This is a genomic window from Bradyrhizobium sp. MI1.10, from assembly GCF_055811035.1.
Genome location: NZ_JBVVPN010000022.1, coordinates 1 through 57,671 on the forward strand (window position 1 = coordinate 1; position 57,671 = coordinate 57,671).

Genomic DNA, 57,671 nt, shown 5'->3' on the forward strand with positions numbered 1-57,671 from the left:
AACGAAATCAAGTCAGCCGTTCAGGCACAAGGCTATTACATCCGCAGCCTGCGGGCCACTAAGGAACGAATGATCTACGTCAAGTAGGTCGGCGGCCGGTGTTCCCCATTTGCAAATCTCTATGACATCGGCAGGAGCCAATCCGCCAAGATCGCGCTTCGTCGACGCCCGCGCTTCGATGCCACGGGCAAGTCTGTTTGGTTGGCTGGGACTGATCGCCGCTTGCTCGGGTTCGAACAATGACCGCCAACGTGACCGCGCGCTTTCCGACGGAGGTGAACGCCCGAGTCCGGTGATGTCCCAGGGTGGAAGGTCGACGCAGCAGCCAGCGGCCCTTTTCGCCATCCGGACGAATTTAGCGCTAAAACTTCGACACCGGGGCTGGCCCGATATTTTACTTGTCCATTTTGACCCGGTGCTTTTCCACCGCGTGGACCGGCGGCCTCGCTTAGAAGTCTCAGATAACCTGCCGACGGTTTGCAGTGATCGCTCACGATTGCGTAGCTCACCCTCACGTGCTGCCAAGCTGCTGAAGTCCTCCACGGCGGAAATGTACTCCGCCGTCCCCCTTGCTGTTTGAACCAACTCACAGACGCACACCTCCCGCTGCAAAATGCAGTCGCGAACTTGCCAGGGCGTAGCGAGGACGAGACGGCGTCGAGCTGGGGTTCGGTGACATTGTCGAAGTGAGAAGCCGGCAGCGCCACATCGGGTTGACTATCCCCTTCACTCGGCCAGTTCGCATGATCCGCGTTAACCCTGTCTTTGATCTTCTCCCATAGCAGCGCTTCCCGGTTCACCTCTGCCGCTAAGGGGCCTTATTGGACCTTTGCAATCCGTCCTTGATTTCTGGAGCTCATTTCTAAGAGGATTTGAGTGAGGTTTCTCGTTCGGAGGGCGTGAAATCAGATGAGAGTAGCTCTCTTCCTAATTGGCCTCGGTACACTCGCCGTGATGGAGCTCGAGGCGCCCCCGCGCATCACAGAGCCTGTGAACGAGCCGCCGGCTCTCGCAACGGTCGGATTACGTCCCTCACACGATACACTGACCAAGGCAGACCGGCTCGAAACTCCGCAACTCCAAGCGCCACCGCAGCCACTTTCCTCGAGCGAACTAAAGGATCCGCCGGACCACATTGCGATCGTTGCACCAGCACATTCGAAGATCATCGAGCAGAAAGGCAACGCAAGCGGAAAATCCGCGATCATGCTGCCCAGGCCTCGGCCCCGCCACGGAATTTCCAAGGCAAGCGCAGGCGCCAGTCGTGCCAAACCAATCGCGGAGGCAAAGCCGTGCCTGTCAGGTGCCTTCGATGGCGTTTTGAAAGCATTAAACCTGCAGACGCGATGCCAGACCTAGAGCACGGATTCCTCTACGTTGGGACGACAGCCGATGGCAACCCGCGGCTCCCGCCGCATGTGTCAGAGCAAATACGCCGCGACGAGGAAATCCGACCGCCTCGCCCCGACGAGCGTGGATCCGTTGTCGCCGCGCGGAAGTGGTTGTCCGCGGAATTCATCACGCTCGTTGTTGGACTGGCAATCGGCCTGGCTTTCGTCGCAAGTTTCGTCCTGTTTCGCGATGCTCAATTGAAGGGGAAATCGATCGACAGAGCGGCTGCGAAGGCATTGGTCGAGCGCATTATCATAGCCGAGTCCAACGGTGACCCGAATGCAAGGAACAAGCGGTCGAGCGCCACCGGCGCCGCCCAGTTTCTCGATGATACGTGGCTCGAAGCCGTTCGAAGGCACCGACGCGATCTGATCAAGGGCCGCAGCGACAAGGAAGTCTTGGACTTGCGCGGAGATGCTGAGCTTACGCGCGAGGTTGCCGCACGGCTGGTCGAGCAACATGCCGCGATGCTGACCAAGCGCGGTCTGCCGGCCACGCCCGGTTCTCTCTACCTCGCCCATTTCGCGGGACCGGCGGGAGCCGTGGCGCTATTTTCCGGCGCAGAAACTGCCGATGCTGCTTCAGTTATGGCCGCCGCTGACATAACGGGTCGAACCACACGCGAAAAGCTGGTCAAGGCGAACGCGTTCCTCAAGGCGACGACCGTCGGCGATGTTAAGAGCTGGGCCGATCGCAAAATGGCAGTAGGCACTCGGCCTGGCCGTTAGCGGCTCAGATAACTACGCGATTTGCGGTCGCGAAGCTCTCGGCTGGAAGCCAGCTCGGTAGCCGATCCATAGCGTTCAGGACGGCGCTTGCCAGATCTCACCTGACGCAACCTCATCGATGAGGGAACCGGCGGCAGCGCCGCGGCTTGCCCGTCGCGATAACCACCATGTCCCCGTACCGCAGCGCCGGCGATGGCGTCCGCCGCTCCGCTTTCTGAGGAGACCCACTTTTGCCGATCAAGATGAAGGTCAGTGAGGTCTTCGGCGAACTGTGATTGTTGTGCAAAGGGGCAGCCGATGAACTGATCTGATTGCCGGCACGATCAGAGGCCCTTCAGTTCACGCTGGCGCGCCTCCTGCACACGGCTGTGATGCGCATTGTGTGAAGTAGTTCACAAGCGGCAAGTATCACCGAGCGTAGCGTGTACGCTTCCACTGGAGGGAAGCGCAATGAAGTGGAAATTGGCAACCTATCGAATGCTCGCGCTGACCGCCGTTGTTTTGATGGCGGCTGGTACTACTATGGCGATCGGTACTCCTCGTGGAGTCTATGAACCGATGTTGGGAACCGATTGGCAATGCACCCGGACCATGCTGCTCGTGACCACCTGTGCTCACTCAAGCAGTAGATCGGAATAAACTCCGGATGCTTGCAGGCGCACGCAGGGCGACGCTCATACCTATTTAGAAGGGAGACTGAGCGTGTTTGCAGACCACAGAACGGTCCAGGTAGTCCGCAGCCTCAGCTCTGTCGGGTCCCTCAGGGCTCTTTGACAGCCCTCCTTACCAGGTTGTCACTGGCGGTGCGGCGGTACGGCAGAGACATTAAAGCATTATAGGAACAGACATTGAAAGGTGAAGAACCGTAGCCCCGGCGATGGCGCCTGGCTGTCACGGCGGCTGCATTAGTCAAGACAGCTTTGCTGACCGATTCTTCAAAGCCGAGCGACTAAATACCAGTAGCTTTTATTCCACGAGAACTCCAAATTTCGTGAATTAGATGGCTCGCTTTTTATTGGGGGACATTGCGATGGCAAACCTATCGTTTCCCCTGAAGCTTTTCGTGGCTTGTTTGCTTTTTATGCAGCGAAGGCGCATCAGGACCACAACCACGATGGCGAACATCGCTTACTGAACCTGTTTGGAATCTATGAAAGACATTCCCGCGAATTTGCTTCAGCTATGGGCAGACCGCGCTTGAACTGCTCGGTCCCGAAATCGTTGGCGCCCTACTTGGCCCGCGCGCCCAGCAGATCGTAGATGGCAGCGCACAATATGACCATGCAAGCGACTTTCTCCGCTCCTCAGAGACATAGAGCGAAGGGACGCACTGACGATTGGTAGCCTGTCGGCGAACCAATGACGTGAGGAGGCCAGTCGCTCCGCACCGGTCTCGATCCACTAGCGGATAACCGCGCCGATGGCGTGAACCGCAGGGCCTCTCGCTCAGGCCGGATCTACGAATCCCCCTAGATGCGATGTGCCTTCGCAGGCTTGTATCTCCGCCCGAGGGTATTGAATTGCGGCTCTGTGATCTACCTCCAATTGCAACTTTTTCCCAAATGGTGCAGTATTGGGTTTTCATCCCGGCCCGCATTTTAGGAATCCAATGGGTGTCAAATTTGTACTGGCGAAGCTCCTCGAAGCGGAGCTTAACGCACGAGGCGTGAGATCCATACCGTCATCAGACTGCGTCGACATCGTGCATCGTTTGTTGGAACAGCTCACCGAAATAGAGCTTACCTTGGCCGCGCACGAGGTAGATGAACAGTCTCGACGCTAGGCTCTTGATCGGAGCGCATCTTCATAAGGTGGCGCGATCAGCGCTTATGCGTTTTTTGCGGAAAGAACATTGATTAATGACTAAGCCAGATTGCGTAATAGTTCGGGCCTATGGACGACAGTTGGATCAGCTCCGCTCAGAGGCGGCCCGGATATCAAAAGGAAGGAAGATCGACTGGTGGGTAGAACGTGCGGACTCCGGGACCCGATTCTGTTTCGAGGACACCGACACAACGAAAGCGTTCGCTTCTATCTGCGAGAGCTTAGCGATCCCCTGCCGCGACGTCTAACTCGCGTCGCTCGGGGTCTCGGATCAACCACCACGGCTCCCGCGCATCGTTCTGCCAAAGTCCGGCCAACGGAGAGTCCGAACGCTTTTCAATAGGCATGAAAACTACTAGTCTTCCGCGGCAGTGAAATTCGATCGGAGCATAACCACACAAGAGTCAACGGAGGATGCCATGGCGAAGAGAGCAATAACGCTCGGGGGTGGTGGACCGGCGGCAGGGCTGCACATCGGGGTTCTGGAAGCTCTCACCGCACACAACATAACGTTCGATGTCTGGGCACTGTCCTGCATCGGCGCATGGGTCGGGATCGTCTACAACCAATGGGACGATCATGAAGACAAAGTCGAAAAGACTCACCAATTCTTCAGGAATGGCGTCTTTCGGGACGACGAAAGCTATAAGCGTTTTCCCATAAACACAGTCTTCGGTCCGGATTGGCGCAGCAACATAAAGGCGCTGAACAACTTCGTCAGCGATTCCGACAACTATAAGGACTTCCTATGGGATCCATACCGGATGATGGACGTCTTCCAGGACTCGATGGAGATTTTGTTCAATCAGCTGCCTGACAGAGACAGAAAAAAGAAGTTCACAAGATTGGATGAAGGGGATTTCAATAGATGGATTCTCAATCAAGCGATGGCAACCAATCCCTTCATCCGTTATTTGACGTCCTTAATGTACCTTTCCAAAGTCAACGGCCTGTCAAGGATCAACTATCCAGATAGCGAGTTCATGAAGGGGATAGATTTCGAACAGCTGAAAAAGCCTGGAAAACCAGTAATCTTCCATAACGCCTGGAACCTTGATCAGCAGAAGCTCGCATTATTTTCCAATCGTCCCATGAAAAGGGCGAGCGGAAAGTTTATGTTTGAGGGCCCTATCGACGCAAGCACCTTGTGTGCGTGTTCAGCTCTTCCCTTCGTCGAAGGTACCGTAGAGATTGGCGGAGTGACCTACTGCGAAGGGGCGCTTGTCGATACCGTCAACTTCGAAAGTTTGCTGGAGGAGCACCCGGAGCTGGAAGAGATATGGGTGAGCCGGATTGTCGATTCAAAGCAAATCCGCAAGCCGGAGAATCTTCATGACGCGCTGGCAAATCTTTGCCAATTGTTCGCCTCGACGGTTGGCGAAGATGACGTCAAGCTTTTCAAATACCACATCCGGTGTGACAAAAAATCGAAACAGGAGGAGGCAAGGGACAAGAAACTCAAGATCATAGAGATTCACGTTCCGGGTCACATCAATTTCAAATGGAATCACAGCAATCTCGATAATGGACGCAAGCTGGGAAAGGCCGCTGCGGAGCAGGCGCTCGAGGCATTCGGAAAGCATGAGGCGCGACCTGCGCACAACGGGCCGCATTTCATCAACGAGAAGCCAGAGGGGTCAGCTTGGCAAAGCGTGTGCGAATATCACAAGGAGCTGAAGCGAGCCGCTGCATAAAGGCTCGAGCATCATTGGAAGGGCGGAAGTCTTCCGAACGGAAATCCTCGACCTCGAATAATGATTTGAGGCCAATCATCCGGGCCTGACGCAACCAACCGGCGTTTTGCGATAGTCACCGCAGCTTGTCGAGCAGCGCCTTCGCCTGCTTCATATCTCTCGTGTCGAAGCCCTCGGTGAAGGAGTCATAGATCGGCGCAAGTAAATCGAGCGCCTGCTCGCGTTGTTGCTGATCGATGCATAGCGCGGCAAGGTCTGTCGCGGCCCGAAGCTCAAGGGCCTTGGCGCGTTGCCCCCTTGCCATGGCCAATGCCTGTTCGATCAGTGACTGTGCCACAGCCTCGACATCTGGTCCGCCGCGGCCTATTAGCACCCGTGCTTTGAGTCGGTACAACTCGGCTTCCAAAATTCGTTCGCTGTTGCGGGTACTTATAGCGAGGCCCGACTCGATCAACTCCAGCGCGGGCTCGTAGTCTCGATCAATCAACAGGCGCTGACACAAAAGTACCAAGAGCGCGGTAATGGCCAACTGATAACCTGCGTGACGATACTCGTCCAACGCAGGACGGATTTCTCCGAGCGCGTTGGGTGAGGGATCGAGCGATGCCATGCATATGCCGCGAACGGCGCGGGCCAAACGCCACTGCCGGAATCCATGCTCCTCTGATAAGGCGATACAGCGCTCGGCATAACTTTGCGCTATCAGGAATTCGCCGCGGAGAGCTTGGAGAATGCAGGCATAATAAAAAGCGTATGCCTGCGAATGCGGATGGCCAATGGCATCCGCGCGCTGAATTGCAGCGTCCATTCGCATAATGGCAGTATCGTCGCGGCCAAGTAGCCACAGTGGCCACGACATCAGCGCAAGGTCGGCCACGCCGGCATCCTGGCCGGCCACACGCGCTGCCAGTCTATCCTCCTCGCTGCTCGCCTCGAAGGCTTCGAAAGCCCGTTCGATCGCTTCCTGGGCTCCGGTGATCTGTCCCATGAACAGGCGGATCATCGCCTGCCCGCGCATCGCATTGAGCAAGGCTGGCCGGTCGCCGCGCGTTTGGGAGAGATGAAGCAAAGCGGCGATCGTTTCCTGGGCCAGCGGCAGCTCACCGCGAATGACGCTCGCAGTGGTTAGCCAGAACATGACCTGAAGTTGCTCGGGAGGATCTCGCAGGCGCTCGCACAGCTCTCGCGCGCGGGTAAAGGTAGCCATCGCCTTGTTGGAGGCCGGCCCTTGGGTAGCGATCAGGCAGGGGCCTAAAGCGAACTGGAGGTCAAGTTCAAGCCTGTCGTTTCGTGCGTCATCGGGCCGATGGCTCGTGGCCTCGATCCCTCGTTGCAAGTGCGCAATGGCCTCAAGATTGGCGGAGCGCGTGGCTGCCTTCTTGCCGGCTTGCAACCAGTATGCCTCCGCTTTTTCGAACAGTCCGGCCTCAGTGAGATGGTGCGCGAGCGTTTCGGGCTGAGCATCCACAATTTCCGGGAACCGTTGCTCGAAGGCCTGCGCGATCGTGGCATGCAGCGCTGCGCGTCGGCTCTTCAGGAGCCCTGAATAGGCAGCGTCCCGCACAAGTGCATGCTTGAAGGTATACACCGCCTGCGGTAACTCGCCGCGGCGGAAGATCAACTCCGATCGGACCAACTGGGCAAGAGCCTCCTCCAGTCTCTCTCTTGGCAACCCGGCCACCGTGCTCAGCAGTTCGTACGAAAACTCGCGACCCACCACGGCGCCGACCTGAGCTACCTCCCTTACCGGGGCCAATCGATCGAGTCTGGCCATTAGCGATGCCTGTAACGTGGTCGGAATCGCCATCGCTGGCAGAGGGCGGCTTAGGGTGTAATGATCGTCCTGCTCTTGCAAGAACCCGGTTTCGAGCACGGTCTTGGTCAGCTCCTCTACGAACAGAGGCACGCCATCAGTGCGGGCGAGTATCTGATCCAAAACCTCCTTCGGGAGCGCCTTGCCGGCGGTGACCCGCTCGATCAACGCCGCTCCGTTGCGACGGTTAAGTCGCGTCAAAGAGAGCGTCGTAACATGCGCATGACCAGGCCAAGGCGGCGTGAATTCCGGTCTCGCGGTGATGAGCAGCAGCACCCGAAGCCGCGGTACTTGTTCCAAGGTCATCGTCAGGAGCTCGAGAGAAGTCGGATCCGCCCAATGGACATCCTCAACAATGACGAACACTGGTTGCAGTGCTGCCAGGCTTTTCAGCTGAGCCAATAGCGCCCCTAATGTCATTTCTTTGCGCTTTTGCGGGCTCAGCTCCTGCAGTCGGTAACGCTCACCGAGTGGCAAGGACAAAAGATTGGCCAGAGGCACTACGCGATCTGCGTCAGCTCCGGATCGACCGAGCAGGACCTCAAGCTTGGCGAATTTAGCCGTCGGCGAATCACTCCGCTCGAACCGGGCGGCTCGTTCGAGTTGCCGGATAAACGGGTACAACGCACTATTAGTATGATGCGCCGAGCAGAATTGGCGCACCGTGATGTGCTCCTCTCCTTGCAGCCGCTCGTCGAGCGCCAAGGCGATATGCGATTTACCGATGCCCGCCTCTCCGGTAAGCATTACTGCGCAACCCTCGCCGCTCATGGCGCGCTGCCAGCGACGCAACAGCAACTCGATCTCCTCCTCGCGTCCAATTGGCTGCGTCAACTGAGTTTTGTGCTGGGCCTCGAAGCGGCTGTCGATGCCGGTAGTGCCCAGCACCTGCCATGCTTGTGTTGGCTCCGCCCAACCTTTCAGGATGACCGGGCCAAGATTCCGGAATTCAAAATGTCCTTCGGTTAGCCGGTGAGTACTCTCGCAGATCAGGACGGCGCCCGAATCGGCGAGCGTCTGCAAGCGCGCAGCTAAATTTGGTGTTTCGCCAATAACCGCCTGCTCTTTCGCCGCACCTTCTCCCGTCAAATCGCCTACGACCACCATCCCGGTAGCAATCCCGACGCGGACTCGAAGTTGCGTGGACGGGAATGTCTGGAGGTTGGCCACGGCATCGACCAGCGCCAGCCCGGCGCGCGCCGCTTGCTCGGCATCATCCTCGTGGGCATGTGGATAACCGAAATAGGCGAGCACTCCGTCGCCCATGTATCGCGCGATGATACCCTCATTCCGAGCGATCACCTCCGCAATGCAGCTGTGGTAGGCGCCAACAACCCCTCGCAAATCTTCGGGATCAAGACGGGCCGAGAGCGCCGACGAGCCGACCAGATCACAAAACATAACCGTGAGTTGACGCCGCTCGGCTCCGTCCCGCGCCGCCTTGCCGCCCGCTTGAGGCGTGCGCGCAATGTCGCCCTTGAGCTCCGTGATAGCACGCAACATCTTGCGGCGATGGCCGAGCAGGACACCGAGGTCCTTCAGGTCCTGCTCGGTGAGATCCCCAACAACTGATAGGTCAATGGCGTTCTCGCCAAAGCGCTGAGCGTACTCTCCCAAACCGATCGATGATAGCCATTCTGCAATACCGGACATGGCACACCTATTGGCTGTTATAATTAGCATAGCACGTCAAGAACGTAAGCGTAGGCACATCTGAGACGAAGGCATGAAGCCCGGATCTTCCCGCAACGCAAAACCGGCACTCCTCCTGGCTCAGGGTCGGCGCGGTCAAGCACGGTCTCTGAAGGTCCATCGTGGCGTTCGCTTGATGCCGATCACCTTCCGCTCTTCCACGTCTGAGGCGCCAGAAGCGGAAGCCGTAGCGCCGGAGATGCAGGCATTTGAAGGCACTGGCCATCGAAATCGATGGCGCCCGGGATCAATGGCGAGCGTCGTCGTTCCCCGAAATGCGATGCTTGCCAAAAATAAGGCAGTGCTTGCGGCGGCTCATCTGTTCGCCGTGAGGGACGATTGCATCAGCCCCGCTTAGCCGTCCGCACCTTCAAGAGTTTGATCGGGGATTTGCGATACCCGGCCGTCGATCGAAGGACCGGTCCAATACGTATCCTTCTCGTTGTGCCCACGGTTTCCGAACCACGTCTCGAGCCTGTCTCACCACGATGAGATCAAGGACGCCAAGGCTTGAGATGACCCACTACTGTGGAGGCGCTGTTCTCTTACCGGAGGGCAGCTTAACTCCCCGACCTCGCGCCCTGATAGCCCGCCATCTTGGTCGTTTGATGTTTTGACGAGACGAGAGGAAGAGCAAGTCCAGGTTGAGCAATGCGCCAGCATCAGCGTAGTTTTAATCGGTCGAACCGCTCCCCAGCGTGTTTTGTTGGAGCAGGACAGCTTCACGCTCGTCGAAATGCTCGTCGTGATTACCATCATAGGTCTCGTCGTCGGTCTGGTGGGCCCGCGTGTGCTCAACCATCTGTCGGAATCGAAAACCAAAGCGGCCAGGATTCAGATCGAGAGCTTTGCGCAAGCGCTCGACCTGTACTATCTCGACAATGGCTCATATCCGGCGACGGGTGTTGGATTGGCCGTGCTCGTGCAGAAGCCAAACAACGTCGAACGCTGGAACGGGCCTTACTTGAAAGGCAGCGTGGTTCCGAACGATCCTTGGGGCAAGCCATATGAGTATGCATCTCCGGGGACGCATGGGCTAGCCTACGACCTGGCGTCCATTGGAGCCGACGGTCGCGAAGGAGGCACCGAGCAGGCAGCCGATATCGCTAACTGGCAGAAATAGTGAGCGCCGCACCGTGGCCGCGAGCGCGTCCTCTGCGTCCAGGACGACATCGCCCGCGTTACGCGTCCTTGCGAACTTCATCCGGCCGGGATAGTCCCCGAGCCGACTAGCCGAGCGAGTTGATGATTTCCCGATAGGCGGCTTCGGGAAACGCCTTCAACGTGCGCGTCCGAACGTTTCCCTGCATCCCCAGCTGCAGGCTGAAACGCGCCGCGACCGCGTCGTCCGGGGCTTCCAGGATCACGACCATGTCATAGTCACCCATGGTCAGGAAGAAGGATTTGATCTCGCCGCTCATATCCTTGAGAGCCTTCTTCGCAGCGTCCAGACGGCGTGGCGAGTCCTTCGCCTTCTGGATGCCTTGCTCGGTCCAATTTGCAAGCATGACATAGGTGGTCATTGCCGTCCTCCTTCTGGCACGAAAGCAATGCTAGCTATGCCGTTGAGGCGAAAAACAAGACCCGGAGCAGATGCGTGTAGTCGGATTCGAGCACCATGATCGTCACGAAGACCAGCACCAGCACCGGCGGCAGCAGGATCGCGTAGGCCAAAGCCAGCCGCTCCCAGGCCATGTGCATGAAGACCGCAACGATCAGGCCAGCCTTCAACACCATGAACAGCAGGATCAGCGACCATCGGAGATGGCCGTGGAGGCCAAAATAGTCGACGAGATAGGAGCAGGTGCTGAGAACGAACAACCATCCCCAGACCACGAGGTAAAGCTTGATCGGATGCTGCTGGCCCTTTGTGTGCGTGGCTCCTGATGCAGATGCGTCATGCATGTGAGCTTGCAGCGCGTGTTGCTTTGCTTCCAGATGTACCGCGACGTTTGTCATGCTGCGACCTCACCAGAGATAAAAAAGTGCAAAGATGAACACCCACACGAGATCGACGAAGTGCCAGTAGAGGCCGGTGATCTCGACGATCTCGTAATGCCCTTTTCTGCTCGTAAAGAAACCGCGCCTCTCGACATCGAAGTCTCCCCGTAAAACCTTTCGCGCAATGGCGATCAGGAAAATCACGCCGATCGTCACATGGGTGCCGTGGAAGCCGGTGATCATGAAGAAGCTCGAACCAAACTGCGCCGCACCCCAGGGATTGCCCCAGGGCCGGACGCCTTCCACGATCAGCTTGGTCCATTCAAAGGCTTGCATTCCGACGAACGTTGCGCCGAATGCTGCTGTGGCCAACATCAAGGCCGCCGTCTTCACGCGGTCGCGGCGATAACCGAAGTTGACGGCCATCGCCATCGTCCCGCTGCTGCTGATCAGGATGAAGGTCATGATCGCAATCAGGATGAGCGGGATTTTCTTTTCCCCGATCGTGAGGGCGAAGACCTCGCTGGGATTGGGCCACGGCACGGTCGTGGACATTCGCGCCGTCATGTACGACAACAGGAAACAACTGAAGATGAAGGTGTCGCTGAGGAGGAAGATCCACATCATGGCCTTCCCCCAGGAAACGTTCTTGAAGGCGCGCTGATCCGAGGACCAATCGGCGGCGATGCCTCGCCAACCTGCAGGCCGCGCCGGCGGTTCTACGTTGTTTATCAGCGCCGTTTCTGCCATCTGGTCCTTGCCTCCCTAGCTCAGCAACTGGCGACAGATGTCGACGAAATTGTCTGTCCAGCCCGTCAGCAGGCCGGCCAGGACCAGCCAGACCAACAGCAGGAAGTGCCAGTAGATAGTGCAGAGTTCCACGCTCAGACGAATTTGGCTCGCCTCGGCGCCACGCAATACCTTGGCAGTCGTTCTACCGAGCGCCACCAGACCGCCCATCAGATGCAGCCCGTGCACAGCGGTGATCAGGTAGAAGAACGAATTGGCTGGATTGGACGCCAGGAAGTACCCGGCGCCACTCAGCTGGCGCCACGCCAGCAGTTGCCCGACAAGGAATGTAATGGCGGACGCTCCACCCGCGCACAGGCCGATGCTTATGTCGTCGATGTCGTCGCGGCGCGCGGCCATATACGCCCATTGCAGTGCCACACTGCTCAAGACTAGGACGCCGGTGTTGAACCACAACAGCGCTGGCACTGGCAGCGTCCGCCAGTCCACCATGTTCATGCGCATCGAGTAGGCGCTGATGAAGAGTGCGAATAGCGAGCCGACGACCGCGAGAAATACGCCCAATCCGAGCTTCGCCGCCGGCAGGGACGAGGTACTCTCCTCGCGAAGATCGACCATCACGCCTTCCTCCAGCCATGGCTTGGCTGCCAGCCGCTGTTGCGAGAGCCACCATCCCGCAATTGCGGCTATTCCAGCCATGAACAGGATGATGGCGCTCATGCGTGGGGCCCTTGCGCCGACAATCCTGCCGGCGGTTCATTTTGCGGCACGAAATCCATGGCGGCGCCGGGGACGCTGTAATCGTAGGCCCAGCGATGGACGATCGGGAGCTCCTTGCCCCAGTTGCCATGCCCCGGCGGGGTCTCTGGCGTTTGCCATTCCAGCGACGCGGCGCCCCAGGGATTGCCGCCGGCCTCTTTTCCTTTGAACAGGCTCCAGATCAGATTGAACAGGAACACGAGCTGGGCGAAGCCGACGATCAGGGCCGCGACGCTCATGAACGCATTGAGGTCATGGGCGGATGCCGGAACGAATGCCGTTTCGCCGATGTCGTGATAGCGGCGGGGCATACCCAACAGGCCCAGATAGTGCATGGGGAAGAAAATCGCATAGGCGCCGAGGAACGAGACCCAGAAGTGGAATCGTCCAAGCGCCTCATTGAGCATTCGTCCGGTGACTTTCGGGTACCAATGATAGATTCCGCCGAACACCGCCATGATCGGCGCAATACCCATCACCATGTGAAAATGAGCGACAACGAACATCGTGTCGGACAACGGAACGTCTACGACCACGTTGCCGAGAAACAGGCCAGTCAGGCCGCCGTTTACGAAGGTGACGATGAACGCCAGCGCGAACAGCATCGGGATGGTGAGATGAATGTCGCCGCGCCAAAGGGTCAGCACCCAATTGTAAACCTTGATCGCAGTCGGGATGGCGATGATGAGCGTCGTGGTGGCGAAGAAGAACCCGAAATACGGGTGCATGCCGCTCACATACATGTGGTGCGCCCACACGACGAAGCTGAGGGCGCCAATCGCGACGATCGCCCAGACCATCATGCGATAGCCGAAGATGTTCTTCCGGGCATGGACGCTGATCAGATCGGAAATGATGCCGAAGGCCGGCAAGGCGACGATGTAGACCTCGGGATGACCGAAGAACCAGAACAGATGCTGGAACAGGATCGGGCTGCCACCCCCGTATTTCGTCAGCGTGCCCATCTCGACTAGCGTCGGCATGAAGAAGCTGGTTCCCAGCAGGCGGTCGAGCAGCAACATCACCGAAGCAACGAACAGCGCCGGGAAGGCCAGCAGCGCCATGACGGTGGCCGTGAAGATGCCCCACACCGTCAAGGGTAAACGCATCAACGTCATGCCGCGCGTGCGCGCCTGCAGCACTGTCACCACGTAATTCAGCCCGCCCATGGTGAAGCCGATGATGAACAGGATCAGGGAGGCCAGCATGAGAACGATGCCCCAATCCTGCCCGGGAGTACCGGAGAGAATCGCCTGCGGCGGGTACAGCGTCCAGCCGGCGCCGGTGGGCCCGCCGGGTACGAAAAAGGTCGAGGCCAGCACCACGACCGCGAGCAGGTAGACCCAGTAGCTCAGCATGTTCACATAGGGAAACACCATGTCCCGGGCGCCGACCATCAGCGGGATAAGGTAGTTGCCGAAGCCACCAAGGAACAGCGCGGTGAGAAGATAGATCACCATGATCATGCCGTGCATGGTGATAAACTGGAGATATTGGTTCGGATCGATGAACGAAAACGTGCCGGGGAATCCGAGTTGCAGCCGCATCAGCCATGACAGCACCAGCGCAACCATCCCAATGGACATCGCCGTGATCGAGTACTGGATGGCGATGACCTTGGCGTCCTGCGAAAAGACGTATCTCGTCCACCAGCTTCTCGGATGATAGAGCTCGACCTCGCCCACTTCGGCGGGCGGGACGCCTGCGACTGTGTCAAACGGGACATCGACCATCGGAATCCCCTCCTTGGTCTCTCTCTTCAACGAAGAGTTCGCCCTCTGCTATGCGGCGCTCCTCGCCGATGTTTTCATTCGCTCTCTCTCGTGTAAGCCGCTTTCGCGACATCCCGCTGCCCGGAAAGCTCGGCGAACGTCCGCTGCTTGTCCAGCCACGCGTGATAGTCTTTCTCTTCCTCTACGACGACCTTGCTCCGCATCTGCGCGTGCGCGGCACCGCAGAGTTCCGCGCAGAGAACCTCGAATGTTCCGGTGCGCGTGGGCGTGAACCAGTAATATGTGACCGAGCCCGGTATCATATCCATCTTCGCCCGAAACTCGGGCACATAGAAATCATGCAGGACGTCAATCGAGCGGAGCAACACCTTCACCGGTTTCCCGAGCGGCAGGTGCAAGTCGTCATTTTGAATGACGACATCGTCTTGGCCGGCGGGATCGTCGGGATTCAACCCCATGGGATTTTCGGCACTGACATAGCGGGCATCGGAAGTCCCGAGCCGGCCGTCCTTTCCGGGAAGCCGATAGCTCCATTGCCATTGCTGTCCCATGACCTCGACCTCGGTCGCATTGGCCGGCACTGTGACGAACTGGTGCCAGACGACCAGGCCGGGTGCCAGCATGGCTGCGACGCCGATTGCAGTACCGACGCTGAGCCACCATTCGAGCTTCTTGTTTTCGGGATTGTAGGCTGCGCGCCTTCCCTCCGTGTGTCGAAAGCGGAAGACGCAATAGGCCATGAACGCGACGACCGCGAAGAAAACCGCCCCGGTTATCCAGAATGTCAGGGTGATCGTGTCGTCGATGTAGCGCCAGTTTGAGGCGAGCGGCGTCCACCACCACGGGCTGAAAATGTGAAACAGCACCGAGGCGATTGCGACCAACAGCAGAATGATTGCTACAGCCATCCCTCATGCATCCTTGCCGCTAAAGGCTGCGGATACGAACCAGAGGGCGGAGCTCACGTCTGCTGCGATGGCGGAATCACATCCGCCGCCGTCATGCCTCTTGCCTCGCCCATTCAACCGGTCGCGACGCCGAGTGCACGTTACGACCGCACAAGTCTCAACGGAGCTGGGGGCGTTGGATTCAACATGGTACGCGTCGAGCCGGGCGTCAATAGTGGAGTGTGTCGCACCGCGAGGTCTCCGGCATCATTTCAAGCCGGCGGTGGAGGCCGGCAGCGATCGCTTGGTGACGCAACGCAACAAAACGAACTGTGCAGATGCACAATTCACCCAGCCGCAAGCGCTGTCTTGTTTCTTCCACCCATCGCGCTAAGCTGGGTGTACCGGTCGCGACGGGTGTCGTCCGGCAAAGCTCCTTCTCGTTGAATCTGGTTTGCCGGGCTCAATCGCGATTTTCGCGCATGAGGCGAATGTGCGCGACTTGAAGGCGCGCCATTTCCCCTGCGATCAGAAGCAAGGAGACCGGCGCCATGACCACCGTATTCGCAAGACCCAGACTGCAAGTGTTTGGCGTCTCCACCCCGTTTGTCGTACGCAAGATCAGCCTTTCCGATTTGGGCAACGCGTTGCGACTGGGCTGGGAAGACTTCAACGCCATCCCATCTCACGCCATCGTCCTCTGCGTGATTTATCCCGTCCTCGGAATTGTCCTATTTAGACTTGTCATCGGCTATTCGGTGCTGCCGCTGCTGTTTCCGCTGGCTGCGGGCTTTACGCTGATCGGTCCCTTTGCCGCGCTCGGCCTGTACGAGCTCAGCCGCCGCCGCGAGCGCGGAGAGGAAGCAGCGGCTTGGGATGCCATGCAGGTGCTGCGCGCACCGTCTTTCGGCGCCATGCTCGAACTCGGCATCCTCCTGCTGGTTCTGTTCGGGGTGTGGATCGGCGCCGCTAACGCGATCTACGTTGCAACCTTTGGCCACGCCCCGGCTGCAAGCATCCCTGACTTCGCAACGCGTGTTTTGACGACGCCGGAAGGATGGTCGCTTATCATCGTCGGCTGTGGCGTCGGCTTCCTGTTCGCCGTCGTGGCCCTGTGCGTCAGTGTCGTGTCGTTTCCGCTGATGCTCGACCGGCATGCGACTGCGATCGACGCAATCCGGACGTCGCTGCGGGCCGTGAGGGAAAATCCAATTGAGATGGCGGTATGGGGTCTGGTTGTTGCGGCACTGCTGGCGATCGGTTCGCTACCGTTCTTCGTCGGTCTCGCCGTCGTTCTGCCGGTGCTCGGTCATGCCACCTGGCATCTTTATCGGAAGGTCATCGAGCCTGACCCGAACCCGCCGGAAGAACAGCCGCGCCCGCCGATTGGTCACCGCTATGCGGCGGATTTCCCGGCCTCACTCTTCCCGTGGAGCCGCGAACGCTAGCCGGAGGCAGCAACGAACGGTCGCACCATCACTGTGTTCGGCGGGACCGGCTTTCTCGGCAGCCGCATCGCTCGCCATCTGTGCAGTCATAAATTTCCCGTCCGGATCGCGTCACGGCATCCGGACGTGCAACTTCAATCCGTAGCGGCCAACGTTCATGACGAGCGATCCGTCGCGAATGCGTTGGTCGGCGCCTACGGCGCCGTGAACGCGGTCAGCCTTTATCGCGAGCGCGGAGGGGAGACATTTCACTCTGTTCACGTCGAGGCGGCCCAACTTGTAGCAGCCCAGGCCCGCCGGGCGGGAGTCGAGCGGCTTGTTCACGTTTCGGGGATCGGGGCCGACGCCGCCTCGCCATCCCTCTACATCAGAAAGCGCGGTGAAGGTGAACGGGCGGTCCGCGCGGAATTCGCCGGTGCGTTTATCGTCCGCCCAGCTGTGATGTTCGGACCGGATGACGCGTTTCTCGGCACCGTCCTCAAGCTCCTTCGTCGGCTTCCGATCTATCCAATGTTCGGCCGCGGCCGCACCAGATTGCAACCGGCCCATGTCGAAGATGTTGCGGAGGCGGTTGTCCGAATCATCGAGCGAGCCGAGCCCCACCCGACGGTCTTTGAGTTCGGCGGCCCGACCCGCTATTCCTACGAGCAACTGCTCAGAGCGATCGCGCAACAGGCTGGCCTCTCGCCACGCCTGATTCCAATCCCGTTTGCCGTTTGGCACGCGCTGGCCTGGGCCTCCGAGATACTCCCTGGCCTGCCCCTTACGCGTAACCAAGTGGAGCTGATGCGGATCGACTCGGTGTCATCACCGGAGATGTCTGGATTTGCCGAGCTTGGCATCTCGCCACATTCGATCGAGGAAATCCTTCAGGGGATGCTATCGAATCGAAGATGAGAGAAGCGTCCCGGCTAATCCAGCTTTAACGGCGCGTGGCGCGCGTCTGCACGGGCGCATTCACGCTCGCGGCAGCTGGGCTGTTGGATGGACGTCGAGCGACGACGCACTGGCGATTTGCGGCTCGCCTTCAGCGAGACTATCCATCCATCCGGGTCGAGGCGGATCGCATCTACTGTCGGGACGCCAACATATCAACTTCGGCAGGCACTACGGCCGGAATCGATCTCGCGCTGGCCTTGATCGAGGAGGACCATGGTTTCGCCATCGCCAAGTGCGTTGCACAGCACCTCGTCGTCTACCATCGTCGCTATGGCGGACATCACAATTCGCAGCCTCGGTCGATCTGGCACCCGAGAACGACCGTATTGCGCTGCCCTCGGCTATGCCTGTGATCACATATTCGAAGCACTGACACTCGAGCATCTGGCGGAAGCGGCCGGCATGAGCCGCCGCCAGTTCGGCCGGCCGCGCATTCCGGGCGCGGACCGGCGCCACACCCGCGCGCATGGTTGAACGCCTCCGCGCCGATCTGGCGCGAGGCCACATAGAGACAACTGCAGAACCGGTCGAACGCGTCGCGGAGGCGGTCGACTTCGGTGATGCGGAAAACATGAGACGGGCACGTGTTTGGGAAAATGGCGCGCCACCCAGAACAAAACTGCGAACTCTTATGCGATTGAAATCACGCCATGATTTCGAGCAGAGCCCAAGCGCGGCGTCGCGTTCGTCATTTCCGGCGCCAAAGGAGCCGCGGCGCTAATGGCCCGTGGAGTGCCGGCTCATGTCCTCCAGAAGCTCGCGCATCGCGTCGAACCGCGTGCCAAAGCCTTTCCAGTCGCCGGACTTCAATCGTTCAACGGCCTGATTGTAGCGATCGAGCGCCTCCCGGGCCTGACTTGCCGACGGGCGTGTGACAAGCATTTCCTCCTTCGAGCTAGACACCGGCCGCATCGCGCCAGGCTCGATGAACAGCGCTGACAAGGCCTCGTCGAGCGTCTCCTTCATCACCACATGTTCACCGTAGGCTGCGATCACGCGTTTCAGCTCAGGCAGGTGTCCTTGCTGTGCCCGCAGATAGAGCGGCGATACGTAAAGGATCGAGTTCTCGATCGGAATCGCAAGCAAATTGGCACCGCGGATCACCCGCGAGCCCATCTGATTCCACAGCGTGAGCTGTTGCGAGATCTCCGTATTCTGATTGATCCGCGCCTCGATCTGGAACGGTCCGTAGACGAGCTTCTCCTTGGGGAATTCGTAGACAATCAATTTGCCATAGTCGGGCGCGTCGCAGCGCGCGGCGAGCCACGCGATCATGTTGTCGCGGCGGCTCGGTACCATGGGAAGCATGAGGAAAAATTCGGCCTGCGGTTCGCCGGGCAAGCGCATGATGATGTAATAGGGTGTCATCGTCGAGATGCCGTCGCCGCCCGGCTGGCGCGGGAATTGCCAGAGATCCTCGCGGTTGTAAAAAACGTCGGCCGCCTCCATGTGGTAGGCTTGGTACAGTCGGGCCTGAATCATGAACAGGTCTTCCGGATAGCGAACGTGCTTACGTAAGTCCGGCGGCATCGTCGTGAACGGCTTGAACAAGTACGGAAAGATGCGCTGGTAGGTCGCTGCAATCGGGTCGCCTGAATCAATAAGGTAGAAGTCGACAGTCCCATTATAAGCATCAATGACAACCTTCACCGAATTGCGAATGTAGTTGAGATCGAGCCCCTGTGCGGGCTCTGCATACGGGAAATAGGCGTTCGTCGTGTAGGCGTCCTGCATCCAGAACATGCGCCCACTGCTGACGACCAGATAAGGATCATGATCGAGCCTGAGGAAGGGCGCGATCGTGCTCACCCGCTCCTTGATATTGCGCCGGATCATGATCCGGCTGTCGATCGTAATGTAGCCTGAGAGAAGCAGGTTCGGATCGTTGAAATAGTAAGCAAACAGCATTCGCGTGGCCATTGCCCCGATCGAGATGCCACCGGTGCCGCCATAGGCCGCATAGGCGTTCTCTTTCCCCTTCGGATAATCGAACTCCGGGATGCTGCTCTTGACGACGACGTAGTCGTCGGTCTGCTCGCCGAAGTAGATGCGCGGCTCGTCGATCCTGGGGCCGACGTCTGCGACAGGAGGAATATTCCGCAGATAGAAGATCGGCAGTCCTTCGGCGCTCTTGCGTGTGACCGGACTCATCACCGCGCCATTGCCGTGGGTGAACAGCACGTGGCGATTGACCCAAGTCTGGGCGTTCGGCGGCAGCAGGGAGGACCGCAGTTCGCGGGCCGAGAGCATCACGCTCTGGTAGGAGCCATCGAGCCAGTAACGATCGACGTCGAGGTCATGGAATTTGTAGTAGGTGCGGATTTCCTGCAGTTGCGCGTAGGTATCCGACAGCGGCAGCCAGTCCCACAGCCTGATATTTTCAATTGTCGCCTTGTTGGCTTCGAGCGCCTCGGGGGTAAGCTTCTGCTCGGCGGTAAACGGCCTGGCTGCGATCTGATCGAGATTGTATGCCTGCCGGGTGAGCGCGATGTTGTGTTCAATGTAGGGCTTCTCCAGCTCCAACTCGCTTGGTTTGACGAAGAACTGCCGGAACAGCCCAGGGACGACGCCGGACAGCACGAACGTACCGGCGCTGACGAGCACAATCGCCACGGCCGGAAGCCGGTAGGTGCGAACCCGGATGTTCGCCCAGGCGGTAAGCGCCGCGATGATCGAAAGTCCGATCATTAGCCACAACGCCGGCAGCCCCACATGCACGTCGGTGTAACTTGCGCCGACGACGACGCTATTGTCGCCGTAGAGCAGCAGATAGCGGTCGAGAACACAGGACCAGGCTTTTACCGCGAAGAGAAAACCAAGCAGAGCGGAACCATGAGCGATCGCTGTCGGCGATATTGATCGACGGTGAACGTCGTATTCGATGTCGCCGTGCACCCAGTAGATCGCCGCGGCGAAAAGCCCGCTCAGAACGAGCGCGAGGATCATCCAGTTCTTGATGAGGATATAGGCGGGCAGTGAGAAGAGGTAGAAGCCGATGTCCTTGTTGTAGAGCGGATCGTCTGCGCCGTAGGGCACCTGATAGACAAATCGCAGGAAGACGCCCCAGTTGCCGGCCTGGGCTGCCGCAACAAGAAGAGCGAGCAAAGCCGCAACGCCTGTGATCAACCAGGGCCACGACAATCGATCGCGCGCAAGCACAAGCAGATCCGGCGGCGCGTTGCCCGCGGCGCTCCACGACGGAGCGGCGACGAACTGCGTCGGCCGCTGTCGGGCAGAGCGTAGCGCGAGCCATCCGTTCAGCCAGAGGATGACGGTGGTTCCGATCCAGACTGCAAGAAAGACGACGGCTTCGGCGCCGATTGTGGTCCAAAAGACCTGGAGATAACCGATCGAGGCAAACCACAGCCAGCCGACCAGGAGGTCGCTCGCGAGCGCAAGCAGGACGAGGCAAATCCCAATGACGACGGCCGCAACAATCAACCCGACCATGGCACTTTGCCTCGGTATCTTGCCTCCGGGTCCGGTAATCCCGATCGTCATGGTTTCATTATAGCGGAAATGAGAGACGCCCGCCCGCCCGATTCGGGATTAGCGCCTCGAGGCGACGACAGGGCTGCCAGAACCTGCATCGCCGCCATCGCGGCAGCGCAAAGGGGCGAGGTCGGCTGAAGCAGCCGGCGCTGCCAGTCGGTCGTCAGGCAACATGGCGCTCTCGAAGCCGCGCCGCACCGCATCATATCGTGAAATAGCGCAACTTGGTTCGCCACCCTGTATAAAATTGCGAACCCGTATATAATTGCGGATGGAAGACCCGTGTTGGGTCTATAGGCAGCCGCCCATCCTATGGCGAGAGTCTGCCGGGGGTGGATGGTTTGCATCCTGCATCGGAGGTGATGTCATGGCCATTGCTCCCACGCTCCAGAAATACCTGGCCGCTGAAAACATCCAATACGAGCTGATCCCGCACGAACTCAGCATGACGTCCACGCGAACGGCTGAGACCTGCCATATCTCGGGCGACCGCCTCGCCAAAGGCATCGTGTTGCGGCGCAACGGCGAATACATGCTGGCCATCTTGCCCGCATCGCATCACCTTCGCCTGTCGGACCTGAGGACAAGTCTCGGCGACAATGTCCACATGGCCGATGCAAGCGAGATCAATCGGCTGTTCAGTGACTGTGCACACGGTGCCGTTCCTGCCGTCGGCAAATGCTACGGGTTGGATATCATCGTCGACGACAGCATCGAGGCACAGCCGGACATCTATATGGAAGCCGGCGATCATGAGACGCTGCTTCATATGGGTCACGCGCAGTTTGCGCGCCTGACGAGCAACGCACCGCACGGGCGTTTTAGCGCGCACGACTGAGGAATTTGCGCACCGCCCAATGCCTTTGCAATCCTGGGCGGGAACGCGGCTCGCGACGTCGCTGTTAAATCGTTGGGAAGGGTGACGGCGACAGCGTCGGCGTTTGTCTGCCGGATCGCCAAGGAGTGATGCTTTCTCCTGCGACACCGCACCCGATCGGTTGTACAGTTCAGAAAATGGGGGCGCTGCTGCATTGCATCAACGCACCTGAAACCCAGGAACGGAGACTCGCCATGAAGGTCAAAGACGTGATGCACAAGGGTGTCGACTGGGTCAGCCCTGACACCCCTATCACCGAACTTGCCAAATTAATGCGGGCGCACGACATCGGCTGCATTCCGGTTGGCGAGGACGACAAGCTGGTCGGGATGGTGACCGACCGCGACATCGTCTGCAAAGGGCTCGCAAGCCACAACTTCGATGCCGGCCGCGCGACAGCGCGCGATGTGATGACCGAAGGCATCCATTGCTGCCGGGAGGACGATGACCTCGCGAAGGCGATGCATCATATGGAGAAGCTGCAGGTCCGCAGGCTGCCGGTGATCAACAAGAGCAAGCGGATGGTCGGCATCATCAGTCTGGGTGACGCCAGCCATTCCGCGTCCGGTGATGTGCTGACCGACACCGTCAGGAGTGTTGCGGCGCATCACTGAAGTAGGGCCAGGGCTCCTCTCGCGATCACCGCTCGGTCCGACGTTGAGCTGAGCCCGAGCCATGCGTTTAACAAGGACCCATCGCGCGGCGCGAAAGCGGCGGCCCGACGTGCTCTACTTTGCGTCGGTGTGACCGCAAAATGATAATAATGCGGACACGACGCGGCAAATGGAGGACGCGATGGCGTGGCGTGACGACAAGGCCCGCGCAACCCTGATCCGCGACGCAGCAGGCAGCGTGCCGCCGGGAAAGAGCTCCCGGGCCTTTGCCGAGCCTCTGTTCGGCTACAGCAATATCGAGGATCTCGACAATTACGATGCCGCCTCGCTCGCCCTCCTGGCGGAGCACGCCTGGGAGCATGTACAGCGGCGCACGTCGGGCTGCGCCGATATCCGCGTGGTCAATCCAACGTTGCCGAACGGGCGCGAGATTTCCGTGCTCGAGATTCTCAACGACAACATGCCTTTCCTGTACGACTCCACGATGGCAGAGCTCGCCGAGCAGGGTATCGAAGTCACACTCGTCGCCCACCCGATCATCGCAGTGGAGCGCGATGCTGAGGGCAAGCTGCTGCGCTTCTACGGCGAAGCACTGCCAGAGGGAGCAAAGGGCGCACGCGAAAGCCTGATTCACCTCCATATCACCCGCCTGGACGCCGACGCCGATCGCCAGAAGCTGATCGACGGACTCGCCAGGGCGTTGAACAACGTCCGCGCCTGCGTCACCGACTGGCGCGCCATGCGTGACCGCGTCGAGGAAGCGATCAAGACGTTCTCTTCCAATCCGCCGCCGCTGCCGATCGACGAGGTCGCCGAAGCCAACCAGTTCCTGCAATGGCTCTGCGCGGACAATTTCACTTTCCTCGGCGTGCGCGAATATCGCTTCTCGCCCGACAGCGATGCGTCGGACGACATCACGACCGGCGAAGGCCTCGGCATCCTCCGCGATCCGGATACGAAGGTCCTGCGACGCGGCAACGAAATGGTGGTGATGACATCGGAAATTCGCGAGTTCATGCACGAGCCGACGCTGCTGATCGTCATCAAGGCCAATGTCTCAAGCCTCGTCCATCGCCGTATCCGGATGGATTATGTCGGCATCAAGCTCTATGCACCCGACGGCCGGCTCGAGGGCGAATTGCGCGTCGTCGGCCTGTTTACATCAGGGGCCTATACCCGCTCGGTGCGGCAGATCCCTTATGTGCGCCACAAGGTTTCGCGGGTGCTGCAGCGCGCCGGCTTCGACCCGAACGGCCATTCGGGCAAGGCGCTCATGCATATCCTCGAAGATTATCCGCGTGACGAGCTGTTCCAGATCGACGTCGACTCGCTCTACAATTTCGTCATCGAGGTCCTGATTCTCTACGAGCGCCCACGCGTCCGGGCGCTAGCGCGCGTAGACAAGTTCGATCGCTTCGTCTCCATCCTCACCTTCATTCCGCGCGACAAATACGACACCGACGTCCGCACGCGCGTCGGAGCCTTCCTGTCGCAGGTCTACAAGGGGACCCTGTCGGCTTCCTACGTATCGTTCCCTGAAGGCGCGCTTGCGCGCGTCCACTTCATCATCGGGCGCTATGAAGGCAAGACGCCCGTCGTCGAGCGCGCCACGCTCGAAGCCGGGATCAGCGCCATTGCCGCGACCTGGGCCGACAAGCTGAAAGCCGCGCTCACCGCGTCGACCGACGGCATGCGGGCGCGCATGCTCGCCAACCGCTATGCCCAATCCTTTAGCGGCGGTTATACCGAGGTTTTCACAGCGGAGCAGGCCATCGCCGATATCGCGACCATCGAAAGGCTGACCCCAGCCCGCCCGGTGACGATTTCGGTGCACCGGGACAAGGGCGAGGACGATCCCAGGCGCTTCGGGCTGAAGGTGTTCTCCGACGCCGCACCGCTATCGCTATCCTATCGCGTACCGGTGATCGAAAACCACGGCCTGCGCGTGGTCAACGAACGCACTTATCAGATCGTGCCCGGTAACAGGCCCGAGCCGGTCTGGCTGCACGACATGACGATCGAGACCAGCGACGGCGAGCCGATCGAGATCAGCCCGGACTTCAGCCATCGCCTGGAAGCCTCGATCATGGCGGTGGTCGCTGATCGCGCCGAATCCGACGGATACAACGCCCTGATACTGCGCACGCCCCTCGGCTGGCGGGAAGTCTCGACCATCCGGGCACTGTCGCGCTATTTGCACCAGATCCGCGCCCCCTTCACCCAGGACTATATGTGGGAGACCTTGCGCAAGAACGCCGGGATCACAGCCAACCTCGTCGCGCTGTTCCAGTCCCGCTGCGATCCGCGCCTTGACCTTACCGATCGCGAGCGTTCGGCGCGCGAGACAACTCTCCTTGCCGAGATCGAGGAGCAGCTCAAATCCGTCGCCTCGCTCGACGAAGACCGCATCCTGCGCCGTTTCACCAATCTGGTGCAGTCGACCATCCGCACCAATCTGTGGCAGATCGGCGAGGATGGGCATCCGCGTCCGGTAATCTCCTTCAAGTTCGACGCGCGGCGGATCGACGATTTGCCGGCGCCGCGACCTCTCTACGAGATCTTCGTCTATTCGCCTCGTGTCGAAGGCATTCACCTGCGCTTCGGCAAGGTTGCGCGCGGTGGCTTGCGCTGGTCCGATCGGCCGCAGGATTTCCGCACCGAGATCCTCGGCCTGGTCAAGGCCCAGCAGGTCAAGAACGCCGTGATCGTGCCGGTCGGCGCCAAGGGCGGCTTCGTGCCCAAGCGCCTGCCGCCGCCTTCCAATCGCGACGCCTGGCTCGCGGAGGGCACCGAAGCCTATCGCATCTTCGTTCGCTCGCTGCTCGAACTCACCGACAATCTCGACGGCGACATCATCGTGCCGCCCGGTTCGACCGTGCGGCATGACGGCGACGACCCCTATCTGGTCGTCGCCGCCGACAAAGGCACCGCGACCTTCTCCGACATCGCCAATGCGATTTCGGCCGAAAAGAACCATTGGCTCGGCGATGCCTTCGCCTCCGGCGGCAGCCAGGGCTACGACCACAAGAAGATGGGGATCACAGCGCGCGGCGCTTGGGAAGCGGTCAAGCGCCACTTCCGCGAGCTCGGCACCGATATTCAGACCATGCCTTTCACCGTGGTCGGCGTCGGCGACATGTCCGGCGATGTCTTCGGCAATGGCATGCTGCTCTCGCCGGCGACAAAGCTCGTGGCGGCTTTCGATCACCGCGACATCTTCATCGATCCCTCCCCCGATCCGACGATCAGCTTCGCCGAACGCAAGCGCCTGTTCGACCTGACGCGATCAAGCTGGCAGGACTACAACAAGTCGCTGATCTCGCAAGGCGGCGGCGTGTTCTCGCGCACGCTCAAGGCGGTCCCGCTCGCACCGGAAGTGCGGAGCCTGCTCGATCTCGACAAGCCGCAGGCTACGCCGTTCGAGGTGATGACCGCGATCCTGAAAGCGCGCGCCGACCTTCTATGGTTTGGCGGCATCGGCACCTATATACGCGCATCGGGAGAGAGCGACGATCAGGCCGGTGACCGCGCCAACGATCCGATCCGCATCGCGGGCGCCGATGTTCGCGCCCGGGTGATCGGCGAAGGCGCCAATCTCGGCGTCACCCAGCGCGGCCGCATCGAAGCGGCGCAGAAGGGCGTCAAGCTCAACACCGACGCCATCGACAACTCGGCCGGTGTGAACACGTCCGACCTCGAGGTCAATATCAAGATCGCGCTGGCGCGCCCCGAACGCGAGGGACGCCTCAGCCCCGCCGACCGCAACAGCCTGCTAGCTACGATGACCGACGAGGTCGGCACGCTGGTGCTGCGCAACAACTACCTGCAGACGCTGGCGCTCTCGCTCGCCGAGCGCAAAGGCGTGGCCGAGACCGGCTTCCTCACCCGCCTGATGCAGTCGCTCGAGCAGCGCGGTTTGCTGAGCCGCTCCGTCGAGTTCTTGCCGGACGACGCAGCGCTCACCGAGCGCACGCGGCGCGGCCAAGCCCTGACACGGCCGGAGCTTGCCGTATTGCTCGCCTACGCCAAGCTGACGCTCTACGAGGACCTGCTCCTCACCAGCGTGCCGGACGATCCTTATCTCGCCCGCAGACTGACCCTTTACTTCCCGCGCGAGGTTCCCGACAAGTTCCCGAGCGCGGTCGAGCTCCATCGTCTCCGACGCGAGATCATCGCAACCAGTCTCGTCAATGCCGTGATCAACCGCGGGGGCCCGGCCTGCGTCGTGCGCCTGACCGACGAGACCGACGCCGATATCTGGACCATCGTCATGGCGCAGGTGGCGGTGGACGCGATCTACGAGCTCAGGCGGCTCAATGACGAGATCGACGCGCTCGACACACGTATCGACGGGCAGTTGCAGCTCAGCCTCTACGCGGCGATCCAGGACCTCCTGCTCTCCCGCATGGTCTGGTACGTGCGCAATGTCGATTTCAAGGACGGGCTGGAGGCCGTTGTCGCGCGCTTCGGCCAAGCTATCCGCCAGATCGTCGCCGGGCTCGACACCACCCTGCCGACGGACTTGCAGCCCGCACGTGCCAAGCGTCGGCAGGACCTGACTGATGCCGGCGTCCCGGCCGGCCTCGCCTGCGAACTCGCCGATCTCGACTTCCTGGTCTCGGCACCGGATATCGTGACCGTGGCGGAGCGCACCAGCCGCAACATCAGCGATGCCGCCGCGACATTCTTTGCCGCCGAGGCGAATTTCCGGCTCGACCGGATCATTGCCGCCGCGCGCAGCGTGCTGGCAAACGATTATTTCGAACGTATGGCCATCGATCGCGCCGTTGAGCAGATCGCTTGCGCCGAAAGAAGACTGGCAGCGCATATGCTGGCAACCGGCCAGTCCGGCCAGCAGGCCGTCGAGACCTGGCTCGCGGCTCACCCCGAAGCGACGCGCATCCGCCGCTCGGTCGAGGAAATTGCCGCCACCGGACTGACGCTCGCCAAGCTGACTGTGGCCGCGAACTTGCTGGGGGATCTGGTCAAAGCCTGAGGGCGTGCGAGGCAGGGATGTGAAATTTGGCCGGCGAAACGGAGGACTCCCATGATCCACGCGACTTGCCATACCGCCGATAATCTCCGCTGCATCGAGTTCGATGCCACAACTTGGTTCAACGAGGCTGACGCTCCGAGCATTATCGATTTGGCCCAACGAGGATGGGTCAGCACGGCGATTGCAGAGTCCCTTGAGCGCCGACGAGGATACGAACGCTTGCACGACCTCGTTGAGTATGCAGCAAAGCGACTGCAACCGGAATCCCAGGAGCACCCAACCTGGGAAACTTTCGAATGCGTCGTCGATGGACCCGACGCCGTGGCCTGGCTCGAGAAGAACCGGCTCGAAATTGTGGCGAGTATCCGCTAAGCCACGGGAAGCGCAGCAATGGCGATGATCGATTGGCGACGTCGTCAGCGAAACGGCAATGGCGCTCCCTAGCTAGAGCAACCGGCCAAGCGTGCTACGCAGCATCCTGTCAGTCGTGGCTTAACCCACTCACAGGGCCTGGCATAGCCCCGCGCCCCGCATGCGCCGATGCACGCTCGGGAACCTTATGCTCGAATCGGGCCGCTGTTAGATTCAATCTGCTGTCGCAGCGATCTCATTCTGTTCTCTTAGGACGAAATACCTTGATCCACCGCATGGTATTACTATCCACCACAAGCACGGAGTAAGAACCCAACGCATGACGCAAGAAATATTTTGGCGCGTCACGGCCTCCCGTTTGGCGGTGCCAAATCGGTGCCACGCGGTTTCGGTTTTAGGAGGAAAGCGTGCTTGCGGGCCAATCGCTTGAGAGTGGTCGGCGCACCAGGGCTCGAACCTGGGACCCGCTGATTAAGAGGCGTATGATTTATCTGTAAGATCAATGGCCATTCCGACAAAAGACTCGTTGAACGTGCATTAAATCCACAATTGGATTTCCATTTGTCGGAATGTCCCGGTACCAAATACGCGCAGCACGCGACAGGACGAGGCGTCGGGGGTTCGAGTCAGGAGACCGCTACATGGCTGGGCCCACTACTGTGGAGGCGCTGTTCTCTTACCGGAGGGCAGCTTAACTCCCGGCCTCGCACCTTGATAGCCCGCCAGAAGCCGCCGTTCTCGCGCGGTCCACGCACGTCCATGCGTCCACGTGAAATTCACGATTCCGACGGAGCCGCAGCCGGTCGCTCTCGTCGAACGACAGGTTGAGTAGGTGGCGACGCGGTCGAACTGGCGCGCTTTTTCGAAATACTGGCCTCCGATAGATTGTCTGCCGAGTCATCGATTGCCTCCTCCGAAATCCGAAGGGACTCGCGATGAAGGCGTTCAATACGAGGCTGCACCGGCGCAAACTGCCGAACATCGTGGCATTTCGGCATTGGTGTCTTCGGAACCGCGACCGAACGGCAAACAATGCCGCACAAACGCGCGAAAATGATCCGATAACGCCCATTGGAAGCTGGAGCATGTCTCAGTCGGTACACGTTCACGCCTTTCGCGATCTTCTGGACGACAGGGGCGTCGTTGACGATCCAGGGCGGATCGCGGCCTACACAACGGATCAGCGCCAGCTCTTCACGGGCTCGACGTTTGCCGTGCTGAAGCCGGCGACGACAAAGCAGGTCGCCGACATTGTACGGCTGGCGGCGCACCACGGTATCGGAATTGTTCCACAAGGCGGCAACACCAGCTATTGCGGCGGCGCGACGCCGGATGCCTCCGGGCGCCAGATTGTCGTGAGCCTCGAGCGGATGGACCGGATCCGCGAAATCGATCCCGTCTCCATGAGCATCTCTGTCGATGCCGGCGTCATCCTGAAGAACATACAGGACGCCGCGGCGGCTGCCGGACTTCTGTTGCCGCTCAGCCTCGGCGCGGAAGGCAGTTGCAGGATCGGCGGCAACATCGGCACGAACGCGGGCGGGCTGTCGGTCGTCAGGTACGGGATGACGCGCGATCTGCTGCTCGGAATCGAGGCGGTGCTGCCGGACGGGACGGTGGTGTCCGACATGCGCAAGCTGCGGAAGAACAATACCGGCTATGACGTCAAACAGTGCTTCGTCGGAAGCGAGGGGACTCTCGGCATCGTCACCGGCGCAGTGTTGCGTCTCGCGCCCTTGCCGACCCGCCGCGCTACTGCCTGGCTGAAGCTCGCGAGCGGCGCGCCGCTCGCTGAGCTTCTCGCCCTGGTCCGTCGCGAGTCCGCGGATCTGCTGACCACTTTCGAATTCATGGCGGCCCGATCCATCGCGCTCGCAACCGCAGCAATGACCGACCCCCCTCGCTTGGAGCGGGCCCAGCAGGCGCCGTCCTCGTCGAGTTCGCCTCTTCCTCACGTCATCTCGATCTCGACGAACTGATGGAAGCCGTTCTGGCCGAGGCGATAGAGTCCGGATGGATCGAGGACGCATTGCTGGCGCAGAGCGGATCGCAGCGGACCGCGATGTGGCGGCTCCGCGAGACCATCCCCGAGGGCGAGAAATGCCGGAACGGATCGGTCAAGCACGACATCTCGGTGCCGCTTTCGTCTATTCAACACTTTCTGGATTTGGCCGGTTCGCAGGTGCGATCGTATGACGCCGACCTTGAGCTGTCCGTCTATGGCCATGTCGGCGACGGTAATCTGCACTATAACGTGCTCGTTCCTCCCGATGTCGACCGACTGGAGTTCACCGAGCGGATCGAAGGCAGCCTGTCGCTGCAACTCTACGACACGGCCGCGGCGCTCGGCGGCACGTTCAGCGCGGAGCACGGCGTCGGTCGTTTCAAAAAGCACCTTCTGGAGCGATACGGCGATGTTGGGCGTATCGCGGCGATGCGCCGGATCAAGACCGCCTTTGATCCGGCTGATATCATGAACGCCGGCGCAACGTTCGTCCGCTGGGCGAGACGTCTGCCTCTTGAATCATCGGCGGCGCGCTGGCGATCTTTCGTCGCGGGTCGAACGGTGCATCGTCGGCTGGGGTACCTCGATTGCCCAAATCGCCTTGTCCTTAAAGAAAGAGCCACTCCGAAGGAGTGGCTCAGGTTGGGGAGGAATTCCTGATGCCGTCGCGTGAGCAGCTTGAGGTTTCTTCGTAGAACCTGACGAACTCGACCAACTCCTACCGTTTTGCGTCCATAAGCCGGCGGACTTGACGGCACGGAAACATGGAGTCCCGCTCACTCGTCTGCCGGAACCTTGGCTTCGCTCGGTACGCGTCAGCCTGACTTCCGGCTCGATCTTCAGATGGCGGAGATGTTCAGCTTCGAGCCGTCGGTCAGACGCGACAGCCGGAACGGTGCGGGATCGACGCAAGGCGTGTCGTTGACGAGAAGCTGTGCGGCCAGATAGCCGAGCCCCGGGCCCAAACCGAAGCCGTGACCCGAGCAGCCCGCCGCGAGGACGAGGCCTTCCACCCCGTCCACCTTCGACACGACAGGCACTGCATCAGGCGTGCAATCGACGAAGCCGCCCCAGGCGCTATCGATCTTGATTTCGCCGAGTTGGGGGAAGGTTTTCCGGACACTCTTCACCACTTGGTTCACCAGCCATTTCAAGGGCGGAGGATCCAGCACGCGATTCTGCTCGAAGATCCGATCGTTGGTCAGCAACGCCGCCATTGAATCCGGCCCCGAAACGAACGATTGGCCGACACCAATCCTGACGTTCTTCAGGCGACGCAAGAACTGCGGCATGAATTCCCGGCTGTACCTGATCGCCTGGGGCGTGATTTCGAGGTTCGCCTTGCCGCTGATCGCAAGCGTATAGCTGCCGTCCAGTCGGCGCGTGATCGTGCAGTAGGGTGTCGAGACCGCCTCGCCGATGTTGATTGTCGGGGTAGAACGCAGCGCGGTCTGCCGGATGCTCGCTTGGGGGAAACTGATTCCGAGCGGCCGAAGGAAGCGCGAGGACCAGGCGCCGGCGGCGCACAGCACCGCGCTGGTTCTGATATAGCCCTTCTCCGTGTGCACGCCTGCAATCTTGCCATTGGCCAAGTCGAGCGCCCGCGCGGCGCATCCCTGGTGGATCGTGGCGCCCAGAGTTCTGGCCCCCTCGGCGATAGCCGGCGCGGCCAGCGCAGGTTCGGCCTTGCCGTCCCGCTCCGAATAGGTCCCACCGACCCATTTGCCGCGCGCTTCGGGGACGCGCTCGGCCACCTCCGCCCGGCTCAGCACCCGGGTGTCGACGTCGTACTCCCTGGCGAGCTCGCGCCACTTTTCCCAGCCCGCGAGCACAGCCTCGTCGTGGGTCGCATAGACGAGACCGCAGCGCCGAAATCCTAGGTCCCGATTGATATCGCGCGTGAGCTCGTCCCACAGCCGCATGGAGAGCACCGAGAGCGGCAGTTCGCGCCGGTCGCGGTTCTGCTGGCGGCACCAACCCCAGTTTCGGCTCGATTGTTCACAGGCGACGTGGCCCTTCTCGAGCAGCGCCACAGAGAGGCCACGCTTCGCCAGGTAATAGGCGGCCGTAGAGCCGAGGATGCCGCCGCCGACGATGACGACGTCGGCCTCGACCGGGAGACGCTCATCGCTGTGAATGCGCTCGACTTGGGGCGACATGTTCCAACGAACCTCAGCTGCCAAGAATGCGGAAGCAAAGTTCCGATCAGCCCTTCATCGCATCGTGCGCGCGATAGAATGTGCTGAAATCACCTAGAACTTCGCAAGATGTTCGGGTTTTTGAGCGCTTGTGCGATACGAGCTGCTCAAGCGCGATCGTCCCAGTTCGGCGCAATGGCGACGCGACCTGCTTGTCCACGGAGACCGGACCGCTTTTCGATGCCCCAGCAAAATGGACCCAGACCGTCGCGATTGGGTCGGCGACACCGGGACGAGTGATGTCCTGAACCACGAGCGTCGGGCGTTTGTTCCGATCGCAGGCAGACGGTCTAGCCTTCGAGGTCGTGAGCGGTGCCGGCATCCATGGATGTGCCGGGTTCGAGCAGCACGACCTCGCAGATGTCGTCCAGCGCGACAGGGCAATGCTCTACCCCATGCGGGACCACGATGAACTCGCCTTGCTCGATGATCTCGTCCCGATCACGGAACTTCATCAGCAGGCGGCCCTTGTGCACGAGGAAGAGTTCGTCACCGCTCCTGTGAAAGCGCCAGGCGAACTCGCCCGCGAACTTGGCGAGCTTGATCTGCATGTCGTTAATCTGACCCGCGATCTTCGAAGACCAAGTCTCCTTGAGCTGCCCGAACGAGTTGGCCAGGTTCTTCTTGTGGAGTGGGGAGAGATGTCGGTTCAGGGAGGCCACGTCACGAATGATGGCCCCAAGCTGGCGAGCGACGTCCTTGTCGTCGGCCGGATACTTGCCGTCCAACGCGGCCGTGCCGATAGTGAAGCCGGCGGCTCCTGCGTCCTTCAGGATGGCGATCCGCTCAGGCGTATCAATCGAGCCGGCCACATAGACGGGCTTGGGCACCGCCGCGCACACCGCTTTGATGAGGGCCGGGACGTCTTCCTTGGAGCGATAGGCGAGCAGGTCGAGGCCATACACGCCCTCCCGCAGGGCGAGCGCCTTGGCGCTCTCAACGATCTCCTCGATGCTCCCTTCGAGCACGCTCGGGTGACCGGTAATGCGACCCGGGAAGGGGCAGTATTGAATGCCGGTGCCAGCAAGGATCGGCAGCACGTCGTCAAGACGTGTGCCGCCGAGCAAGACGTCGACGCCGATTTCAACCGCCGCTTTCGCCGAAACGATCTCACTTTGCCGGTCGAGTGAGACGACTTCGAGATAGGAGGTGGCGCCGTCTGCCTTGATGACCTGGTTGAGAACTTTGAGTCGATCGATCGGCAGGCCGATGTCCTTGAAACCGATGTGGCGAACGCCAAGGCTGAGGGCGGTCTTGAGTTGTTCAGAGGCGTCCTCGACGGTGCGATCGTTGCGCGTGAGCATGAAGATGAAGCGAAGGCCCATTAGACTACCCCTTCTTTGGTCTTAATTTGCGCGGCGACGAGCCTTCGCGCGTAAGTCAGGGCGGTCTCGAGACTGCCGGTGTCGGCGATGCCTCGGCCTGCAATGTCGAATGCCGTGCCGTGATCAGGGCTTGTACGGACGAACGGCAGGCCGAGCGTGATGTTCACACCCTTTTCGAGGCCGAGATATTTCACCGGGATCAGGCCCTGATCGTGATATTGGGCCACGACCACATCGAAGCGGCCCTTGCGGGCCTGCATGTAGACAGTGTCCCCGGGCCAGGGGCCACTGGCGTCGACGCCCTCGGCGCGGGCTGCTTCGATCGCAGGCCGTATGATCTGGATTTCTTCGTCGCCGAAGAGACCACCTTCGCCGGCATGGGGGTTGAGCCCTGCGACCGCAATGCGCGGCGCCGCGATCCCGAGGGCCTTGCCGCCCTCATTTGCGAGCCGGATCGCTGACATCTGGGCATCGAAATCCGCTTGGTCGATGGCCTTGCGCAGCGACGTGTGGATGGTGACGAGAACCGTGCGGATATCGTCGTTCGCCAGCATCATGGCAACGCGCTTCGCACCACCATAGTCGGCGAGGATTTCGGTGTGCCCGGGATAGCGAATGCCCGCGTTTGCCATCGCTTCCTTGTTGATCGGTGCGGTGACGATGCCGCTGACCTTGCCGGCCTTGGCTGCCGCGACGGCGGCGACGATGGCATCGAAGGAAGCTTGGCCGGACATGGCGCTGACGCCCCCGAGCGGAGGCGGCGCGATGATTTGCGTCGCCTCGACAACCTCAATGGACCGCGGCTCAGAGCGCGCCTCTTCAGGTCCGGCGATACGCCTGACCGTCAGCTCGAGGCCCAGACGGTGGACGATATTCTCCATCACGACGTAGCTGCCGAATACGACCGTGCCTTCGCCGGCTTTGGCCAATGTCTTCGCCACGATCTCCGGGCCGATGCCGGAGGCATCGCCCATTGTGATGGCGAGGGGAGCGGATTGGGTCATGATACAACCAGTTCTGATACCGAGGTGCCGAGGCGGAGCTGCGTGATCGCACGACGCAGCGTATCGTCGTCGCCAAAGCCGCCTGCCTTCATGGCGATCAGTAGCTCTCGTCCATCTCCGAGGGACGTGCGGCCAAGCGGAAAGCCCGGCTCGAGCTCTTGCAGGATCTCGAACTCATAAATGTCCAGGCCATCCAGGATCGCCTCCATGGTGTCCCCGCCTGTGGCGATCACCATGTCGAAACGCTCGTCGGCCAACCGTCGAGCCGCAGTTTGGGCAATGTCGTGCAGGACGGATCCGGGATCATTCATCCGTTCGATCGGAGCCCGCAGCAGAGCGATTCCAGGCTCCATTGCAATGCAGTCGGCCTGACGATGGCTGCGCGGATTGGCGCTGCCGATAGCAACAAGAATGTCGCCACAAACCGTGACGGTCACGTTCGACGCCACCGCAAGCGGCGCAAGACGCTTCGCCAGAGCAAGGGCCATGCCCGGAGAGCCCACCCATAGGATCGACTCCGGATCCGGCAGGGCGGCAACTTGTTTGTCGAGATCGGCCTGTGTCGCAGCATCAAGGATGACGACGCTTCCAATGGAGGCCGGAACGAGCTCAGCCAGCCGAGAATGTCGCGCAGGATGGACGGGGTCGCGACCGTATTCGGTCTCCGCGACAGGAATGCCGCCCACAAGCTGAATGCCGCTGACGGTTGTACGCCCAGCGCCGGGGAACGCCGGTGCAAAGACCAGCATCTTGCGGCCGCTTGCCACGAAGGCCGCTTCCATCTCGGCCGTCACATGCCCGCGAAGAGTCGAGTCCACGGTCTTGTAGAGGACATCCCGTGAAGCGAGCTGCTCGGCAAGTTCCGACACCCGCTGTGCCGCTTGCGAAGCTGGTACCGATCGCGATCCGCTATCGACGGCGATGATCTTTGCATCCTCTAGCGGCCTCCGACGTCGGCCGACAACGGCTCGCAGGCACCGCTCGACAAACGGACCGGCCCCATCGGCGGCGCTGGTCAGGTCATCGGCCAGAATACCGATTGTGTATTCGCCATTGGTTCGCATGGATCAATTATGCCAAGCTAATCCAGCATGAAAAGCGATAGTTTTTGCGCTACATCAGTGATATCAGGTCACCAATGAGGCGATCAGAAATACCTTCGTTGGACGACTTACGTGCGTTCGAGACCACTGCGCGGCTGGGGTCGGTTCGGCTTGCCGCGAACAGCCTTGCCTTGACCCATGGGGCTGTGAGCCGCCGTATCACCAAACTCTCGGAAGACCTTGGCTTCAAACTCTTTGAAAAAAGCGGACGTGGCTTGCGCCTCACGGCTTCTGGGGAAGTGCTCAACCTCACCCTCGGCCGTTTCTTCACCGAGCTGGCGACAACCGTTGAGAGCTTGCGTGCTGCCAACGCACAGCAGAATTCCCTCGTTCTCTCATGCGAGCCTTCAGTCGCTATGCGCTGGCTTATTCCACGGCTTGCAAACTTTCAGGCCGTCCATCCTAACATCGCTCTACATCTCTCAGTCGCCGGCGGCCCCGTCGAGTTTCGCCGCGATCGGGTCGATCTTGCTATACGTCGGCTCGACTTTGCGCTCCCAGAGGCGTGGCACGTCCGGCGCCTTTTTCCTGAAAGGGTAGGACCGGTCATGAGCCCTCAGCTCGCGCCGGTGTTTGCCTCAGGAAACTACATCGCCCTAGGTTCGAAGACTCGGGCGGACGCTTGGTCGCGGTGGCTTTCCACCCACCCGTCGGTGCGGCGCCCCACGGAGATACGCTTCTACGATCACCACTTCCTCATCGTTGAAGCAGCATTGGCCGGATTGGGCGTTGCCCTCAGCCCGCGGGTCCTTGCAACGGACGACGTAGATAGAGGGCGGCTCATCGCACCTGCCGGTTTCGATCCTGACGAAAGCCACTATGGCCTTATCTGGGCGGGAGAAACTGAACTGTCTGGGAAAGCGAACTATCTTGCTTCATGGCTGCAGGAACAGTGCAATCTGATCTAATGATTTAACTTCGCGCTCCTCAATGGCTCGGCGCTACCTTGCATGCAGCATCTTAGTTTTGAACAGCTCGCCTAGAGGTAGCGTTTCATTGATAAAATCCGAGAACGGCTTTGGTCTCGAGATATTCTTCCAGGCCTTCGCAGCCGTATTCCCTGCCGTTCCCGGAACGCTTGTATCCGCCAAAAGGTGCGTTCGGATCCCAGTCGGGATAGTTGAGATGGACCTGACCGGACTGGATCTGCCCAGCCACTTTCCTCGCGGTGTCCATATCAGTGCCCTGCACATGCGCGCCGAGGCCGTAGACCGTGTCGTTGGCGATCTCGATCGCCTCGTCAACCGAATCGTATGGAATGATAGACAACACCGGGCCGAAGATCTCCTCCTGAGCTATCCTCATGTCGCGACGGACGTTCGAGAAGATCGTCGGCCGCGCATAGAGGCCGATCTGAAGGTCGTCGGGCCGCCCCGGCCCGCCAATGACAAGCTTGGCGCGTTCCTCCAGGCCGACGTCGATCATAGTCTGGACGCGCTCGAACTGCGGCCGGTTGGCGATCGGACCATGGGTCGTGCATTCCGAAAGCGGATCGCCGACCACTATTTCGGAAGCAGCCGCCGCGGCGAGAGCCTCAACCTCCGCCATCTGCGAGCGGGACACAAGCATGCGCGTCGGCGCGCTGCAGGATTGGCCGAGATTGCGGAAAGCGGCGCCGACGCCGAGTGGAACGGCCCGGCTCAGCTCGGCATCCGGCAGAATGATATTTGGCGACTTGCCACCGAGTTCCTGGGCAACCCGCTTGACGGTGGGCGCAGCCGCCTGCGCAACGAGAACTCCGGCACGGCTCGAGCCGGTGATCGAGACCATGTCGACCTGCGGATGCGACGCCAGACCGGTGCCCACGACGGGACCGGTCCCATTGACGAGGTTGAATACGCCGGGCGGACAACCGGCATCGTCGATCACCTCGGCGAACATCAAGGCGCTCAGGGGCGACAATTCGCTTGGCTTCAACACCACCGTGCAGCCCGCCGCGAGCGCCGGACCGACCTTGGCTGTGATCTGGTAGAGAGGCCAATTCCAAGGGGTGATGAGACCACAGACGCCGATCGCCTCGCGCATGAGGGCGGTGCTGCCGCGCGGGCTGATGAAAGAATAGGTCGCGAGATTGTCACGCGCGACGCGGATATGTTCGGCGGCCAGCGGCACCTGGGCGCGGCGCGCATAGGTGATAGCGGCCCCCATCTCGCTCGTGATCGCCTGCGCGAACAGCTCGAGCCGCTCCAGGAGCAAACCATGGATCCGGTCGAGCAGCGCTGCACGCTCCGGAGCCGGCTTGCAAGACCAGCCCGCGAAGGCTCGTCTGGCCGCGGCGACCGCGTATTCCACGTCCTCGTCGTTTCCGAGCGCGACTTCGGCGATTGGCTGCTCGGCCGCCGGGTTGACGACGACCGCCATCGCCGATCCGCTGGGCTTGCGCCATTCTCCGTCGATGTAGAATTTGCCGAGGAAGCCGGCTTCCGTCAGGTGTCGAACGGCCGAGGTCATTGGAAGCGATCCTTGATCCGGTAATAGGCGCCGACCAGCGGAAGCTGGGCATGCGCAAATGGCCGCCCGATTCTGTTTCAGGTCTACCAGCCGCGCATCCGCGGCCACTGAGCTTCGATTGCGTCACTTCCTGCCGAGATGACATTGTAAAGTTCGTGCTGTGACGCCATCGCGCAGGCATGGTTGGGCAGAATCCTGACCTTCGCCCCGATCGGGATATGCGGGAGGGCTGCAGCCGATCCGGGCCTGATGGCGAGGATGCCGTGCTCCTGGCTCGCCTGCGCGACGATCAGGTTCGGATAGAGTTGGCCGGACAGATCGCAGACGAGACCGTAACCTTGGTCGACCCGCTGCGCCGCGGTGCCCCGATCGCGTGACAGTGCCATCCAGCCCGCATCGACCAAAATCCATCCCTTCTCCGGCTTCGTGCCGATCACGGTGGCGAGAACCGAGATCGCGATGTCGTCGGTCGTGCAGACACCGACGCCGTGCATCACCAGATCGAAGAACATGTAGACGCCGGCCCGCATCTCCGTGACACCGGTCAGGTCATCGGCGAAATGGGCGGTCGGCGTCGAACCGACACTCACGACCGGGCATTCATGCCCCGCCGCCCGCAATGTCTCCGCGGCCGCCACGGCCACGGCCCTTTCGTTCTCTGCTGCCGCGACGAGAGCATCGGACGTGTAAAGGCTGTAGGATTCGCCGGCATGGGTGAGAATGCCGGCGAGCGTGACGCCGGCCTCGGCCAGGGCCGCCGCGACGGCGATGAGTTTGGGATCGGTGGCGGTCAGCCCCCCGCGATGGCCGTCGCAGTCGATCTCGATGAAGGCGGAGGGCGTCACGCCGGCGGCGTGCGCGGCCGTGCCCAACATCGCCGCCTGTTCAGGGGAATCGAGCAGCACCTTAAGGTCAACGCCGGCTTTGCGGAGACGGATCGCCCTTTCAGCGGTGTGCGGTGCCACGCCGACGGCATATGTCACGTCACGGAAACCGTACTGCGCGAAGTACTCAGCCTCCGCCAAGGTGGAGACGGTGATCGGCCCGGGCCCGGAGGGATAGGCGCGCCGGGCGACCTCAATGGATTTCGCGGTTTTCATATGGGGGCGCTGCACGACGCCAGCCGCGGCCATACGAGAGGACAGACGGGCGAGATTGCGATCCAGCCGGTCTTTGTCGAGCAGGAGGGCCGGCGTCGCCAACGCGCCGACCGTCGCGGCTATTTCGCATGGCGCGGCGTTGTGGACATCGATCCCGCGCATATCCCAGCGTTGCATCTCAAGGTCTCCTAGCCGAACGACTGGTTGGCGACCGCGAACCTGCGCGCTGGCCCGGTCGATGGCGTCTGCGCCCCCAGGACCATGGTGGTGGCGTCGCTGACCTGCTGCAGCCCGATGCTTTCGAGCCAGTCCCCGAGCTGCGAGGAGGCAGAGGTGTCGATCCGGACGAAGACACTCCCGAGGGGCGCGAGCGCGGCCTCGATCAATGCGCGCGCATCAGTCGGGCTCTCGGCAACCACAGGGCCGATGACATGCCCGCGGCCGAAGAGACGGGAAATGGCGTAGCCGCGGGGCGTGCCGTCACGCAAGAGGACGTAGCCGTCGCCGACCTCGATCAGCCGGTTCAGCATCTCGCGCCTCGTCCAGCCGGAGGCCTCGTGATCGAGTTCCACGATCGCCCCGAAGTCCGATGGAACCATCAATCTGACGTTTGAGAGCGGCGGCGTGTCGCGGCGCTGGCGAGGAACGCCATGATGCTGGTGCAGCATGCCGATGCTCGCGAAGCCGCGGCGTGCGTAAAGCGCAAGGCCCTCTGCCGTCGAATTCAGCGTGATGATCCGTGGTCGTGCCGCCGCGAGCAGCGCGTCCATCAGCCGGGCCCCGTAACCCCGTCCCTGAACGGCTTTCGAGACGATGATCATTCCGGCGGAAGCATGGGTGTCGCCGTAAGGCCACCACAGCGCGGTCCCTACCACAGCACCCGCACTCGTCACCACGAAACCGCGGCCAAGCTGCAGCGCAAATTCCCAATCCTTGAGCAGATACGGCCAAGACATCTCCTGCGAGAGCTTCAGCGCACCTTTCAGGTGCGCTCTCGCGAAAGGGATCAGGGCCACGTCTTCGTTCGCGCGATCTCCGGCCTGGGTAGCTGCGGTTGCCATGATGCGTCGACGTCTCTCGCTTGGGTTACCGGACTAATCGTCAGTGCCTGACACGGCGAGGTCCGTCTGACGATGTTCACACGAATTGCAGCGTACCTTGGCTCCGACAGCATTACGCGATCAGACTGACGCAAAGTTCGGCAGGGTATTGCATTGATGATACGGTAGAAGAGACAATCTGCTGTCAGCGGCTCGTGCGCCAAGGTCAGCTTCGCGCCAAGACCCGCCGAACCCGTGAGGGCCGACCGCAACTTTACTCGCGTCCGCTGACACCGGTCGCCATCCTCAGGCGTGCTTGCAACGTCGCGGTCGCTTTTGCGTTGCGAACCTCGTCGCATGACAACTCCGTAGATATGGCCGAGGCTGAAACACTCCTCGATCCGAAACCGACCCTTCAGCACGTCGCACCCTGCACGACGTCGGCGATGTAGTTCTTCACGGCCCGTCCATCCGGGGGAAGGACTTTGACTCGCCTCGGCAGCCCTTCTAGTCCATCGAACCGTTGCGGACGATCTGGCTGCCGGCCTAACGCTTCCTTGATCGTCGAAGCGAATTTGATTGGCTGTGCAGTTTCGAGCACAAGCATCGGCGTCTCGGGGTTCGCATGCATGCGCCCGACCGTCACACCATCCGCAGTGTGAGGATCGATCATTGTGTTGTAGCGGTCCCACGTGTCACGGATCGTCGCCAGTCGATCGGCATGGGTGCTCCTGCCGCTGCGGAATCCAAAACGCGCCGCCGCCGTTACGAAGCTGGGATCACCGCTGAGGTCGAACGAACCGCATTTCCGAAGTTGGTTCTCAAACAGCGATTTCGTCCGACTGGCGTTGCGACCGAGTAAATCGAAGATGAACCGCTCGAGATTTGACGCCTTGGAAATATCCATGGAAGGGCTCGATGTTTCAAGCGTGTCAGCTCGGCTTCTGGCGCGATAAACGCCGGTGCGGAAAAACTCGTCGAGCACGTCGTTTTCGTTGGTCGCAAGGACGAGACGGGATATTGGAAGTCCCATCATGCGCGCAACATGACCAGCGCAGATGTTTCCGAAGTTTCCTGAAGGCACGGAAAAGTCAACGCCTGCTGACCTCCCTTCGGAGACTTGAAAATAGCCGGAGAAGTAATAGACGACCTGCGCGACCAGTCGGGCCCAGTTGATCGAATTCACTGCACCTATCTTATATTGTCGTTTGAATTCCAGATCGCTGGACACACATTTGACGATGTCTTGGCAATCGTCGAACACGCCATCTATGGCGATGTTGTGGATGTTGGCGTCCTGCAGGCTGAACATCTGAGCTTGCTGAAAGGAGCTCATCCGTCCGAGGGGCGACATCATGAAGATCCGCACCCCCTTCTTGCCGCGCATTGCGTATTCCGCAGCGCTCCCGGTGTCGCCACTGGTGGCCCCAAGAATGTTCAATTCGTCGTGCCGGCGTGCCAGTTCGTACTCGAGCAGATTGCCGAGCAACTGCATGGCCATGTCCTTGAACGCCAGCGTAGGACCGTTCGACAATTCCTGGAGGTAAAGCCGCGTCTCCAGCTTTCGAAGCAAAACGATGCTCGAGGCTCCAAATATCTCGGGCGTGTAGGTCTTTTCGCAGATTGCCTTCAGGTCAGCGGGCGGAATATCGCTGACGTAGAGCGACAGGACCTCGAAGGCGAGGCTGGGATAGGACAAGGAACGCCATGCATCCAATGTAGCGGCGTCCACACGCGGGTAGGTCTCAGGTACGTACAGCCCGCCGTCCTCGGCGAGGCCTTCAAGCAATGTCTCGCAGAACTGTCTGCGACCTGAATGTCCGCGCGTGGATACGTAGTGCATCGATGCTCTTCTTTCGAGAGGCGGCAGTGCCGCCAGCTCCATGACCCGGGTTGTACCTTTGAGAATGCCCGATGGAGCTTCCAGCCGTCAGCGGCGGTCGCGCCACAGCGCGAAATGATCCTGCATCCGATATCCCCAGATCATGGCGGGCATGAACCAGGGATCGCCACGATAGAGCGGGATGGAGTCCGGCGGACGGAAGTCAAAGGCGGTGCGCGCCCGTTCGTGGTTTCCCATCAGCTTGTGGGCCGCGTGCATCCCGATCCAAGGCGCCCAGACGACGCCTGAACCGCAGAAGCCAGTGGCATAAACCACACCGTCCTCTTCGAAGATGCGCGGGAGCATGTCGCGATTCATCGCCACATTGCCGAACCAGCTGTGCGAAAGGCGAACATTCTCGAGTTCGGGGAAAAGGTTCACCAGCCCCTTGCGCAGCAGGAGCTTTGGAGCCACCGGGTTACCGACACGAGAGCTGTCGCGCCCCCCTAACAGGATACGTTTGCCGTCGGGCGATGGGCGGTAATAGAACCCGATCTGGCGGTTCTCGGTCATCATCATGCGTTTGGGCATCAGCCGCGCCATGACGTCAGGTGCGAGCTCCTCGGTTGCAATGATCCGGCTGCGAACCGGGACCAGCCTGCGGCGCAGGAAGGGAACGGCGCTATCAGTATAGCCATTCGTGCAAACCAGAACCCGACGCGCCTGCACCGAACCGGCCGAGGTCACGATGCGGAATCCGGAGCCGTCCCTCTCAATTGAGATGACGGGCGTGTCCGCATGAACCGCGACGCCCGAAGCGAGCGCCACGCGAAGCAGTTCAGCGTGAAACTTCGCCGGTTGTAGCCCACCGATATCCATCCGGACTGTTCCACCCCGGTAGACATCGGTGCCGATGTAACTGCGCTGCTCGGCATAGGGTACGGCGTGAGACTCGATCCGCAGCCTCTTCGCTAATACTTCCGCGCTACGCGCCATCGTGTCGTACTGCTCATATCCGAACGCGCCCTTGAACTGCCCGACCAGTCGGAAATCACAGGCGAGCCCTTCAGTCTTGATGAAATCGTAAAGGAATTCGCGGGCGATCTTGCCTTCGGCCTCGATTGCCAACGCCTTGTCTTCGCCGAAGCGTCGGGAGATCGCCGCGTAATCCGGCCGTATGCTTGCGCTGGTTATTCCACCGTTGCGCGTCGAGGCGCCCTCGCCCGGAGTCATCGCGTCAAAGGCCGCAACCGAGCGTCCCTCGCGCGCCAGCACCAGCCCGGCCGAAAGAGAGGCATAGCCAGCGCCCACGATCAGTACGTCAAGTTTCTTGGGAAGAGTCTGTTGAGGCAGCGACCTAAGTGGTGCGGCTTCCCACCAATAGGGCGTGTCCTTCTCTGCGGCTCTGGGCTCGTGCATGTCGCTGACTTCTCGGGTGTTAAAGGTGGCCTTGGATTACTGACAAGACGGATTCTGATCAGCCAACGCGGTGCTTGCGACGTCTACGCTATCAGGAGGTTCTGCCGGATAGCCTTCAACGCTGTCCGCTGCCTGCCACCTGGGCTCAAGCCGTCAAATGTGGTCATCTCTAACGTCAAGCGCATCGCGCAACCCGTCGCCGATGAAGTTGAAGCTGGTCACTGCGATCGTAATCGCCGCGCCTGGAATGATGGCAAGCCAGGGAGCGCTGGCCAGATATTGCTGGGCGCCGTTGAGCAGATTGCCCCAGCTGGGCAGCGGTGGTTGGATGCCGTAACCGAGGAAACTGATATAGGCCTCCAGAAGAATCGCACGGGCGACGGTGAGGCTTGCGGCCACAATGATCGGACCGGTGGCATTGGGCAGAATTTCGCGAAGCATGATATGCCTGCCGCTCAGACCGACCATGCGCGCGGCCTGGACAAACTCGCGCTCGCGCAGCGAACGGACCTCGGCTTCGACGATCCTGGCAACCTCCATCCAGCTCGTGACAGCGATGATGACAGTGATCATCGTCGGACTGGGCCGGAGCGTCGCCGCCAACGCCAGCACGAGGAAAATCGAGGGGAAGGAAAGAAAGCCATCCACCGTGCGCATCAGCGCCGCTCCGATCCAGCCGCCGCGATAGCCTGCGGTCACGCCAACGAGCGTTCCGATCAGCGTTGACAACAACATCGCGGAGAATCCCACCAGCAGTGAGACGCGCCCAGCCATCAACAGCCGCACAGCCAAGTCTCGCCCCAACGGGTCAGTGCCGAAATAATGATGACCACTCAACGGAGGAGCAAAACGGGCGCGCATATCAATGTGGAGCGAGTCGTAAGGCAAGGCATAGGGGCCCAAGACGCACGCCAACACGAGCAGGGCGATCATCGCGAATCCGAGCAGCGCCAGGTGGTGGCGCATGAAGCGGCGCACCCCGCGGCTGTGCCACCAGCGAATTGGAGGGAGGTGGGCGGCGATGTCAGTCATAATTGGGACTCCTGTTGACGGCACGAGCCTGCGTCTTCAGCTGAGACGAATGCGCGGATCGACGAGTGCGACAAGGATGTCTGCGACGAGATTGCCAAGCACGACAAGGATGGCTGAGAATATCAACAGCCCCATGACCATCGGATAATCACTGTAGCCGAGGCTGTCGAGAAACAGCCGCCCCATTCCCGGCCAGGTAAAGATGGTCTCAGTGACCAACGCGCCGGTCAGAATGCTCGGCAACTGCACCCCAGCCAGCGTGATCATCGGCAACAGCGCGTTGCCGACGACATGCTTCAGCAGGATGCGGCGCTCACTCAGGCCCTTGGCGCGAGCCGTCTTGACGAAATCCTGGCTCAGCGCATCGAGAGTCGCCGTGCGCATGTAGCGGCTCCAGACCGCGACATGGACCAGAGACAGCACCAAGCTTGGCAAGATCAGGTGATGCAAGTAATCCAGCACCGATCCGTCGCCGATCGTGTACATGTTCCCTGCAGGCACCCAACCGAGCTTCAACGTAAAGATATAGATGCCGACGAGACCGAACCAGAAGGTCGGGACCGACAGCGCGACCATGGCGCCGATCGTCGCGCAATAGTCGAACAGGGAATAGCGGTGGGTGGCACCGCGGATCCCGATCCAGGAACCAATGGCGATGGCCAGTGCCGTGGAGGTGCCCATGAGCAGCAACGTCGCGAAGAGGTGGCGCCCAATCACCGCCAGCACCGGCGTGCCGTCGCGGAAAGAGTGTCCCCAGTCGCCTTGAAGCAGCCGCCACGCCCAATCAAAATACTGAATCCACAGCGGCCGGTTCAGCCCGAGCTGCTCTGCCAGTCGCTCAATGTCCTTCTGGGTCATGCCGGGATCCAGCCCGAACTGCGCGAGAGGACCGCCCGGCATGAAGTTGAGCACCGTGAAGCCGATGATCGAGACGATCACCAACAGCACGATGCTCTGCGAAAAACGATTAAGCAGGAACCCGGGCATTCGAGTCTCCATGTTAGCTTGACAGCGCCTAGTCGGTCGCCGCCCTGCGCCTATCCGGGCCTCGGGCGGCGATACGTCAACTCGCCCAAGACCAAGCCAGCGCGTTCCAGGATTCGGTGCGCGTGTTGACGTTCGGCACGACGCCAGAAATGCCCTTCTTGTTACCCTGGACCGAATTGGTTTGGTACAGCGGCAGGAAGGGCAGGTCGCGACGAACGAGCTCTTGTACCCGACGGTAGATCGAGCGCCGCGCGTCCGGATCGAAGCTGCGAGCGCCTTGGTCGAGCAGGGCGTCGACCTCCGGATTTGAATACTGCGCATTATTCGAACCGCGCCCGCCCTTCGCCGCAATCGCACGCGAGTGCAAGCGATTGGTCACGTCCGGGTCGGCGCCGATCAGATACGTGCTGCCGACGATCACGGAATCGAATTGCGATTGCTGCCAGAACTCGCCCCACATCACCGCGGCGGGCAAGTTCGATATCTTCATCTCGACGCCCAACTGAGCAAATGTCTGCTGCAAGAACTGCTGCACCTGCTCGCGAAGCGGATCGCCTGACGTGGTCGAGCTGGCAAAGGACAGACGGACGCCGCTTTTGGCACGAACGCCATCCCGCCCGGGTACCCAGCCGGCTTGGTCCAGGATCTGGCGCGCGCGGTCCAGATTATATGCGTGTGCCGGAAGGTTGGGATTATAGTAGGTGGACTGCCTCGGCATGAAGGTCTCCGTCGGAGTCGGCACGCCGTAATAGAGCCCCTGGATGATCGATTCCTTGTCGATGGCTGCGTAGAGCGCTTCACGGACTGCAAGTTCCCTGAACTGTGGGCGCTCCAGATTCAGGTAAAAGGACTCGAATGAAGCCTTTGGGACCAGTGTCACCACTCGGTTCGCCAGCGCCTTGGCTTCCTCGTAATGATCAGCTGTGATGTACGGCTGCCCCATCAGGTCTACGTCGCCGCTCTTGAACTGGGTGTAGAGGACGGTGAGGTCGGGAATGTATTTGAAGATCAGCTTCTCGATGTGTGGGCCTTCTCCGAAATAATCGGGGTTAGCCACGAGCTCAAGATGATCGCCTGCGACCCGCTTGCTCCATTTGAATGCACCGGTGCCGACCGGCGCCTGGTTGAAGGCGGCGTTATTTGGATTGGGCTCCTTCTCCAGAATGTGCTTGGGCACGATGAAGGTTTCGGTCAGGAACGACAGATAAGGCGCAAAAACCTGTTCCATTCGCCAAGAGATCTCCGTGGGCGAGATCACCGTGATGTCGCGCACGACGGCATGGCCGGCTGTGCGCCAACTCCGGAAGTTCGGATTGGTGATCAGTTCGAGGGTGAATTTCACATCCTCGGCCGTGAAGGGTTTGCCGTCGTGCCAGCGCACACCGTCACGCAGACGGATGCGCCATTTGAGACCGTCCTCCGAAATGCCGCCGTTCTTCTGGTTTGGCACTTCGGTGGCAAGATTGGGCTGAATCTCACCCTTTGGGTCGATCCGGAAGAGCGCGTCGAAAACCGAGAAATGCACACCATCATCGACTTCAATGTGCGCCATTAGCGGATTGAAGACGGTCGGCTCTTGTCCAAGTCCGACGACGATGCGACCGCTCGGTTTGGCGGAGGCCTTCTGAGCGAAGGCGGGCGTACCCAACAGGCCTGGTGCAGCGAGGCCGGCAGCACCGGCCACCATCAATCGAAGTGCATTGCGCCGTGAATAGCTCGAGTCAAAATAAGCTTCCGTCATGACCTCTCCTCGTTCTTGGCTGTGTCCCGCCGGTGTTCATTGACTCCCGCGAGCGCGCGAGCGCCCCTTGGCTGCTCGCCGGGGATGGCAGCGACGAGCTCGCGCGTGTAGGCGGATTTCGGGTCCAGGAAGATCTGCGACGGCGGTCCGCGTTCGATGATCTGTCCTCGATGCATAACCGCAATTTCATCGCAGATCTGGCTGGCGACGCGCAGATCATGCGTGATGAAGATCATCGAGACGCCAGTCTCCCGCTGAATCTGGTCCAGCAGCTTCAGGATCTGGGCCTGGATTGACACGTCAAGCGCGGAGACGGCTTCGTCGGCGATCAGCAATTTTGGTTTGAACATCAGCGCCCGGGCGATGCCGACGCGCTGGCGCTGCCCGCCGGAGAATTCGTGCGGATAGCGTTCAAAGGCGCCTGAATCCAGGCCCACATGGGACAGAAGCTCACGCGCCCGCTCACCAGCCTCTCTGTGCGGCACGCCGTGCGCGACCGGCCCTACTGTGAGAATTTGCCCGACCGTCGAGCGCGGGTTGAGCGACGCAAAAGGATCCTGGAAGATCATCTGGATTTTTGGCCGCAGCGGCCGAAACTCGGCCTCGGTAAGCCCGGCGACGTCGCGGCCTTCGAACAGAATCGAGCCACCGTCGCTCTCCATGAGCTTGATCAGCAGCCGGCCGAGCGACGATTTGCCCGAACCGCTTTCTCCGACAACGCCTAGCGTGCGGCCCTGCGTGAGATCGAACGAGACACCATTGACCGCAGTCACGATGCGCTGCGTGCGGAAAAGCGCACTGCCGCTGCGATAGGTCTTGACCAGACACTCGACCTTCAGGATTGACGCCCTGTCGGCGGCTTCCAACGGATTGCGGTCCTTGCCGGTCAGGTGCGGCACGGCCGCGATCAGGCGGCGCGTATAGAGGTGACTGGGCGACTTGAGCACTTGCTCGGCACTGCCTTGCTCGACGCAATGGCCCTTCTCCATCACCACAACGGAATCGGCAATCTCCGCCACGACTCCAAAGTCATGGGTGATGAACATCACGCTCATTCCCTTGCGGCGCTGAATGTCGCGGATCAGTTTGAGGATCTGCGCCTGCGTCGTCACGTCGAGTGCGGTCGTCGGCTCGTCCGCAATCAGGATCGCGGGCTCAAGAGCCAGGGCCATGGCGATCATCACCCGCTGCCGTTGCCCGCCCGAAAGCCGGAATGGATACTGGTGATACATGAGTTGCGGATCGGGAAGACCGACTTCAACCAACAAGTCTATGGCGCGGCTGCGACGGGATTTCGCGGTCCCAACGTCGTGCGCTGCCATCACTTCCTCGATCTGCGCGCCCACGGTCATCAGCGGATTGAGCGCTGAGAGCGGATCTTGAAAGATCATCGAGACGACGCGGCCGCGAAGGTTGCGGAGCTTATCGGGCGAAATGGCTACGATGTTGGTCCCATTCAGGTCGATCGAACCCGAGGTAACACGTATCGCCTTGGGCAGAAGCCCCATGATCGCATTGGCTGTGACCGACTTGCCCGATCCGGACTCTCCAATGATGCACAGTATCTGACCGCGCTTCAGATCAAAGGAGACGTTCTCGACGGCGTGAGCCCGCTCCATCCCGGCCGGCAAGCTCACGGTCAGGTCGCGCACCGAGAGTGCCACATCTTCCGAAGCTACAGCCTGAGAGGCAGAGGCCATTTGAACAGTCTCCCGTTTCAACGGCGTTGGGTCATTCTGCTGCGGATTGGCTCTTCGGCCATTGTTGCCGCCGCGACGATCGGACAGGTCGAAAATTCGCCGCTCATTTTGCCATTCCCTGTTCGGAGAGTGCGACATGATTCAAAGCTTGGTGCTCAACAGGAGAAAGCTGTCGCTCAAGCCAAAACATCGGACGAGCGGCCAACTCGATCACTGAATCGAAGTTCTTGGAGCTAACAGTCCCATCCAGCTTGATTGCTCTTGTGGAGGTCTGTTCCTGGACAAGGCTCATCCAGCTTCCCTTTAGAACTTCTGCCATTGATCGACATTGACCCGGCATTCGCGAGTTTGACTGCTTCAATCACCCCAGAGTCGCCGAAACGCGCCGTATGGGCAGCAGGAAGTTCTGAAAACGAAGTGCCATCTGGCATTTCAGTCTGCGCCGCCAAACGTCGGAGATCAATTACCGAACCGGACTAGATTGAGATTGCCGCCGCGACGAGAGAACTCTCAGGCGGCCTGTCTTTTACGCACAAGCGCACTATCGTTGTGCACGGCACGACCGCACGCGCTCAAAGCTTGATGCCCTGGTGCTTTGGCGAATGAGGTGGGCGCCAGCGACGTGTTCTCACAATAATAGCTTGAACAGAAGTCGGCAAACCGCAGAATATTCCGTCTAATCACAAATTCCCGCAGAGCACCTGCCGCGAATGCTCAGCTACGATAGGTCAAACGCCGGGAGTCCTCGCTTCATGAGTGCGCCGCTCATCCATATTGAATCAAGCCCGTCTCTGCCTCAAGAGGCTGACGTCGTCGTCATTGGCGGCGGCGTGGTGGGCGTGTTCACGGCGTACTATCTCGCCCGCCGCGGCGTTAAGGTCGCCTTGCTCGAAAAGGGGCGTGTCGCCGCCGAGCAGTCCAGTCGCAATTGGGGATGGTGTCGTCAACAGAATCGCGACGCGCGCGAGCTACCGATTGCCACCAAGAGTCTCGATCTTTGGGAGACAGTAGCACAGGAGACCGGGGAAGACACGGGGTTCCGCCGCTGCGGGCTTCTCTATCTGTCGAATGACGAAAATGAGCTGACCGGCTGGGCGAAGTGGCGCGATTTTGCAAAGACGGTCGGCGTTACGACACAGATGTTGAGCACGAACGAAGCGAGCGAGAGAGGCAAAGCGACGGGCCGCAAATGGAAAGGCGGCGTATTCTCTCCAACCGACGGAACGGCAGACCCTTCGAAGGCTGTGCCCGTGGTCGCGCGTGCGATCATGACGGCTGGCGGCACGGTGCACCAGCACTGCGCCGCTCGCGGCATAGAGCTCCGTGCCGGCCGGGTGAGCGGCGTAGTGACCGAAACAGGCACAATCCGGACCAACACGGTGGTCATGGCAGGAGGGGCCTGGGCCTCTTCGTTCTGCAACCAGCTCGGCATTCGCTTCCCGCAGGCGTCCGTGCGCCAGTCCATTCTTGCCGTGGCTCCTGGCGCAGCCGGCCTGCCTGATGCCCTGCACACCGCACTCGTGTCGCTTACGCGACGTAGCAACGGCGGATACACTGCGGCGATCGGCGGGCGTGCGCGCGTCGATCCAACGCCGCAGCAATTCAGGTTCGCTCGCGAATTCGTGCCTATGTTCGCGCGACGCTGGCGCAGTCTCGCCCCTGGAGCATTCGAGGGCATGCGCCAAGGTCATGAATCCTTGGCGAAGTGGGCGCTCGATGAGACGACCCCGATGGAGCTGAACCGGACACTTAGTCCCCGTCCCGACATGCGGCAGATTCGGCTGACACATCAACGAGCTTGCGAATTGCTGCCTGAACTCCGTCGCGTCGCAATCTCCAATGTCTGGGCCGGTTATATTGACAGCACACCGGATGGCGTTCCCGCAATCGGTGAGGTGGGGGCGATTCCAGGCTTTATCCTTGCGGCAGGGTTCAGCGGCCACGGTTTCGGGATTGGCCCCGGCGCGGGGCACCTAATCGCCGACATCATTACGGGTACTGCGCCGATCGTCGACCCGCGTCCATACAGGCCGGAGCGGCTGAAAACGGGTGCCTGGGGCAAGGTCGCCGAGTTCTGAAAAGCAATCTCTCCGCCCGGTGGGAAAGGAAGCTGGTTGGTGCTATGACAGTGCGTATGACGCTGAAGCCTCAAAGCCTTGACGCCGCTATGGCTCCCATCTCATGGCATTGCTTATGAAGCTCGATAAGATCGACATCAGGATTTTATGCGAACTGCAGAAGAACGGGCGGACTTCCAACGTCGAGCTCGCAGAGCTTATAAACCTTTCCCCGAGCCCCTGCCTGATGCGCGTCAAGAGACTCCAGACGGAGGGCTTCATCACCGGCTATTCCGCCCAGATCGACGTCTCCAAGCTCGGACAAACTCTGACTGTGTTCGCCGAGATCACGCTCAAAAATCATCGCCAGATCGATTTCGCGCGCTTTCTCACGACTATCGAAAAGATAGATTCAGTCGTCGAATGCCATCTGGTTTCGGGCGGATATGACTACCTCGTGAAGTTTATCACAGCGGGAATCAGCGAATATCAGGCGCTGATGGAACGTCTCGTCGAGATGGATATCGGAATCGACAAATACTTCAGTTTTGTCGTGCTGAAGTCCCCGATCGTGAAATCCCATCTGCCTCTCGAAAGCATATTCAATAGCTGAAGAACAATCCTCCACCTCGGGGGGCATGGACAGATCGTCGCGTCGCGCTACGGCTCAGGCTTTTGCTGGCCTCGGAATGACAGGCGCAGTGATCATCATTTCATCGCCGCGCGGACGTCGCTGTCTTCGAGGGTTTGGTCGAGCGTCATGCGAGTTCGTTCGATGATGCCGTCGATGTCCCCATCCGTGCAGCAGAGCGGGGGCGCAAAACCCAGCACGCCCTGGGCAAAGGCGCGGATGACGAGACCGTTGTCCCATGCGCGGTCGAAGATGCGGCGCGCCGCGTCGGCTTCCGCCGGCAGGGGCGTCTTGCGCTCCTTGTCCGTGACGAGCTCGATTGCGGCCAGCATGCCGCGACCACGGACATCGCCGACAAGTGGATGATCTGCAAGCGCGCGAAGGCCCTCCATCAGGCGGTGCCCGGCCTTCCGGCCGTTTGCCAACAAGCCGCTTTCGTAAAGATCCAGGCACGCGAGTCCGACCGCTGCACTGACGGGATGTGCGGAATAGGTGTAGCCGTGGCCGACCGCCGTCCTGCCGGCTCCGTCCGCAATCGTATTGTAGACGCGGTCGGACATGAAAACGGCTCCCATCGGCACATAGCCCGACGTCAGACCCTTTGCGGTGGTCATGAAATCCGGCACGACGTCGTCTTCTTCGCATGCGAAAAATGGGCCGACACGACCAAAGCCAGTTATGACCTCATCGGCTACGAACAAAATATCGTTCTCCTTGCAAACAGCGTGCATGGCTTTCAACCAAGACGGCGGTGGCACGAGGACGCCCCCTGATCCCTGAATTGGCTCGACGTAAAAAGCCGCAATGCGATCTGCGCCAAGTTCGGCGATCTTGGCTCGCAGGGCCGCGACCGACGCAGCAATGATAGCCTGAGGATGGGAACCGACAGGATTACGATAGGCATAGTGCGACGGAATTTTGTGCTGCCAGCTATACGGTACCCCAAAGCCCGCATGAAAGGCGGGGATCGCGGTCAAGCCGGCTCCTGCCGTCGACGATCCATGGTAGCCATGCTCGACGGAAATGAACTGATCCTTCTGCGGCGTACCCTTGGCATGATAATAGTACCGAATAAATCGGATCGTGCTGTCGACGGCATCGGAGCCGCCTAGCGTGAAATAGACATGGTTCAGATCGCCCGGCGCCAATTCAGCGAGCCTGGCGGCGAGACGGATGGCCGGCTCCGAGCCCAACCCGAAATAGCCTGTCGCGTAAGGCAGCTCGCGCAACTGCCTCGTGGCAGCTTCAACGATGCTGTCTTGTCCGTACCCGGCATTGACACACCACAGGCCGGCGAAGCCGTCGAGCAATTGATGGCCCGAGACGTCGGTCAGCGTCGCGCCCTTCGCCGATCTTAACACCCGCACACCCAAGGCCTCGTGAGTGCGATAGGATGAGACCGGGTGAACCAGATGCGCACGATCCAGCTCGATCAGCGAATTGCTCAACATGTCGTCCTCCATATCAACCCGAAGGCAGATTAGGATATCCAGGACGGCAGTTCCTCCCAAGCCGCGCCCGGATCGGAGGAGTTTTGACTTTCGTTGGTGATCGATGCCGCAGCTTATGCCGGAGCAGGCCCGGCGCATGACGGTGCTGCTCAACGCGAGCGGTTGCTTGGCGCAACTCTCTGCCAAAGCTTCGATCCGGTACGACACAATCTGCTTCCGGCTTCAGCGAAAGCGGCGCTTTATCTTACGAGATGCTCCTTATGATGCTTGTCGTACCGGCGCGCGGTGCCGAGAAGATTGGAGGATTCCACGTCATGACCAAGTTCCGACCGAAATATATCACTTTCGATTGCTATGGCACGCTGACGAATTTCGACATGGCCGGTGCGGCAAGGCGAGTCTACGGCTCCCGGCTTTCTGCCACGACGATGGCAAGTTTCATCAAGGATTTCGCTGCCTATCGCCTGGACGAGGTTCTTGGCGCGTGGAAGTCATACTTCGAGGTCGTGCACAACTCGGTGGAGCGCGCGTGCAAGCGCAACGGTGTCGTATTTCGGCCGGAGGATGCCCAGCGCATCAATGAAGAGATCCACACATGGGGTCCACATCCCGACGTCCCGGCCGGTCTGGCCAAAGTCGCCACGGAGTTACCGCTGGTGATCCTGTCGAACTCCATGAAGAACCTCATCATGTCGAACGTCGAAAAGCTCGGCGCGCCCTTCCACATGATCATCACGGCCGAGGAGACCGGCGCCTACAAGCCGCACATGAAGGGCTTCGAGTACATGCTCGACAAGCTGGGCTGCGGCCCGGAAGATATTACCCACGTCTCCTCGTCCTTCCGGTACGACCTGATGACGGCCTACGACCTGGGCATCAAGAGCAAGGTGTGGGTGAACCGCGGTCACGAGCCCGCGAACCCCTTCTATGAATACACTGAGGTCGCGGACATCGGCGGGCTCGCCGCCGCAGTCGGCTTGGAGCCCCTTCGAAGAAGCGCGTGAAGGCGTATCCTTTTCGGGCTCTTTCGCGGCACGTAGACCTTCGAAAATTTCAGTAGAGACTGTTGCGTGATGAATAAAGGGGGCGGTTCAACCGCCCCCTTTTTCTGTGTTTGAACTACTCATCCGACAGAATTGTGTTACTTCGCTGTTGAGGCATCATGCTGTTTATCGCGCGGACGCGGTCCGCCGCAAAATCGAAGAACCCTTCGATTCCTCTCCTGAAACCAGGAATCGTCTCCTTATTCCAATCCGCCGACATGAAGCGTTTTGATCTCGAGATATTCATCTATCCCGAGCTGGGATCCTTCGCGCCCCAGCCCCGATTGTTTTACGCCGCCGAAAGGCGCGACCTCGGTCGAGATCAGGCCGGTGTTCAGGCCTACCATGCCGAATTCCAGCGCCTCGGCAACGCGCCATGAGCGCTTGAGGCTCTCCGTATAGAAATAGGCGGCAAGACCGAAGGGCGTGCCGTTCGCGATCGCGATCGCTTCGTCCTCCGTCTTGAAGCGGAAAAGCGGCGCGACTGGTCCGAACGTCTCTTCTGAGGCCAAGAGCATGTCAGCCGTTGCCTCACCGAGCACGACGGGGCGGGCATATTGCCTACCTTCCGGCATATATTCGCTCTGCGAGATGATCCTCGCGCCCTTGTCCAGAGCGTCTGTGATGTGCCGCTTGATCTTTTCTATCGCCGCGCCATTGATCATTGGTCCGATTTCGACGCCTTCTTCGGTGCCGGCCCCGACCTTCATTTTCGCAACCCGTCTGGCCAGCTTTTCTGCAAAGGCATCGTAAATGCCTGATTGTACCAAAATGCGATTGCAGCAAACGCAGGTCTGTCCGCCATTACGAAACTTCGACGCAATCGCGCCCTCAACGGCCCGGTCGAGATCGGCATCATCAAAGACGATGAACGGCGCGTTGCCGCCGAGCTCGAGGCTGAGCTTCTTGATGTTGTCGGCGGCGCCTTTCATCAGCAATGCGCCGACGCGAGTCGACCCGGTAAACGAGATCTTGCGAACAGTTTCATTGGCCATCAATTCCTGGCCGATTTCCGCGGGCATGCCCGTCACTATATTAATGACGCCCGCCGGGATCCCTGCCTGCTCCGCAAGTACGCCGATCGCGAGCGCCGAAAACGGCGTAAATTCAGATGGCTTGATGACCACGGTGCAGCCCGCAGCAAGCGCAGGTGCCACCTTGCGCGTGATCATGGCGTTAGGAAAGTTCCAGGGCGTGATAATCCCGCAGACGCCGACCGGCTCTTTCAGCACCAGAATGCGGCGATCGGCAGTAGGTGACGGGATGGTCGATCCGTTGATCCGGCGAGCCTCTTCCGCAAACCATTTTACGAAGGATGCCCCATAGCGGATTTCTCCGAGCGATTCAGCAAGCGGTTTGCCCTGTTCCAAAGTCAGCAAGAGCGCCAGATCCTGCTCATGCTGCCGCATGAGCTCATACCAACGCTCCAAAAGTGCCGCGCGTTCTGCGTGAGTAGTCTTCTTCCAACGTTTGAACGCATCAGCCGCAGCGTTGATTGCAGCCGCAGTCTCGTCACGCCCCATGTCGGGGATAGTGCCAAGGACGTTCTGGCTGGCAGGATCGATGACATCAACGGTCGATTTCGCGTTCGCATCCCGCCAGTTGCCGCCGATCAACGCCTGCTGGCGAAACAGATCCTTGTCCTTCAATGCGATCATCTTCTTTTCCCTTCGGGGCCAACCCCGCCATCACAGCGATGCGTAATCGGCTCATGTTCCTTGTCCACGAGCGAGTCTGCTCGACGTGAGTTCGACAAGCACGCTGTTGGATTTGCCATCGGTGAGATCGAATCTTCTCATCCGAGCAATACAGGATCGAACGCCGCATTTTTCATCGAGAATTAAGCGCCTGGCGGCGTTGAATCGCATAAGACGCGACTCGAAAAGCCGATTATTCTGACAGCGCGCCTATATTAGGAGCGCACTTCGAGCTTTGTGCTCAGTCATAAGCGCAGACGTAGATCTTTCGCACGGTCTCGATCGTGCGCCAGATGCCGACAAAGCCCGGCTTCATCACAAAGCTGTCGCCGGCGCGGTAAGTCTTCGTCTCACCACCCTTTTCCTCAATTTCGATGAGACCCGAGATGATGTGGCAGAACTCGTAAGTGGTGCCCTTAATGGAATGGGTCTCGCCGGGCGTTGCTTCCCAGACGCCGGTCAGCACCTTCTCGGCTTTGGAGGCGTCCTGCGCCCAGGTCTTGAAGGATGGATTGCCCGAAATGAGCCGTTCCGGAACAGGCAAGGCGTTCTTTGGTGCGAAGTCCGGATCGGGATCGATAGAAATCAGAAGGGACATGACATCATCCTTGGTTAATAGCCGAGTGTTCGATCGACAAGCCCGATCGGATTTTTTCCAGCGCGGTGGCGCCGGATGTTTTCTACGACGGATTGTGCCGCCGTATGCGGTTGCGTCACGGATGCGATGTGCGGAGTTATCATCACCTTCGGGTGCGACCAGAGCGCATGGCCTTCCGGCAGCGGCTCGGGGTCGGTGACATCGAGCATAGCTGCTGCAAGGCGGCCGCCGTCGAGCGCCTCGATGAGTGCGGCCTGGTCGAGCTGCGGGCCGCGGCCGACATGCAGCAGTCGCGCTCCCATCGGCAAAAACGAGAAGAGTTTTGAGTTCAGGAGGCCGCGGGTTTGCTCCGTCAGGGGCAGAAGACAGACGAGAATATCCGTTCCTCTCAGGAAACTGCCCAGCTGATCGTCGCCATGAAAGCAGGTGACGCCCTCGACCACATTTTTGCTGCGGCTCCATGCGGCAAGGGGAAATCCAAAGGGCTTGAGGCGATCGATTGCCGCTTGCGCCAGCATCCCAACGCCCAGGAAACCCACGCGGCGTTCGGTCGCCTGTGGGGTGACAAGATCTTGCCACCTGCCCCTTCTCTGCTGCTCCCGATATGCGAGCATCTCGCGATGGAGCGCCAGCACGCCGAGCACGACGTATTCCTGCATCATGCGTATGATGCCATCCTCGACCATACGCACCAGCATCACATGGTCGGGTATGATCTCGGGCACGAACTGGTCGACTCCGGCACCGATGGAAAAGAGCACCTCCAAATTGCGATAACGCGAGACGTCGTCCGGCACTTTCCAGGTCAGCAGATACCGCACCTTTTCCGGGTCGATGCTTTTCCTCCCCTGGTAGAATTCCAGATCGGGGAGCTCGCGCGCAAATATCTGGCGGAATATTGCGCCCCGAGCGGCATCGGAATTGAAAAGAAACCCCATCGAGGGACCCTTCGTGTCACGCGGCGAGATGCTCAATGACTTGTTGGCGCGCAGCGAGCTCGCCGGACATCTACAGCCTAGCGGCAAGCAGAAGCTTTCTCTGCCGAATCTCGGTGCGCTATATGCCGAACATTTCGAACACTTGTACCAAAACAGGTGAAACCTGCTGGCCTTCCGTGCAATGCTGCGGCAAACACGTTTGCTGTCGCAACTGGGCAGCAGGTTCATAAAGCACGCCAAGCCATAGACTTTGGCATTCCGCGAAGGAATGAACTGAGATGGGACGATCCGTACGCCTGAAGTCCTTCGAATTGGTCGCGCGCGACATTCGAGACGTTGATGTGAAGCTGCTCCACGCGCTCTCGATTGCGGTCGGCT

At 60.3% G+C, this 57,671-nt stretch carries 44 protein-coding genes (1 of these 44 running past the window's edge); 18 read left to right on the plus strand and 26 right to left on the minus strand.

Annotated features, from left to right (window positions below; all coding sequences use genetic code 11):
- Positions 1 to 1,502 precede the first annotated feature (1,502 nt).
- Together AC0L3K_RS22905 and AC0L3K_RS22910 are read left to right on the plus strand one after the other, a co-directional pair.
- Positions 1,503 to 2,120, plus strand: a complete 618-nt coding sequence (locus tag AC0L3K_RS22905) for a lysozyme family protein (protein ID WP_473366952.1) — start codon at positions 1,503 to 1,505, stop codon at positions 2,118 to 2,120.
- Between the two features lie 2,243 nt (positions 2,121 to 4,363).
- Positions 4,364 to 5,638, plus strand: coding sequence for a patatin-like phospholipase family protein (locus AC0L3K_RS22910; RefSeq protein ID WP_007601160.1), 1,275 nt, complete (start codon positions 4,364 to 4,366; stop codon positions 5,636 to 5,638).
- Positions 5,639 to 5,753: 115 nt separating this feature from the next.
- Here the strand turns inward: AC0L3K_RS22910 and AC0L3K_RS22915 are convergent, their stop codons facing one another.
- A complete protein-coding gene (locus tag AC0L3K_RS22915; RefSeq protein WP_007601159.1) occupies positions 5,754 to 9,104 on the minus strand; it encodes an AAA family ATPase in 3,351 nt (1,116 codons plus the stop codon).
- A 745-nt stretch (positions 9,105 to 9,849) separates the two neighbouring features.
- On the opposite strand from AC0L3K_RS22915, the gene gspG reads away from it, so the two are divergent.
- A complete protein-coding gene (gspG, locus tag AC0L3K_RS22920; RefSeq protein ID WP_473366953.1) occupies positions 9,850 to 10,266 on the plus strand; it encodes a type II secretion system major pseudopilin GspG in 417 nt (138 codons plus the stop codon).
- A gap of 106 nt (positions 10,267 to 10,372) precedes the next feature.
- On the opposite strand, the gene AC0L3K_RS22925 is transcribed toward gspG, so the two are convergent.
- From AC0L3K_RS22925 to coxB, 6 genes are all read right to left on the minus strand, one after another.
- Complete coding sequence (locus AC0L3K_RS22925) at positions 10,373 to 10,666, minus strand: GYD domain-containing protein (RefSeq protein ID WP_219684590.1); 294 nt, start codon at positions 10,664 to 10,666, stop codon at positions 10,373 to 10,375.
- 34 nt (positions 10,667 to 10,700) lie between these two features.
- On the minus strand, positions 10,701 to 11,102 hold the full coding sequence (locus tag AC0L3K_RS22930; RefSeq protein WP_007601157.1) for a cytochrome C oxidase subunit IV family protein: 402 nt from the start codon (positions 11,100 to 11,102) through the stop codon (positions 10,701 to 10,703).
- Between the two features lie 9 nt (positions 11,103 to 11,111).
- Complete coding sequence (locus tag AC0L3K_RS22935) at positions 11,112 to 11,834, minus strand: heme-copper oxidase subunit III family protein (protein ID WP_219684592.1); 723 nt, start codon at positions 11,832 to 11,834, stop codon at positions 11,112 to 11,114.
- 15 nt (positions 11,835 to 11,849) lie between these two features.
- Positions 11,850 to 12,554 (minus strand): cytochrome c oxidase subunit 3, encoded by a 705-nt coding sequence (locus AC0L3K_RS22940; RefSeq protein WP_473366954.1) that lies wholly within the window; start codon positions 12,552 to 12,554, stop codon positions 11,850 to 11,852.
- The gene (gene ctaD / locus AC0L3K_RS22945; RefSeq protein WP_007601154.1) at positions 12,551 to 14,326 is read right to left on the minus strand and encodes a cytochrome c oxidase subunit I; all 1,776 of its coding nucleotides are present in this window, start codon (positions 14,324 to 14,326) and stop codon (positions 12,551 to 12,553) included. Before ctaD ends, AC0L3K_RS22940 begins: the two co-directional genes overlap by 4 nt.
- A gap of 74 nt (positions 14,327 to 14,400) precedes the next feature.
- Entirely contained in the window at positions 14,401 to 15,234 is an 834-nt protein-coding gene (gene coxB, locus AC0L3K_RS22950) for a cytochrome c oxidase subunit II (RefSeq protein ID WP_007601153.1), read from the minus strand.
- A 530-nt stretch (positions 15,235 to 15,764) separates the two neighbouring features.
- Between coxB and AC0L3K_RS22955 the strand changes: the two genes are divergently transcribed.
- From AC0L3K_RS22955 to AC0L3K_RS22970, 4 genes are all read left to right on the plus strand, one after another.
- On the plus strand, positions 15,765 to 16,661 hold the full coding sequence (locus tag AC0L3K_RS22955; RefSeq protein ID WP_007601152.1) for a DUF2189 domain-containing protein: 897 nt from the start codon (positions 15,765 to 15,767) through the stop codon (positions 16,659 to 16,661).
- Between the two features lie 33 nt (positions 16,662 to 16,694).
- The gene (locus tag AC0L3K_RS22960) at positions 16,695 to 17,558 is read left to right on the plus strand and encodes a complex I NDUFA9 subunit family protein (protein ID WP_473366955.1); all 864 of its coding nucleotides are present in this window, start codon (positions 16,695 to 16,697) and stop codon (positions 17,556 to 17,558) included.
- A 35-nt stretch (positions 17,559 to 17,593) separates the two neighbouring features.
- Positions 17,594 to 17,953: a DJ-1/PfpI family protein gene (locus tag AC0L3K_RS22965; protein ID WP_219684596.1), complete on the plus strand. Its 360-nt coding sequence runs from the start codon at positions 17,594 to 17,596 to the stop codon at positions 17,951 to 17,953.
- Positions 17,954 to 18,066: 113 nt separating this feature from the next.
- A complete protein-coding gene (locus AC0L3K_RS22970; protein ID WP_198288325.1) occupies positions 18,067 to 18,321 on the plus strand; it encodes a hypothetical protein in 255 nt (84 codons plus the stop codon).
- Here the strand turns inward: AC0L3K_RS22970 and AC0L3K_RS22975 are convergent.
- A complete protein-coding gene (locus tag AC0L3K_RS22975; RefSeq protein ID WP_473366956.1) occupies positions 18,318 to 21,050 on the minus strand; it encodes a UPF0182 family membrane protein in 2,733 nt (910 codons plus the stop codon). The genes AC0L3K_RS22970 and AC0L3K_RS22975 overlap by 4 nt on opposite strands.
- A 409-nt stretch (positions 21,051 to 21,459) precedes the next feature.
- Here AC0L3K_RS22975 and AC0L3K_RS22980 point away from each other — a divergent pair, with 409 nt between their 5' ends.
- The 6 genes from AC0L3K_RS22980 to AC0L3K_RS23005 all read left to right on the plus strand — a co-directional run bounded on the left by AC0L3K_RS22980 (position 21,460) and on the right by AC0L3K_RS23005 (position 30,616).
- Positions 21,460 to 21,930: an aminoacyl-tRNA deacylase gene (locus AC0L3K_RS22980; RefSeq protein ID WP_007601145.1), complete on the plus strand. Its 471-nt coding sequence runs from the start codon at positions 21,460 to 21,462 to the stop codon at positions 21,928 to 21,930.
- 233 nt (positions 21,931 to 22,163) lie between these two features.
- On the plus strand, positions 22,164 to 22,583 hold the full coding sequence (locus AC0L3K_RS22985; protein ID WP_007601143.1) for a CBS domain-containing protein: 420 nt from the start codon (positions 22,164 to 22,166) through the stop codon (positions 22,581 to 22,583).
- Between the two features lie 169 nt (positions 22,584 to 22,752).
- Complete coding sequence (locus tag AC0L3K_RS22990) at positions 22,753 to 27,579, plus strand: NAD-glutamate dehydrogenase (RefSeq protein ID WP_473366957.1); 4,827 nt, start codon at positions 22,753 to 22,755, stop codon at positions 27,577 to 27,579.
- Between the two features lie 51 nt (positions 27,580 to 27,630).
- Positions 27,631 to 27,951, plus strand: a complete 321-nt coding sequence (locus AC0L3K_RS22995) for a hypothetical protein (RefSeq protein ID WP_007601140.1) — start codon at positions 27,631 to 27,633, stop codon at positions 27,949 to 27,951.
- Between the two features lie 1,085 nt (positions 27,952 to 29,036).
- A complete protein-coding gene (locus tag AC0L3K_RS23000; RefSeq protein ID WP_473366958.1) occupies positions 29,037 to 29,930 on the plus strand; it encodes an FAD-binding oxidoreductase in 894 nt (297 codons plus the stop codon).
- Positions 29,930 to 30,616: an FAD-binding oxidoreductase gene (locus AC0L3K_RS23005; RefSeq protein WP_473366959.1), complete on the plus strand. Its 687-nt coding sequence runs from the start codon at positions 29,930 to 29,932 to the stop codon at positions 30,614 to 30,616. The genes AC0L3K_RS23000 and AC0L3K_RS23005 overlap by 1 nt, the downstream gene beginning before the upstream one ends.
- A gap of 179 nt (positions 30,617 to 30,795) precedes the next feature.
- Here the strand turns inward: AC0L3K_RS23005 and AC0L3K_RS23010 are convergent, their stop codons facing one another.
- The 4 genes from AC0L3K_RS23010 to AC0L3K_RS23025 form a co-directional block, all read right to left on the minus strand.
- Positions 30,796 to 32,115, minus strand: a complete 1,320-nt coding sequence (locus tag AC0L3K_RS23010) for an NAD(P)/FAD-dependent oxidoreductase (RefSeq protein WP_219684600.1) — start codon at positions 32,113 to 32,115, stop codon at positions 30,796 to 30,798.
- A gap of 329 nt (positions 32,116 to 32,444) precedes the next feature.
- A complete protein-coding gene (locus tag AC0L3K_RS23015) occupies positions 32,445 to 33,479 on the minus strand; it encodes a cupin domain-containing protein (RefSeq protein ID WP_473366960.1) in 1,035 nt (344 codons plus the stop codon).
- Positions 33,479 to 34,483: a 4-hydroxythreonine-4-phosphate dehydrogenase PdxA gene (gene pdxA, locus AC0L3K_RS23020; protein ID WP_473366961.1), complete on the minus strand. Its 1,005-nt coding sequence runs from the start codon at positions 34,481 to 34,483 to the stop codon at positions 33,479 to 33,481. Before pdxA ends, AC0L3K_RS23015 begins: the two co-directional genes overlap by 1 nt.
- Entirely contained in the window at positions 34,480 to 35,547 is a 1,068-nt protein-coding gene (locus AC0L3K_RS23025) for a four-carbon acid sugar kinase family protein (protein WP_007601136.1), read from the minus strand. The genes pdxA and AC0L3K_RS23025 overlap by 4 nt, the downstream gene beginning before the upstream one ends.
- Positions 35,548 to 35,645: 98 nt before the next feature.
- Between AC0L3K_RS23025 and AC0L3K_RS23030 the strand changes: the two genes are divergently transcribed.
- Entirely contained in the window at positions 35,646 to 36,494 is an 849-nt protein-coding gene (locus tag AC0L3K_RS23030) for a LysR family transcriptional regulator (protein ID WP_473366962.1), read from the plus strand.
- An 85-nt stretch (positions 36,495 to 36,579) separates the two neighbouring features.
- Here AC0L3K_RS23030 and AC0L3K_RS23035 read toward each other — a convergent pair whose 3' ends face one another.
- From AC0L3K_RS23035 to AC0L3K_RS23080, 10 genes are all read right to left on the minus strand, one after another.
- Entirely contained in the window at positions 36,580 to 38,037 is a 1,458-nt protein-coding gene (locus tag AC0L3K_RS23035; RefSeq protein WP_473366963.1) for an aldehyde dehydrogenase family protein, read from the minus strand.
- A gap of 83 nt (positions 38,038 to 38,120) precedes the next feature.
- Positions 38,121 to 39,314 carry an alanine racemase gene (locus AC0L3K_RS23040; RefSeq protein ID WP_473366964.1) on the minus strand — a complete coding sequence of 398 codons (1,194 nt, stop codon included), beginning with the start codon at positions 39,312 to 39,314 and terminating at the stop codon, positions 38,121 to 38,123.
- A gap of 11 nt (positions 39,315 to 39,325) precedes the next feature.
- Positions 39,326 to 40,198, minus strand: coding sequence for a GNAT family N-acetyltransferase (locus AC0L3K_RS23045; protein ID WP_473366965.1), 873 nt, complete (start codon positions 40,196 to 40,198; stop codon positions 39,326 to 39,328).
- A 394-nt stretch (positions 40,199 to 40,592) separates the two neighbouring features.
- Entirely contained in the window at positions 40,593 to 42,020 is a 1,428-nt protein-coding gene (gene thrC / locus AC0L3K_RS23050; protein ID WP_473366966.1) for a threonine synthase, read from the minus strand.
- An 87-nt stretch (positions 42,021 to 42,107) separates the two neighbouring features.
- A complete protein-coding gene (locus tag AC0L3K_RS23055) occupies positions 42,108 to 43,418 on the minus strand; it encodes an NAD(P)/FAD-dependent oxidoreductase (protein ID WP_473366967.1) in 1,311 nt (436 codons plus the stop codon).
- 153 nt (positions 43,419 to 43,571) lie between these two features.
- Positions 43,572 to 44,450, minus strand: coding sequence for an ABC transporter permease (locus AC0L3K_RS23060; RefSeq protein WP_473366968.1), 879 nt, complete (start codon positions 44,448 to 44,450; stop codon positions 43,572 to 43,574).
- Positions 44,451 to 44,486: 36 nt separating this feature from the next.
- Complete coding sequence (locus tag AC0L3K_RS23065; RefSeq protein WP_473366969.1) at positions 44,487 to 45,437, minus strand: ABC transporter permease; 951 nt, start codon at positions 45,435 to 45,437, stop codon at positions 44,487 to 44,489.
- Between the two features lie 76 nt (positions 45,438 to 45,513).
- On the minus strand, positions 45,514 to 47,178 hold the full coding sequence (locus AC0L3K_RS23070; protein WP_473366970.1) for a peptide ABC transporter substrate-binding protein: 1,665 nt from the start codon (positions 47,176 to 47,178) through the stop codon (positions 45,514 to 45,516).
- A complete protein-coding gene (locus AC0L3K_RS23075; protein WP_007601126.1) occupies positions 47,175 to 48,878 on the minus strand; it encodes an ABC transporter ATP-binding protein in 1,704 nt (567 codons plus the stop codon). Before AC0L3K_RS23075 ends, AC0L3K_RS23070 begins: the two co-directional genes overlap by 4 nt.
- A 103-nt stretch (positions 48,879 to 48,981) precedes the next feature.
- Positions 48,982 to 49,170 carry a hypothetical protein gene (locus AC0L3K_RS23080; protein ID WP_473366971.1) on the minus strand — a complete coding sequence of 63 codons (189 nt, stop codon included), beginning with the start codon at positions 49,168 to 49,170 and terminating at the stop codon, positions 48,982 to 48,984.
- Positions 49,171 to 49,630: 460 nt separating this feature from the next.
- Between AC0L3K_RS23080 and AC0L3K_RS23085 the strand changes: the two genes are divergently transcribed.
- Together AC0L3K_RS23085 and AC0L3K_RS23090 are read left to right on the plus strand one after the other, a co-directional pair.
- Entirely contained in the window at positions 49,631 to 50,956 is a 1,326-nt protein-coding gene (locus tag AC0L3K_RS23085) for an NAD(P)/FAD-dependent oxidoreductase (protein WP_007601123.1), read from the plus strand.
- Between the two features lie 115 nt (positions 50,957 to 51,071).
- Positions 51,072 to 51,548: an Lrp/AsnC family transcriptional regulator gene (locus AC0L3K_RS23090; protein WP_018453188.1), complete on the plus strand. Its 477-nt coding sequence runs from the start codon at positions 51,072 to 51,074 to the stop codon at positions 51,546 to 51,548.
- A 95-nt stretch (positions 51,549 to 51,643) separates the two neighbouring features.
- Here AC0L3K_RS23090 and AC0L3K_RS23095 read toward each other — a convergent pair whose 3' ends face one another.
- Complete coding sequence (locus AC0L3K_RS23095; RefSeq protein ID WP_473366972.1) at positions 51,644 to 53,017, minus strand: aminotransferase class III-fold pyridoxal phosphate-dependent enzyme; 1,374 nt, start codon at positions 53,015 to 53,017, stop codon at positions 51,644 to 51,646.
- A gap of 314 nt (positions 53,018 to 53,331) precedes the next feature.
- Between AC0L3K_RS23095 and AC0L3K_RS23100 the strand changes: the two genes are divergently transcribed.
- Positions 53,332 to 54,021: a haloacid dehalogenase type II gene (locus AC0L3K_RS23100; protein WP_007601119.1), complete on the plus strand. Its 690-nt coding sequence runs from the start codon at positions 53,332 to 53,334 to the stop codon at positions 54,019 to 54,021.
- 239 nt (positions 54,022 to 54,260) lie between these two features.
- Here the strand turns inward: AC0L3K_RS23100 and AC0L3K_RS23105 are convergent, their stop codons facing one another.
- From AC0L3K_RS23105 to AC0L3K_RS23115, 3 genes are all read right to left on the minus strand, one after another.
- Entirely contained in the window at positions 54,261 to 55,718 is a 1,458-nt protein-coding gene (locus AC0L3K_RS23105) for an NAD-dependent succinate-semialdehyde dehydrogenase (protein ID WP_219684609.1), read from the minus strand.
- Between the two features lie 280 nt (positions 55,719 to 55,998).
- Positions 55,999 to 56,355 (minus strand): cupin domain-containing protein, encoded by a 357-nt coding sequence (locus AC0L3K_RS23110; RefSeq protein WP_007601117.1) that lies wholly within the window; start codon positions 56,353 to 56,355, stop codon positions 55,999 to 56,001.
- Positions 56,356 to 56,369: 14 nt separating this feature from the next.
- Positions 56,370 to 57,293, minus strand: coding sequence for a 2-hydroxyacid dehydrogenase (locus tag AC0L3K_RS23115; RefSeq protein WP_473366973.1), 924 nt, complete (start codon positions 57,291 to 57,293; stop codon positions 56,370 to 56,372).
- Between the two features lie 278 nt (positions 57,294 to 57,571).
- Between AC0L3K_RS23115 and AC0L3K_RS23120 the strand changes: the two genes are divergently transcribed.
- Positions 57,572 to 57,671, plus strand: the start of a protein-coding gene (locus AC0L3K_RS23120) for a GNAT family N-acetyltransferase (protein ID WP_473366974.1). The gene runs 779 nt beyond the window's last position; only the first 100 of its 879 coding nucleotides appear in the window; the start codon lies at positions 57,572 to 57,574; the stop codon falls past the right edge of the window.

What these genes read in the sequence shown, in the direction of transcription:
- AC0L3K_RS23105 (WP_219684609.1), bottom strand. Translation starts at nt 55,718, where the DNA reads ATGATCGCATTGAAGGACAAGGATCTGTTTCGCCAGCAGGCGTTGATC.
- AC0L3K_RS23110 (WP_007601117.1), bottom strand. Translation starts at nt 56,355, where the DNA reads ATGTCCCTTCTGATTTCTATCGATCCCGATCCGGACTTCGCACCAAAG.
- coxB (WP_007601153.1), bottom strand. Translation starts at nt 15,234, where the DNA reads ATGGCTGTAGCAATCATTCTGCTGTTGGTCGCAATCGCCTCGGTGCTG.
- AC0L3K_RS23115 (WP_473366973.1), bottom strand. Translation starts at nt 57,293, where the DNA reads ATGGGGTTTCTTTTCAATTCCGATGCCGCTCGGGGCGCAATATTCCGC.
- AC0L3K_RS22995 (WP_007601140.1), top strand. Translation starts at nt 27,631, where the DNA reads ATGATCCACGCGACTTGCCATACCGCCGATAATCTCCGCTGCATCGAG.
- AC0L3K_RS23000 (WP_473366958.1), top strand. Translation starts at nt 29,037, where the DNA reads ATGTCTCAGTCGGTACACGTTCACGCCTTTCGCGATCTTCTGGACGAC.
- AC0L3K_RS22990 (WP_473366957.1), top strand. Translation starts at nt 22,753, where the DNA reads ATGGAGGACGCGATGGCGTGGCGTGACGACAAGGCCCGCGCAACCCTG.
- AC0L3K_RS22915 (WP_007601159.1), bottom strand. Translation starts at nt 9,104, where the DNA reads ATGTCCGGTATTGCAGAATGGCTATCATCGATCGGTTTGGGAGAGTAC.
- AC0L3K_RS23100 (WP_007601119.1), top strand. Translation starts at nt 53,332, where the DNA reads ATGACCAAGTTCCGACCGAAATATATCACTTTCGATTGCTATGGCACG.
- AC0L3K_RS23065 (WP_473366969.1), bottom strand. Translation starts at nt 45,437, where the DNA reads ATGCCCGGGTTCCTGCTTAATCGTTTTTCGCAGAGCATCGTGCTGTTG.
- ctaD (WP_007601154.1), bottom strand. Translation starts at nt 14,326, where the DNA reads ATGGTCGATGTCCCGTTTGACACAGTCGCAGGCGTCCCGCCCGCCGAA.
- AC0L3K_RS23005 (WP_473366959.1), top strand. Translation starts at nt 29,930, where the DNA reads ATGGAAGCCGTTCTGGCCGAGGCGATAGAGTCCGGATGGATCGAGGAC.
- AC0L3K_RS23015 (WP_473366960.1), bottom strand. Translation starts at nt 33,479, where the DNA reads ATGGGCCTTCGCTTCATCTTCATGCTCACGCGCAACGATCGCACCGTC.
- AC0L3K_RS23085 (WP_007601123.1), top strand. Translation starts at nt 49,631, where the DNA reads ATGAGTGCGCCGCTCATCCATATTGAATCAAGCCCGTCTCTGCCTCAA.
- AC0L3K_RS23025 (WP_007601136.1), bottom strand. Translation starts at nt 35,547, where the DNA reads ATGCGAACCAATGGCGAATACACAATCGGTATTCTGGCCGATGACCTG.
- AC0L3K_RS23040 (WP_473366964.1), bottom strand. Translation starts at nt 39,314, where the DNA reads ATGCAACGCTGGGATATGCGCGGGATCGATGTCCACAACGCCGCGCCA.
- AC0L3K_RS23095 (WP_473366972.1), bottom strand. Translation starts at nt 53,017, where the DNA reads ATGTTGAGCAATTCGCTGATCGAGCTGGATCGTGCGCATCTGGTTCAC.
- AC0L3K_RS23045 (WP_473366965.1), bottom strand. Translation starts at nt 40,198, where the DNA reads ATGGCAACCGCAGCTACCCAGGCCGGAGATCGCGCGAACGAAGACGTG.
- AC0L3K_RS22925 (WP_219684590.1), bottom strand. Translation starts at nt 10,666, where the DNA reads ATGACCACCTATGTCATGCTTGCAAATTGGACCGAGCAAGGCATCCAG.
- AC0L3K_RS23080 (WP_473366971.1), bottom strand. Translation starts at nt 49,170, where the DNA reads ATGAGCCTTGTCCAGGAACAGACCTCCACAAGAGCAATCAAGCTGGAT.
- pdxA (WP_473366961.1), bottom strand. Translation starts at nt 34,483, where the DNA reads ATGACCCAATCCGCTCCCCTCGCCATCACAATGGGCGATGCCTCCGGC.
- AC0L3K_RS23055 (WP_473366967.1), bottom strand. Translation starts at nt 43,418, where the DNA reads ATGCACGAGCCCAGAGCCGCAGAGAAGGACACGCCCTATTGGTGGGAA.
- AC0L3K_RS22955 (WP_007601152.1), top strand. Translation starts at nt 15,765, where the DNA reads ATGACCACCGTATTCGCAAGACCCAGACTGCAAGTGTTTGGCGTCTCC.
- AC0L3K_RS23075 (WP_007601126.1), bottom strand. Translation starts at nt 48,878, where the DNA reads ATGGCCTCTGCCTCTCAGGCTGTAGCTTCGGAAGATGTGGCACTCTCG.
- AC0L3K_RS22935 (WP_219684592.1), bottom strand. Translation starts at nt 11,834, where the DNA reads ATGGCAGAAACGGCGCTGATAAACAACGTAGAACCGCCGGCGCGGCCT.
- AC0L3K_RS22975 (WP_473366956.1), bottom strand. Translation starts at nt 21,050, where the DNA reads ATGGTCGGGTTGATTGTTGCGGCCGTCGTCATTGGGATTTGCCTCGTC.
- AC0L3K_RS23090 (WP_018453188.1), top strand. Translation starts at nt 51,072, where the DNA reads ATGAAGCTCGATAAGATCGACATCAGGATTTTATGCGAACTGCAGAAG.
- AC0L3K_RS23035 (WP_473366963.1), bottom strand. Translation starts at nt 38,037, where the DNA reads ATGACCTCGGCCGTTCGACACCTGACGGAAGCCGGCTTCCTCGGCAAA.
- AC0L3K_RS22930 (WP_007601157.1), bottom strand. Translation starts at nt 11,102, where the DNA reads ATGACAAACGTCGCGGTACATCTGGAAGCAAAGCAACACGCGCTGCAA.
- AC0L3K_RS22980 (WP_007601145.1), top strand. Translation starts at nt 21,460, where the DNA reads ATGGCCATTGCTCCCACGCTCCAGAAATACCTGGCCGCTGAAAACATC.
- AC0L3K_RS23060 (WP_473366968.1), bottom strand. Translation starts at nt 44,450, where the DNA reads ATGACTGACATCGCCGCCCACCTCCCTCCAATTCGCTGGTGGCACAGC.
- AC0L3K_RS22970 (WP_198288325.1), top strand. Translation starts at nt 18,067, where the DNA reads ATGGTTGAACGCCTCCGCGCCGATCTGGCGCGAGGCCACATAGAGACA.
- thrC (WP_473366966.1), bottom strand. Translation starts at nt 42,020, where the DNA reads ATGCACTACGTATCCACGCGCGGACATTCAGGTCGCAGACAGTTCTGC.
- AC0L3K_RS22985 (WP_007601143.1), top strand. Translation starts at nt 22,164, where the DNA reads ATGAAGGTCAAAGACGTGATGCACAAGGGTGTCGACTGGGTCAGCCCT.
- AC0L3K_RS23070 (WP_473366970.1), bottom strand. Translation starts at nt 47,178, where the DNA reads ATGACGGAAGCTTATTTTGACTCGAGCTATTCACGGCGCAATGCACTT.
- AC0L3K_RS22910 (WP_007601160.1), top strand. Translation starts at nt 4,364, where the DNA reads ATGGCGAAGAGAGCAATAACGCTCGGGGGTGGTGGACCGGCGGCAGGG.
- AC0L3K_RS23010 (WP_219684600.1), bottom strand. Translation starts at nt 32,115, where the DNA reads ATGTCGCCCCAAGTCGAGCGCATTCACAGCGATGAGCGTCTCCCGGTC.
- AC0L3K_RS22940 (WP_473366954.1), bottom strand. Translation starts at nt 12,554, where the DNA reads ATGAGCGCCATCATCCTGTTCATGGCTGGAATAGCCGCAATTGCGGGA.